Below are 52,435 nucleotides of genomic sequence, written 5' to 3'. Positions count from 1 at the left end.
AGGGTGTGGCGGGGCCGAAAAAGAAAAGCCCCGCACTTGGCGAGGCTTGGAGAAATACGTAGCGGCTATGTCGATCGGGCGAACGAGTTCCACTCTTCAATGGCGCCGTCGGCCGCAGACTTATGCTTCCGAATAGCGTCTTGCTGCTCCTCTACGAAGTCAGTGATGCAGGATTTGTACTCCTCCACCTCGGCGTTAAATTGATCACGCTCGTTCTGGTCTTCAACTTCGTATGGAACACTTGGCTGGCTGCAGTCATGTGAAGGCTCGATTGTGTCGGCAAACGCCAAAGGCGAAAGCAACATTCCGAGAAGTAAGATAGCTCGCATCGTTCCTTGCCTCACATGAAAAAGCCCGACTTCATGCCGGGCTTTACTGTACAACCTCAACGCGCAAGATCGACAGGATAGGTAAATAATCTCTCACTTTCTCACTCATTGCAATAGCGATTTGCTACGCAGCGCAACTTTCGATTAATCCCTCTGCGTCGAGCAGTTCCTGAGCGGCAGTGAGCGCCTCGTTCACTTGGTCATCCAGCGTCTTACGGATCCCTGAGCGCCACCGGTACCGAGTTGATTCTGGCTTGCCGTCGTTATCCCAGTTGGTGATGTCGTACCAAGCTGCCGGCAGCACTGCGGCAGAACGCTTGCCCTCGGCTCCGGCAACTTGAGGGATGGCCCAGGTCAGCACCGCGCATTCCCGGAAGCGTTTCGGCGCAGGGGTGCGCACCGAGTTGAGCAGTTCCAATATCGCGCCGTGCTTACGCTCTTCGTGGGTCGAGTATTTCGCTACCAGGGCACGCCAGTGCGCTGCGCTCAACGCCTTATGCAGCCGACCGAACACCCAGCAGTCCTGGAGAAACGCCGCCTCCTTGCCGACGATCTCCCCCTTCTGTTTGGCACACTGAACCTTGGGCTCAAAGTCGCAGCCGCCAGCGGAAGTGATGGTCTCGGCCGCAAGGGCTCGAACTACTGCTGAAACAACGTTGCGATAGGTCATGCTGTAGCCCTCGGCCAGATGTTCAAGCCTTCTTTTTCGCCACCGTCGTAGCAACTACGCGCCCGATTGTGTCGGTCATTCCAGCGCTCAATAGCAATTCGCATCACATCAGCCACCTCGAGGTCATAGATATGCTCGAATGTGCCGAGCGAGCATGTGTTGATGTCCGGGCCTTGTGCGCCGCATTCATGACACCAAACATGCGCCTCGTACGCCTCGTCGAAATCTTCATTCTGCTTGCGCTCCTCGAACACCTCTTCCTGGGTAATCCAGTTGCGCGCAATGACGCACGGCGGCCCTTCGCAGAATGGGCAGGGATTCATCTTGATTGGTTCGATCATGCTGCCAGCCCCTTTTTCAATTCTCTGGTCTTTGCCCGGTAATCGGCAGTCATCGCCTTCAATTCTGCGACGGTATATTTCTTCGCCTCGTGCGGCCCCTCAAGCCACTCAACTGCCTCGGCGCCGATGCGCTTCAACAGCTCGATGCGGTAATTCACGATGTTCCCGGAGAGCCGGGTGTTGCACGGCGAGCACTGGCGGTGGCAGTTCATCGGCTCGAAGCGCAAGGCCGGATTGCTCCCCACGGTCCGGTAATGGCCGGCGTCGTACTTGCCCTCGTGGTGCCGGCCGCAGCTCACGCATGGCAGTGCCGCATCACGGGCGCGCACCCAAGCATTGAAGGCCTGTTGCGTGTCCTTGAGGTGATCCGCCCTGCTCTTAAGCTTCTCCTTGCGGACCTTGATTTCCTTACGCTCGACGTCGGCCAGCGCCTTGCGCGCCTTCGGCTCATGCCTTGGCGCGTCGATCATTGCGCACGCCGGGCTGCATACCGCCTGCCCCATGCGAGAAGGCACGAATGAGGCCCTGCACGCTTCGACGCGGCACTTCTTCGGCTTGGGCTGTTTGCGCTCGATGGTCATGCAGCCTCCTTGAATGCTTCGAACTCAGCCATTTCGGTTAAACGCTCTTCGGTAAGGGTGGGCCAGTCATGCAGCACCAGGTATGCGCAGCACTGGCGCCAAAAATCTTGGAATGTCTCCTCCCCCATCGAATCGTAGGAAAGGCTGCGTGGAGTCTTGCGGGTGAGCTGGCCCAGGCCAGGGATGTCAAACGCCTCCTCGTCGCAGTACACGCCCGATTCCAACTGCAGGGCCTTGATAGCGTCGTGGGACTGCTTGCCAGAGAACCGGTCGATGTTCTGGCTCAGCACCCGGCCCAAGCCGTGGACCAAGCCGTTGAAACGTGGGTTGCGGGGCTGCTTGAGGTCGGCGCGGATCTTCGTATTGATCCGGAAATCCCGTTCCCGAAGGATCGACCGGTCAGCATCGGAGGACGGCACGAACGCTGCGACCTCTTTTCCGGTCATTGGATCAACCAGGCGGCGCAGCACCAGGTAAACAGGCATTAAGCGGGGCTTTGCTGGCTTACCCATGAGCGGTCTCCACACCTTGCGCGGCCCTAATCGCTTCCCGAGCTTTTCGCTTACGCAGGTACGTATCAATGCGATCAGCCTGCGCACTCTTGAGGCGTTGTCGCACTTGTCGAACTTTCGCGGCATCGACAATCTGGCGAACTTCGGCAAGTTTTTCTCGAATGCCGGGAGAAGGCTCTACGACCGATCCAGTGAGAAGACCAGCGATTGCCTGTCCGTCGTTAGTGATCGGAGCTATTCGAAGATCCGCCAAATATTTTTCTCCGGCCTGCTCATTAATCAGTTGCATGCGAACTGCTGATTCAATAGCCACTACTCTCCGCAGCGGATCATGACCAAGTGATACGTTCCAAGTCGTAGGTACAGCCTCAGCCCGGGCGTTAGTGATCAGCCGTTCATAAGCGCTAATGAACGCCATGCGGGCACCCACTTTGTCGCCGGCATCGAGGACAGGTTTCGCAGCCGCCAGGGCCAACCGGATTTCGTCGGTAAGCACCACGGTTTCAAACTCATCATTGGTGGTCATAGCGATGGCCCAGGCCTCGTCCTTGCCCGGGCGGCCATCGGAGGACTGGACGCGTTGCAGGATGTCCGCCATTGCCAGCTTGCCCTTCACCTCGAAGCGGCAGGCCTTCAACGCGGCTTTGACGACCGGCACCGGGTAGGCGCAAAGATCTTCAGCCATCATCGCAGCGGTACCGGGGTTCATTTCCTGGCCCATGGCCTCGGCGGTGGCGCAGATGGCGGCGGCCAGCCCGGCAACCTGCTGGTCATTCATTTCAAAGGTATTCATTGCGGTCACCTGCTTGGCGTTTGGCCAGAACCATCTGAGCGGCCTGCTCTGCTGCTGAGTGGTTCGCCTCTGTCCGCTCCATCTGGCGGGCGGTTGTCCCGTTGATGCGCTGCCCGGTCACCCACTGGGTGTGATAACTCTCGGCGTTGGCCAGCAGCTCGTTGAGGCTGTGGCACTTGCGCAGAACTGCGGCATCGTTGGTTTTCAGGTAATGCGCGGCGACGTGGTGAGCGACATCAGCGCCGAGGCGGTCGACCAATTGGCCGAGCTGACCACCAACCTTGGCGTTCCAAACAGGCCATGCGCCGAGGTAGCGCTTGCGGTAAGCCATGGCGTAGTTCGCCCAGACCTTGAAGGTTTTGCAGGTCTGGTCTTTGGGGCCAGGCATGTCGGCGGGGATCTCGACCCGTGGAGCGTCGGTACGATCAACCACCAGCACCAAGCCGTGGGACTGAGCCGGCACAACCGCGGCGGGAGCCGGGGGTGTAATTGGTTCAATGACCGGTTCCATGACTGGTTCAAGAGAGTTACTGATTCTGGGTGCAGCTGCTGCACTACCCCCTGGTGCAGGAGATTCACTAGGGGGTGAACCTGCTGCACTACCCGGGTGAATCTTCTGCGCTACCCCTGGTGCAGGAGGTGCACCACCCCCGTCGAGGGTGAGGAAGTAAACGTTCGACGAATTCCCCTTCGGACCACCCTTCCGGATTTCCTTGCGCAACAGTCCCGCCTCACACAGAGCGGTGATGTGGTTCATGACAGAACGCTTGCTGATCTCGCACTGGTCAGCAATGTGCTGATAGGAGGGCCAGCACTCGCCTACGTCGCTGGCGTTGTCGGCCAACTTGATCAGCACCAGCTTGCGCAGCGGATTACCAACGCGAAGCTTCATTGCGGCAACCATAAGGCCCATGCTCATGCTGCACCTCCGGCGAACGCGCGGAAATCAATCGTCCGCACGCCCTTCCAGCTATTGCAGGACATGCAAAGGGTCTGGAGATTGCCCAAAGAAGCCTCTCCACCTTGGCTTTCAGGTACGACGTGATCAGCCCTCAAGCGCATCAGCACCGAGCAGCCACAGCGCAAGCACGCGTGGCCGTCGCGGGCGAACACCAGAGCACGCAAGCCAGAAGGGATTGGTTTCTTTTTTGTCCTGCGCCGGGGCGGGAGGACCGGCGGTTGGTGCGCGGTGACGTGGCCCATACGGTCCGGGTTCCACTCACAGCCTTTTTCGGTGAGTCGGAATGCTTCAGGGCGAAGCTCAATCAAACCGGCCTCTTCCAGGGCCTTCAGCATGCGGTAAGCGGTGTCTGGCTTGTCAGTGAGCAGCGGTAGCTCCTCAGTGATCTTGGCCTTGCTCAGCGCGAAGAAGATCCCGTCATCAGTCTTGATTGGCTTGGCCCAGCTCGGGCAGCCGTAGACGAACGCGAACAGCAAGGCCTGCTGAGAATTCAGCCCCCACTCCAGCGCCTTCACTTGATTAATCGTGACGGTGTATTGCATGTCAGGCCGCCGAATAGACTGTATGCGAGCTATTGCGCGCCACGTTTTCAGATTGCGAAAAGCGTGGCGCGAGATTGGTGGGGCTATTGATCGTTTGAATGGCTTGGTGCATGATTCGCTCCACAAGTTTGTTGCTGTTGAAAGAGCTGGGATTGCGCCCCGGCTTTTTTATGTCTGAAATTCAGGCTGCTTTCACCGACTGCTTGAACACTTCCAAGCTGACGATCACTTCCTCAGCCTCCTTGAGTAGTTCGGACTTCTCGCGATTGCATACGCGGCCATCGGCCTGGGCGTCGAACGCGAGGCGCGTAACGTCAGCCAGGTCGGCGTGCAAGCGCAGCAACGCGGAGTTGAGGTTGATGCCCTCGGGCTTGTCCTTCGGTACTAGGTCGAAGCCGAAAGCCTCGGCCCAGGCCTTAAGCGGGCGAAAGTCCTGGGTGAACTTCATGATTCGGTGCAGTTCCTGGACGTTCAGCTTGTGGCTGTCGTAATCAGGGTTCGCCTTTTGGGAAAGCAGCGTCTTTGAAGAGAAGCTGGCCCCCTCCGCAATCCGCCCTGCCCCGTGGTCGTCAACCACGTCATAGATCGCCTTCATCAACTCCTGCATGTAACACCTCGAAATTTTTTACGTGGCGCCCTGCAGGTGCAGAGGCGATCATTTGGTCAATGGAACGGCGGATAGGGATGTTAGGCGGCGCCGCGCAGGACTTTGTGCGCAAGGTCGAGAAGATCGGGGCGGAGACCTGCGATGGTGATCTCGCCGCCAGATGCGTCTTGAAGGCGCTCCGCCAGATCGGCCGAGGCCTTTCGGTGACCACCTGCCAACTGCCAGAGGTGGCCTACCGTCGTCGTAGCAGCGGCTGCTACGGACTGACGCCGTTCGTTTGAAGCGCTGGCGAGCCAGTCACGCAGATGGTCATTCATTGGATCTCTCCTTATACATGGAAGAAATTTAGCTCATGGCTAATTTTGTAGCAAGGAATATTTAGCTTTGAGCACATTTAGCATTGAGCTAAACGCTGGCATTCTTGCCCGCATGGATATTTATGCGATTCGCAAGCAGAAACTCATCAGCCTCATAGGAACCCAGCGGAAAGGCGCATGCGCCGAGCGCTGGGGAATGGCCCCTGCGCACCTGAGTCAGATTCTGTCGGACAAGACTGCGAAGAACCTTGGGGACGATGTTGCGCGGCGAATTGAGACTATCGAGAAACTGCCGAGGGGTTGGTTTGACTCCATCTCTGCCGAGGGGGCGACATCTCTAAATAGCGGAGACGCGGAAGGCGAGGCATCGACGCAGAGCGCGGCCGACCAAGTAAGACAAATGCTTGCGAAGGTCAGCGGTTTGACGAGTGCCGCTCGCGACAGGATTATCGCGGCGGCTGACGAGACGAGTAACGTCATAACCGTCGACCTCTCCCGCCCTGGCCAGGTCGGCGATGAGGTGTGGATTGCGCACTACGACGTGCGCGCGGCTATGGGTGGCGGACAGATCCCGCACGAATATCCGGAAATGCTCCAGGACATAAGGGTCAGCCCCAAGCACCTACGTGACCTGGGCGTAACCTTCAAAGAGCACTTCCACCTCAAGATGATCACCGGCTGGGGTCAGTCGATGGCTCCAACGATCAAGGATCGCGACCCGCTACTGGTCGACATTACGATCCGAGAGTTCACGGGGGACGGGATCTACCTGTTCTCCCACGACGACATGCTTTACGTGAAGCGCTTGCAAAAGAAAGGCAAGGATCGCTTCAAGATGATCTCGGATAACAAGCATCATGATCCCGAGGATATCCGAGTGGATGACACCTATATTTTGGCTCGGGTGCTACTGGTGTGGAACGCTAGCTTGGTTTAGCTATATTCCGACCGTAAATAGGCTTTAATCCTAAACGGGAAAAACCGAACAATTTCTCAATGAAAGCGAGCGATGATCATGGACGAAGAAGTCCCACCTGATAAGCCAATGACTCCAGAGGTTTCGAAATTTCTAGATGGAAATGTTAGCTATTTGGCTTTGAGTCAAATGACCTCGCCGTTGCGAGACGCTGAGATCGTTCTTACATCAGTTCTAATAGATACACTCGTAGCGCTCCGCTCGCTTCCTCTTGAAGGTGAGGGCAAAGAGCGGGTAGACCGCGCGTGGGAAAAATTAAATGAAGTCTTCCTCCCCATGGATCTTTTGGAGGAGCGTACGGCGCGAATATTCAGTGGCCGTCACCCCTGGGATAAATCTGGAGACGAAAAAGAATGAGTGACACGATTCGCTACCTGCGCGAGGATTACAGACAACACAACCTTTCATCCAGCGAGGACTCAAAGAAAGGTGGGGGTGGATCAGAGCCACCAGGAGGGGACAAATTGGAAAAACGAGTCGAGACGCTAGAGCAAGGCCTAAAAAGTATAGAAATCAGTCTTGGACGGATTGAGACAGCGTTGGATGGCCTACGGACAAATGTGTTTCCAAATCTAGCCACAAAAGCGGATTTGGCGAATGACATGGGGACCGTCAACCAAAGCGTGGCTAATTTCAGAACTGACCTTACGCGCGTCGAGGGATCAATGATCAAATGGTTCATCGCTACTGCATTTCTCCTGTCTGGCGGAGTCGGAGCAGCCGCTTTTGGATTAGCTAGATCATTGCCTCACTAAAAAAGCCCGCTTCGGCGGGCTTTTTCATGGCCTTTAGAACGGCGCCGGCTCTTCTTCCCGCTCAAATGCAGCCTCTCCCCTCCCCGCCACTTCGACCTCCTGCTGTTCCCACCTCACACTCACGCTGCCGTCGTCATTGAGCGTCAGCTCAAGCTCGTCGGTCGCGGCGATCACGCCCAACACCTCTTCCCATTCCCTATCACCGTCCGTGTCCAGGCGATGGATCGTCACCCAGCGCTGCGCCTGCGCCACCGGGTGATTGATCATCGATGAGACGCGCAACGCAAGGCGCTCCATACCGCTCATTTCCTGCGGTGTTGCCAGTGCCGCCTGATTCTTTGCCATGAAATCCCCCTAAATAATTACTGTATATTCATACAGCTAATAGAAAAATCATAGCTCACTGCTAACTGGCGCGTAAAGGGTTTATGGACCTCAGATATCGGCCCGGTGAGAGTTGGCAGATCGTGACAATTTCGCCTACCGCTAAATATTTAGCTTGGAGCTATTGACGTAATTTTAGCTTAAGGCTAAATTTACGCCATCGCAGCGACACACAGCCACTGCGAAGGGCCTCACAGCCCACCGCTCTTTGGTTACACCCCTTGCCGGATCACCACCGGCCCAGATTCAAAGGCAGCGATGAACCGGCCTTAACGGTTCAGAGGGTTGGCAACTGACCCGGGCGTGCAGCGTAAATCGCCAAGAACAGTTATCCAGCGGGAGAACAAGCCGAAAGGCCCGCGGCTGGAGTGACATTTGATTCAAGCCGGTGATCGACGCCAGTAGCGGGTCACGGCGGAAAGCATCACTGAGCAGCCTTCTCGCGAGGGCTGCTTGGGATGACAACCGAGGGCAAGACGATGAACAAAGTAATTCACATCACAGGGCGTGGTGAGCTGCAGGTATTTGCGGACGAGAGCCTGGCCGCCTGCATTCGAGAGGCGAACAGGCTCAACGCTGAACGTGGACTCACCAGCGGCGTGCGCGTCGTTGAGAGCGAAGACGGCCATCGAATGACGGCGGCTGACTGCAAGGCTGCGGCGTGACGGACCTTTTCACTGATGCACCTGGAGACGGGTGCATTGGGAAAACAACCGGAGCAAAACGAGATGGTAATCATCGAAGACGACTTCACAAGCGGCGCACAGGTGAGCATGCAGATGGACAAAGAGGCGGGTGAGCTATTTGTGTTCCATTGCCCCGCTGGTCAAGGCTGCAAAGTCAGCAAGTGGCCTCTCGATAGCTATCACATGCCAATCGCTGTGGCTCATTACGAACAATGCTGCGAGCTGGAACGTGCCGTCTGAACAACCAGCGACAACGACAGCCTGTCGCAAACTGCCCGATGCCCTGGTACTCCCCAGCGCCAGGCTGCATCGGAGTGTGAACTGAGTACCGCCGGCCAGCGCGAGAGCAAAGGCAGACAAACGTCATGCAGTTCACACCCCGATGCGGATGAATGCCCGGGCTGACGGGCATGTGTAAGACCTGAGGGATCGCGGGAATCGTGGCCGGTAGAGTAAGTAAGCGCCCTGATGGCCACGGCGAGTCCAAGAATAAGCGGCTGAAACCTTCGCCCCGGTGAAACTCCGGTGTCACTAAGGCCGCTAATAGCCATGCCGGGATCAGCTCCGGCCATCTGCCCCCTCCCCACCTCTATTACGTCAGCACTCCTCCCCCGCGCCCATCGGCTACCAGCGGGAGGAATGAGTGTTGACGAATACAGGTGAACCAAATCCACGGTGCAAATCATGAGCGAGCACACAAGAGGCCCTCTGGAGTTTTCCAGCGCAGGGTTCGGCAGCAAATCCGGCATCACGGTTGACGAGTATTTCATCCGACGTCCCGAAGATGATGTCGCTGTTGCGGCTGATGTCATCGACCCTGAAACAGGTGCGCCATCCGAGAGCAACGCCCGCCGCCTTGTAGCGTGCTGGAACGCCTGCCAGAACATTGCGACCGACGCCATCGAGTCAGGCTCGCTTGATTTGTTCCAGCTTCAACTCGACCGAATGGTGCTAACGCAGCAGCGCGACGAGCTGCTGAGCATTGCGCGTCGCTGGGCAGCGATAGATGCGCAATGGCATCCAGATCGCTACGAAAGCGAAAAGGCTGAGTTGCTGATTAATACCAAAGCTGCCATCGCCAAAGCCACCGCCTAACCCCAAACACTGGAGGTTGCCATGCATAACTGTACTGAAACTCAAGCGGTGTGCCGAGGATGCAGCCTCAAGTTGCGCGGCTCGCCATCTTGGAAAGGCGGCCTCGCCTATCACCCTGAGCCGAAAGGTCAAGTCTACCAATGCCACTACGGCGGCTGGGTTTGCTCGCGCCGCTGCGACATCCGCGCGTGCGTTGAACTGGAAGGAACGATGCCAGGCTGCGGTGGCGTGAACGGCTACGAGCGGCTTTCCATCTACGCAAAAGAGAGCATCGAACGCCATTGGCCGGAGGCAGCATGAACCAAAGTCAGCACGCTTACTGCGACGTAGCGCTCGCAATCAACCAGCGCCGCAATATGGCCTTGGCGCTTTGCCTTGGCCTGGTCCGCTCCAGTGCACCGAAGACCTCGCCGCTGTTTCGGGTGATCCCGGCCGGCAATGAATTCTTCCACGTCGTCGACTCGTCCACCGGCAAGGTGAAGGGGTTCCGTCGCAATCACAACGAAGCCTGCGCCCTCGCCCAGCGCTTGGAGACTCGCCATGCCAACCAGCTACGCGGATAGCGCCCAGGCCAGGGAATCCGATAGGCGCTGGGATTTACCGAACTTTGGGAAGGCAAACCACGTCGAGCTGTTTCACGAATACACAGCAGACGACTTGGCAGAGCGCGAGGCTCGGCGCATCAAAGAGCGCGCCAGCCTCAAGCTGCGCATCGGTGCCGTCATGGCTCAGATGGAGCTTATCTGCCCGCCAGTAGGAGGTTCCGAATGAACGTCGCACAGCGAGATCATCAGAACGCTGTGAGCTGGATTGAGGGCGAGATCGACAACATGATTCACGACCTGGGCAAGGCCAATGCCAGCGCGGCGGCAACATCCTGCGTCACCTTGGCCTTCATGCTGCGGGTTATCGACGACACTGAACATCGCTACTTCCGGGCGCGCATCGACAAAATTTACGCCGACTACAACGCCTCTATCGTTTCCGCCGCTTAACGGCACAACCCCACCACAACACTTCAATGCTGCGCCAGGCGCGGCGAGGGATCGTCATGTCCACCAATCCTAAAAAAGCACCCGCACAAGAATCGCTCGAAATGAGCGAAACGGAAGAATCCAAGAAGTCCATTACCCCTGCTGTCGCCGTCACCGACATCGCGGAGTATCGGCCGCACGAGGAGCAAATCGTTCGCCTGGAAACAACTTACGCGAAGCTGGTCGTTGACTGCTCGACGAGCGAAGGCTTGGCGAGCGCGAAGGAAGTTCGCGTCGATATCCGCGATGTGCGCTACGCCCTGGATAAGACCACCAAAACCGCATTGGTGCCTTATCAGCAAAAGGTCAAAGAAGCTCAGGCTCGCGTCAACCAAGTTAAAGAGTTCGGTGAAACGCTCAAGACTCGTGTGCTGGCGATTGAAGAGCCTGTCGATGAAGCGATCAAGGCGGAAGAAAAGCGTATCGCCGACGCGAAGGCCGAGCGCGAGCGTGTCGAGGCTGAGCGTGTCGAAGCCATCCGGGCCAAGATTACCCGATTCAGCTCTGTCGCTGCCGCATACGCAAGCCGCAGCGCTACCGACGTCTCAAGCGTTCTCCAGAATGTCAAAGACTCGGTAATTCTGCCCGAGGAATACGGCGAGTTTGAAGCCGAAGGCACCATCGCTCGCGACAACGCCATTGAACAATTGGAAGCGCTACACAAGGCTGCAATTGACCGTGAGGAAGCTGCTGCCAAGCTGCTGGCCCAGCAGAAAGAGCTGGACGAGCTGCGCGAAAAGCAGCGCAAAGCCGACGCCGAAGCTGAAGAATTGCGCAGGCAGCGAGCCGAGGAAGATCGTCTGCGCTTGAAAAAGCAGCAGGACGAACTGGACCAGCAGCGCCGCGACATGGAAGCCCAGCAACGCCAACAGCGCGAGCAACAGGAAGAACAGCAGCGCCAGCAGCGCGAACGCGACGCGCAGTATCAGCGTGACCAGGAAGAGCTGGCCCGTCTGCGCGCCCAAGCTGCCGCACCGGCCCCGGTCATCGCTACGACTCCTGACTTGATCGCGACGAAGGCCGATGTCGCACCAGTCAGCGCACAGGCGACCAGCGCTGAACAGGACGATTTGACTACGACCGCGCCCGCAGTTGACGACATTGTCGAAGTTGTAGCGCTGGGCTTTGACGTCGACCTCGAAACTGCTCGCGCCTGGCTTCGCGCCATCAGCTTTTAACCACCCTTTCCATCTCACGGCCAGCACACATCGTGCTGGTCACGGAGAGCGCTATGACCGATACAGACACCCAAGCACAAACAGGCCTCGCGACCTATCACGATCCTTCGCACAACGCCGCAGCGCTCATTCTTGACCCAGGCACCATGCGTTCAATGAGCGACCTCGCGCTTATGATGTCGAAGGGCGTAACCACCGTTCCGAAACATCTGAAGGGCAATCAAGCAGATTGCATGGCGGTGGTACTTCAAGCCATGCAATGGCAAATGAATCCCTTTGCCGTGGCGCAGAAGACGTTCATCGTCAACGGCGGCGCGTTGAGCTACGAGGCGCAGCTCGTCAACGCAGTGATTACCGCCAAGGCGCCAGTCAAAGGCAGGCTGAACTTTGAATGGTTCGGAGCCTGGGAAAACGTTATCGGGAAAATGCGTGAGGTCACCAGCAAATCCAAGAAAGACGAGGACACTGGTGAATTCAAAAAATACCGCGTTCCGGCCTGGAGCTTTGACGACGAAAAAGGGCTCGGCATCAAGGTTTGGGCTACGTTCCGGGGAGAAGACGAGCCGCGCACCTTGGAACTTCTACTGACTCAAGTCCGCACCCGCAACTCTACGCTTTGGGCGGAAGATCCCAAGCAGCAAATCGCCTACCTGGTTACCAAGAAATGGGCGCGCCTCTTCTGCCCTGACGTAATCCTTGGCGTTTACACCCCCGACGAATTTGAAGATTCGTATGGTGGGGAGATCGACATCACCCCCGCCAAACAGACCGCGAACAACGCTGCAGCTGCCGGTGTGTCGTTTGGCCCGAAATCCCCCTCGCCAGAAATCGACGGAGTATTCGCGGAACTGCTGTCCGTTGCTAAGCGCCAGGACATCGACGCCTACGCAGCAGCTTGGGCAGGCCTCAAGCCGAAGCAGCGCGCAGCAATCGGCCTGGAGTGCCATGAAGCACTCAAGAGCATGGCGGCGACCGTCGATGCTGATTTCACAGACATGACCAGCACCAACGGCGACCCGCTCCACACAGAGGAGGCGGCGTAGTGAGAACTGAGCTACAAGGCACAGAGAAGTGGCATTCGGATCGATCTGGCCGCGTGACAGCCAGCCGCTTCAAAGATGTGATGGCCTGGGGGAAGCCTGACAAAAGCGGCAAGCGCGAGCCCATGGGTGCCCGCACCTCGTACATGCGTGAGCTGTGCTTTGAGCGGCTGGCAAAGAAGTCCAAGCACAACGTCAGTAGCGCGTCTATGAAGTGGGGTCATACCGAGGAGCAAAAAGCCCAGGACGCCTACGAGATGCTAACCGGCAACATCGTCCTGCCCTCGGAGTTCATCGTTCACCCGAAGTACGACTGGTTGGGCTGCTCACCCGACGGCCTCGTCAACGATGACGGAGGCACAGAATCGAAGTGCCCATTCAACGAAGCGATACACGTCAGGACCTGGCTTGAAGGCATGCCCGAGGAACATATGCCGCAAGTGCAGGGCTGCATGTTCGTGACGGGCCGTAAGTGGTGGGACTTTCTGTCATTCGATTCTCGCCAGGACGAAGAGTGCCAGCTCTATATCGAGACGATTTACCGCGACGAAGACTACATCGCCAACCTTCACAAAGAGCTGGTCCAGTTCAACTTGGAACTGAATCGGATGGTTGATGAGGTAGCAGACAAAGCCCGGGCGCAAGCCCATCGTTTAGGAGCCTGATCATGATCAGCAACCACCTCAACCTGGTTGAGCAGCAGCGTCAGCACGCCGACTCAATATCGGAGCGCACGGCGCAGTTCCTGGCCTCCGGCGGAACGATCTACCAGGGCGAAAGCCCGGCGATCAACCCGCCACCGCCGAAGCGCTCTGCCAAGATCGACCCCGAAACAATCCTCAAACGACGCAAAGCGCCGATTTCAAGGGCTCAGCGTAACGCGCTGCGCAAACTCGCGGAGGCCTTATGAGCAAGCGCAAGCCGCATAACCTGCAGGCACGTATAGCCCGGTCGTGCCGCTCCCTACTGGCATCCAACCATGTCGCCGTGGTCAACATCGACCCCAGCGGCCGCCAGGGCATGATCAACTACAGGTCACTGAAGAACATCGTACCGGGGAAGATTGGCCAGGCCGTCTGCGGTATCCCCCACCGGTGGACGATCTACCTCAGCGCGCTTTGCATCGACGCCCGCGGCGACCGCTACAGCAAGTCGGTGGAGGTGGCGCCCGATGGCGTTTACCTCTCCGACCACCTGGAAGACGTGATCGAGCATTGCTACAAGAAATTGCGCGATGAGGCCAATCAAAGCCAGATGGTGGCGTCGGGCTGGATCGCCATTCCCGAGGTGATGTCGCTGGACGAGGCGCACGCCGCTCGGATCTTCGAAGCCGTCGGCGCATGGCGACAGGTAAAGGTCGATTCATGCGCCGCATAGCCCGCACCCAGCAACGCAAACGTCAAACCTGGCTCGCACTGCCGGTCAGCAGAATCAATTCCAACCCGGAGATACACCCATGTCCACCGCAACCGATACAGCCGAGTTTCTTGAAGAACTCAACGGCGGCGCCTTCGCCAGCCAAATCGGCCACGCCATCTCCGAAGTAGCGGCTGGTGTGGTCGACTACGGCAAGGCCGGAAAACTGGTAATCACTTTGGACTTCAGCCAGATCGGTGAATCGCACCAGGTGAAGATCAAGCACAAGCTCGATTACAAGGTGCCGACCAAGCGCGGTACTCGCAGCGAAAACACCAGCCTCGACACGCCAATGCATGTTGGCACCGGCGGCCGCGTAACTCTCTTCGCTGAAAAGCATGAACAGCTTTTCAGCCGAGACGACGCGCCGATCCCTAAGCGCACCTGATTCATTCCGCTCACCCTCCCTCCGCAATCCAAGGAAATAAGCGATGTCACTTACCAAAGATGCAATTCAGCTGATCACCGATACGGCGCTTGAAGCAAACGGCAAGAAGCTGGAAACACTGGTCCCAACCGTGGTGCTGCCGGAAAGCTCGAAAGTCATCGACTTGGAAAGGTTCCAGGCCGGGCGCAGCCGCTTCCGTGGCACCTATAGCACTCACTCGCTGGCAGACTTCAGCGCCTACGTGGTGGAACGCGCGGCGCTTGGTGCCCGTGGCTTCATTGATCAGGACGCAATGAGCTGCGTGCTGCTGTTCAACCTTGGCACCGCAGAAGTACCTGGCCACGCTGATGATCGTGCCGTCCTCAAGTTGAAACCGACCGCAGGTTACACCGCCGCCCAGCAAATCGGCGGGCGCGGCATCAGCCAGAAAGACTTGAGCGATTGGATCGAAGACTGGCATCAGTACCTCACGCCAGTAGACGAGGCTGGTAACCCAATCGCGGTGGCCAAGGCAATCGCGGCCGTTCGCACGATCACTATCAAAGCGTCCAGCGAATCGGAGAGCACGGTCGGCGAAACCCGCGCCAGCCGCAGCGCAATGGACCAAATTGAAGCAAGCAGCAAAGAGACCCTGCCAGTCTCGCTGCAATTTCGCACGGTTCCGTTCGAAGGCCTGACCGAACAACAGATAACCCTTCGCCTATCGGTCATCACCAGCGGTGCGGTGCCGGTGCTGAAACTGCGCTGGGTTGGCGAAGAGGTCCAGCGCGAAGACATCGCGCAGGAGTTCAAGACGGTGCTTCAGGGCAAAATCGGCGAAAGCGCGTCGTTATCTATCGGTGCTTTTGATCCGAAATAATTAAGAGATGCTTCGAGCACCCTCAGGTGCTCGAAGTTATATACGCCCCTTTACTATGGGGAGCGATTGAATGGGAAAGATTTAACGCTTAGTTCTTTTGAACAGAGTGAACTAGCAACTTCCACACAATAGGACTGCGATTAGGGTGCTGATGATGGTTTTGAGGCGGCAGGATATGACCGCCCGCAATTGAAATTTCATCCTCACAATTCTTACACCTGTAGATACCAGCCCAAGGCGCAGCATTTCCCGGACCAAGTTCTTTGTCGAACGCCACATCATCGCTTTGAACTAAAAGATTACCGTGCTTGTAAAGAGCCATATATTTTTCCTTAAGTAGAGGTTTGTATCCTTCCCGGGTGCTCAAATCAAACCACTGATATCACAATGACTGCAATACTGGTCATACATTCACGTAACGATATTTCATAACTACTTTTTAGCTCGCGAATCACGCCAGCCGGCGAGGATCCCCTATGTCCGCACAACAGAAGAAACACCCCTTCGATTTCAAAACCCAATACGGACTCGGCTTCAACCCTCAGGACGATGAGATCGTTGTCGACTTCTTCTGCGGTGGCGGCGGTGCCGGTACCGGGCTGGAGATTGGCCTGGGCCGCGCGGTGGACGTAGCGAAGAACCACAGCCCGCAAGCAATCAGCATGCACACCATGAACCACCCTGGCGCCCAGCACTTCACCACCGACGTGTTCGAGGGTGATCCTGACACCGAGTGCGGCGGCAAGCCCGTGGGCTGGTTCCACATGTCGCCGGATTGCACGCACCACAGCCAAGCCGCCGGCGGCCAACCCCGCAAACGCGAGATCCGCAATCTGTCGTGGATCGGCCTCAAGTGGGCGGGCATGAAGCGCCCCCGGGTGATCAGCCTCGAAAACGTAAAACAGATCCTGCAATGGGGCCGCTTGATCGCCAAACGCGATAAGGCCACCGGCCGCGTGGTGAAGCTCGGCGGCGACGTTGCTGCACCTGGTGAGGTCGTGCCGGTGGGCCAGCAGTTCCTGATTCCCGACCCGAAACAGCGCGGGAAGACCTGGCGCCGTTTCGTGGCCCTGCTGGAAGGCATGGGCTACGTCGTTGAATGGAAAGTGATCCGGGCGTGCGACTTTGGCGCGCCGACCAGCCGGGAGCGCCTGTTCATGATCGCCCGGTGCGACGGTCAGCCAATCGTATGGCCGGTGCCAACCCACGCCAAAAACCCCGCCAAGGGCCAGAAAAAGTGGAAAACAGCCGCTGACTGCATCGACTTCACCGACCTGGGCAAAAGCATCTTCGGCCGCAAGAAGGACCTGGCCCCGGCCACCCTTCGGCGCGTTGCCAAGGGCATGAAGAAGTTTGTGATCGACAGCGCGGCGCCGTTCATTGTGCCAATAGCCAACTGGTCGGGGGAAACGGTGCAGTCTACTGACGAGCCGCTGCGAACCGTCACCTCGTACCCGAAGGGCGGCGCCTTCTCGGTGGTTAGTCCAATCATCGCACCGGCAACGCACCAGGGCAGCGACCGAATAAATGACCCGCTTGAGCCATTGCCGACGGTGACTTGCGCGAACCGAGGCGAGCTGACGTTGATCAGTCCTGTGATGGTCACAGCAGCCCATGGCGAAGGTCAGCCAGGCAGCACTCAGCGCTGGGGAATTGGCAGCAAATCAGTAGCCGACCCACTCGGTACCGTAACAGCCAGCGGCGGGCACTCGGTCGCTGCGGCCACACTGGTGCCGCTTGGCAACGGCGATAAGCCGGGCGCAGCACCCCGCAGCGCAGATATGGGTCAGCCACTTGGGACCATCATGGCCTCCGGCGGCAAATACGCCGTAGCCGCCGCGCATCTGGTTAAGTTCCGCTTCAATGACGCGGGCAAGGCGCTGGACGAACCATTGCCGACCATCACCAGCGGCGGCAACTACCAGCGACCGGCCGGTGCCGCACACGCCATGGGCATATCCACGGTGTTCATGGCCCAGATGAATGGAGGCTTCAACGCTACCCCCGCAAAAAGCATCGAAGACCCGATGACCACGGTGACCAACACCGGCAGCCAGCAGCAGCTGGTGGCGGCGAACCTAGTGCACTTGCGCGGCAACTGCGATGCGCGGGACGTGAATGACCCACTGCACACCGTCAGCGCCGGCGGCCAACACCACGGTCTGGCGAGCGCGTTCATGGAGCGGGCGTTCGGCGGCAGCGTGGGCCAAGGCCTCGAAGAACCGGCGCCGACTATCACAGCCGGTGGTGGTGGCAAAAGCTCGCTGGTGTCACTCACGCTCTCGCCTGAACACGAAGCCGGCGCCCTGCGAGTCGCGGCGTTCCTGATCAGCTACTACGGCACCGAGAACATCAGCGCTTGCGACGCGCCAGCGCCGACGATCACAACCAAGGACCGCCTGGCTATGGTCACCGTAATGGTAAAAGGCACGCCCTACGTGATCGTCGACATCTGCCTGCGGATGCTGAAACCCACCGAGCTGTACAAGGCCCAGGGCTTCCCCGCCGACTACATCATCAGTCACGGCGCCGACGGCAAGCCGTTCACCAAAACCCAGCAGGTGCACATGTGCGGCAACAGCGTCAGCCCGCCGCCGATGGCTGCGCTGGCCAGGGCCAACGACCCGTGGCGCGCCGAAGAACGCCAAGCGCGCGCCGCATAACTCTCCATTAACCGACCGGGCATGGCCCGGCAAGGACTCCCCATGCCTACAGAAAACAAACTCACCCTTAAGCAAGAGCGAGCCGAGCAGGTCAATCAGGTGATCCGAATCATCGGCGCGCACGGCCGGCGGTTCTTCTTCAACCAAGTCGCCGATCGCTACGCCAGCATGGAAGTGGATAAGCGCGGCAAGGTCTGGTTCATCGACGACTACAGCGCGCGACGGATCTTCACGCACAAAACAAACTGGGGTGGCCGGTGGCGAGGCTTCAGCCATGGCGGCACGCTTCGGTCGCTCGTCGAAGGGTTCCGGGATTACATCCGCACTGGCGAGCCAATGCACCCAGGGTACCTCGGGCCTGAACGGTTCGACGACAGCAACATCTGGGGTTACGACGCAGAAGGCATGAAGGCCGTACGCGAGCAAGCCGGCGCCCTCCCTGTATTCAGCCAGGCTGCCGCGGAGGCCGCATGAAGCGCATCTACCTTAGCGGGCCAATGACCGGACTGCCCGATCTCAATTTTCCGGCCTTCGCCGCAATGACCGTCGACCTGCGCGCCGCTGGCCACACCGTCACCAATCCCGCCGAGATCAACCCCGACGGCGGAACCTGGAGCGACTGCATGCGCCGCGACATTGCCGCCCTGATGGACTGCGACACCGTGGCCACCCTGCCTGGCTGGCAAGAATCGAAGGGCGCCCTACTCGAAGTCCTGATTGCTCAGCACCTCGGCATGACGATTGTGAATGCCCATGATCTGGTAACGAGGGAAGAAAAACGGCTCAGACCTGATCCGTTAAAGAGGTGCTTGTAGAGTTAAGAAAGGAGTTCCAAGCATCGAACGCAGCTTTGTGGTCGCTCGTTGCTTCCTGCCATTCTGGGCCGCTCACATTTTTAGAAGCGACCAACATCATCATTTTGGTGGTTGCTGCATCAAGCTGGACAAGCAGCTTGTGAGACTCAAAGCGGAAATCGTCTATACCGTTCATTGAAAAGCCTTTCGATAGGTCTCTCCGGAAGCTCCGTGTTTTATTCCTATCGACAGGAAGACAAAATGTCCGGACAAACGTTCCGCAATGCCTGAGAACAGCTACCTCTCTGCTTGCTTTGAGCCTGCTCTGGGCAAGCTCTCAGTTTTTCGGCCCTTGACGGATTTGGTTCGAGCAGGAGATTGCAACCTCGCCCGCTCAAGTCCCCAAGCCAATGCTTTTGTCATCGTTTCGCCGGGTAGTGAATCAAAGGCTTCTTCAGAGATAACTGCGCCTTTGTCCCCGTAGACCCCTATGAACAACTGAGTTCTACCAAGTAGAGACATACGGACTTGCACGTTCAGCACCGTGCCGTCGACTTGTCGCTCATCCACCGAGCGAGTGTGAAGAGTTTGGTCGGCCCAGTCCCAGTAAACGTTGCCTCGTTTTCTCATCTGTGTAGCCCTGATATTAAGGCCGCGATTATGCGACCGAGGCGAATGTCAGCGATATACCCATTCAAAAAGATTTTTTAATCACCCCCAACCTATCCAAAGTCAGCCGCTATAGCGGCAAGGACGAAGTCATGCCTGAAGAAATCGTTTTGATCCAGCCGGTAGCCGTAGTGCGCGACAAGGATGGCTGGTGGTATCACCCGGGCATTCCGGAGTTCGGCGGCGGCGAAGACCCGGCGCCCTACATCGCCTGGGTCAAGGAACAGGGACTGGAACTGAAAGGCTGGCACTCTGGCGACGAGCTTGAGGATCTACCTGACGAGGATGCCGCGTGCACCGCCTGGAATCCCGAATCGCCAGGCCCTGACTGGTTCCTGATGGGGATCTTCGATACGGATGACGGCCCCTATGTTCAGTGGGCGCGCAGGGAGGTTACGCCGTGAACCAGACCAAAGAACGCCCCATCCTGTTCTCGGCGCCGATGGTGCGCGCCATCCTGGAAGGCAGGAAGACAGTCACGCGGCGAGAGGTGAAGAAACCAGCTGCGCTTGATTGCCTGGCCGCTGGGTTTGAGCCAGCATTTCTGGCGTTGCCGGGCAACGCCGACCTCTGTCCTTACGGCAAACCCGATGACCGGCTTTGGGTGCGCGAAACATGGGGCGTCATCAGTCACGACTTCGATGAACATGGAAACATGATCGATTGGAAGCCCGATCGGCCGGCGTCCAAGATTCGCGAAATGCGTTTCGGGCGCGGCTATTACTCAGGACATGTTATCTATCGCGCCGACGGCGAGGCGGCATGGGCTGGTGACGATGACGGTGGCGGCGATGATCGTTCCGCTTGGAAGCCAAGCATTCACATGCCGAGAATCGCGAGCCGCATCCTGCTGGAAATCACCGACGTGCGCGTCGAGCGGTTGCAGGACATCAGTGAAGCGCAGGCGCTCGCCGAGGGAATCGTCGGTGTTGCTTTCCGCCCTGATGACGGCTGGCCGACCTGTACGGGCTACATGGTCGGGCCTGACGATGGGAAGACAGGTCTACAGACGACGGCAGCAAAAGCCTTTTCTGGTCTGTGGGATTCCGTCGGCGGCAACTGGAATGCTAACCCGTGGGTCTGGGTGGTCGAGTTCAAGCGGGTGACGCCATGATCGCCACCCTCTGGTTCGCCTACGTCTTTATCTACAAGGGGCCGAGGCCATGAAACAGCATCGCGTTTTAATCGGCGACTGCATTGAGTCGATGCGGACGCTGCCAGACAACAGTATCGACAGCGTGGTAACAGATCCGCCCTACGGCATTCGTTTCATGGGTAAAAGCTGGGATGGCCAAGACATCGAGGCTCGAGCCGCTTACCGGGCCAGCATGCCTTCACACGCGTCGGCCTGCGGTCCGAATGGTGGTCACAGGTCCGTTGCTGCCGAGGCAGGAAAGTATGACCTGACACCCGAAGGCATGCGCGCATTCCAGGCCTTCACGCTGGAGTGGGCAACCGAATGCCTGCGAGTGCTCAAGCCCGGCGGTCACCTGCTCTCGTTCGCGGCTGCACGCACTTACCACCACATGGCGGTTGGCATTGAAATGGCTGGGTTCGAGATCCGCGACCAGATCATGTGGGTTTTCGGCTCGGGCTTCCCAAAGTCGCATAACCTAAAGGGCGATCGCGCCGGGTGGGGTACCGCGCTGAAGCCAGCGCACGAACCAATCTGTATGGCGCGCAAGCCTTTCCTTGGAACGGTCGCATCGAACGTTGCCGAGCACGGTACCGGTGCTCTAAACATCGATGCTTGTCGTGTTGAACCTACGGGAGAGCGGCTCGGCGGCGGCGAAGAAAACGGAAAAGTATCAAAGCCGGAAGGATGGGCGAGACCCTGGATGCATGACGCAGAACACGTAGCTGCCCACGGAAAAAAGGTAACCGCCAATGTCGACAAGGCCAGCCGCTTGGGTAGATGGCCAGCAAACCTGATACATGACGGAAGTGACGCCGTGTTGGCCATGTTTCCTGACACGCTTGGCCAGCTTGCCGCCGCCAGCAGGAGCGACACGCAGCGGGCGGGCCAAAACTGTTACGGCACGATGAAGCGAGGGCGCGCGACGGAGGCAAGTGAAGGCAGCGAGAATGGCGGTATCGTTGGTTTTCAGATGAAGCCCGGCGATCGTCGGCTGGATACCGGCAGTGCTGCCCGCTTCTTCTACTGCGCAAAGACCAGCCGCACCGATCGGCACGAAGGGATGGCCAATCCAGGCCCCCAGTTCAAGATGGGCAACACCCTGCGCAAGGTCGAGACGACTGAAACGAAGGGCAACAACCATCCAACCGTCAAACCTACCGACCTGATGGCGTACCTGCTTCGACTGGTGACACCGCCCGGCGGTGTAGCTCTGGACCCATTCATGGGGTCGGGCAGCACCGGCAAAGCTGCAATGCGCGAAGGCTTCGAGTTCATCGGCTGCGAGATTGACGAGCAGTACGCGGCGATCGCCCGGGCGCGCATCGAATTCGAAGTAATCCGACAGCAAGAGCAGAAGGTCGAATCCGACCAACTCGATTTATTCGCAACAGCCTAATCCCAATCCCCCTACATGCCTGCCGGTGAGCGGCGGGCGAGGTATTCCCTATGGACAGTATTCATTTCCTGTCGCACGAAGAGGTGTGCACCCTTACCGGTGCAAGAACGAAAGCAGGACAGGTGCAGGTTCTTAAAAGAAACGGTATTCGGCACACCATCAAGCGGAGCGGTTGGCCTTGCGTAATCGCCAGCGCCCTAACCGGCGAACCGGTCGCGGCATCAGCAGAAAAACCAAAATGGCAGCCACGCCTGGTGAGTTAAATGGGAAGGAAGCCAACAAACCCTGATAGCGTCACGCGCCTCAGGAAGCGCAAGCAGCGCAGCGGGATCATCTATTACTACTACGACCTCGGCGGCTCTCCAAGGAAGGAAATCGCTCTGGGCAGCGACTACGGGCTGGCGATTGTTGAATACGCGAAGCTGGAAAAGAGCCGCACTTCGTCTGCCATGGTGCAGGCAGTACTGACGTTCGCCTATGTCGCAAAAATCTACATGGATGAGGTGGTACCGACCAAGAGCCCGGCCACACAGAAGGACAACACTCGGGAGCTTAAGCAGCTTCTGAAATTCTTCGATGATCCACCGGCACCTCTGGAGGCGATCGAGCCTCAACACGTCGTGCAGTACCTGCGCCAGCGCGGCAAGACGGCGCCAGTGCGCGCCAATCGCGAGAAGGCGTTACTTAGCGCCATCTGGAACTTTGCCCGCAGCAGCGGCTATACGGCCTTGGCCAACCCGTGCGCCGGCGTGAAGGGGCACAAGGAATCTGGACGAGATCAATACATCGAGGACGAGATGTTCGCCCTGGTGTACCAGCACGCCGAGCAGCCGCTGCGGGATGCACTCGATCTGTTCTACCTGACCGGCCAGCGGATAGCGGACACGCTAAAGATGGATGAGCGAGACATCCGCGACAACAGGCTGGCCGTGAAGCAAGGCAAGACCGATGCGAAAAGGAGGATTGAGATAACCGGAGAGCTGAAGGTGGTGATTGATCGAATCATGGCCAGGAAGGACGGGCACAAGATCCGCACCAGCAGGCTCATCGTTATGGATAACGGGCAGCCAATGACCAGCAGCATGTTGCGAGGGAGGTTTGACGCGGCCCGTGAGGCGGCAGGTGTTGAGAAAGGAGACTTTCAGATGCGCGATCTACGCGCAAAAGCTGGCACCGACAAAGCAGAATCCAGCGGTGACATCCTGCAGGCTCGCGACCAACTTGGGCACACAACTGTCGTTATGACAGAGAACTACATCCGTAAGAGGATCGGCAAAAAGGTCACGCCGACCAAGTAAATTCTGCACCGCAATAGTTTTAACCCCCTTGAAAACAAAGGGCTGCAAGCGAGGTAAAAACTTCTCATAGCGGTGCAGAATAGACGCTAACCTGTTGTATTTAAAAGAATACATTGCGGACTTAAAATCCCCCGCTCGTAAGGGCGTCCCGGTTCGATTCCGGGTTCGGGCACCATCTTTTGTTCTACTGACGGCCATAAATGTCCGTAGAGCCCTTTAAAACTCGCCCTCTGGCGAGTTTTTTCGTTTATAGCGTCAGCAATCTCCTCAAGTTGGCGCTCACGTCGCAGGTTGGTTTCAAACTCTGCAAAAACGCCCAGCATGTCCAGGAAAGCTTTCCCTGCTGCGCTGAGCGTATCGATTGGTTGCTCAGTCGCCTTGAGACAAACGATGTCTTGAAGATCTTTGATGCTGCGTGCAAGGCGGTCAATGCGTGTAACCACTAGCGTATCGCCAGGGTATACCCATATAGGGCGGAACGAGCGCCCACAAAATGAGAGGCTTTGGGAAAAGTCCTGTTTACTTTCGATAGGCAACGCTCCAAGGTGCTGCCTGCAAATCACATCCTCTCGCCGAGATGACAAGAGGACAGTAGCTAAAAGCCCCCATCGATCTGGATCATACAAATTTGATGGACGACTACCCCAAATTGAAAACAGCCCTCGGAACGGGCAGGCGGACCTTAGGGGAGGTTCCGTTCCGTTGGGCTTCAAACCCCGAACCCCAGTGACGGAATTTTCTGGGTTTGCGGCTTACACCCCCAGATTGGGATTACTGCAATGCTTGAACCTGAACAACACACGCCAAAACCCGTACTGCGCAAGGTCGTAGGCTGGGTGCTGGTTTTGCCACTTCTCGCCTCGTTTGTGACGCTGCCATTTCCCCTCAGTTTGTTCTTGGTGCTGGGAGTGATTGCAGCGTCGGCTTATGGAGTAAGGTTGGCCGTGCGCCACGCCAGCCGACGCGTGACCGTGTTCGCTTTGATTGTCACGGTGCTCAATGTGATTTCGCTGGTATTGATGGGTACGGCGTCAGTGCTCATGGCGCTCTACTCTATCTCCCGACTTTACTGATATTCGCATTATGCCAATTGGCTTTACTGGAACTTCTAGGCCATAGGAAATTTGACCGCAAGAAACGAACGGTCCCAACAAACGAGTGGAACTACGCCAATGGGAGCGAATCTGTGATTTTCGATTGGATCCTTTTTCTCCATTAGATCCAGCTCTCCCCGAGCCGGAACTATTATTGATTTCTCCTCCCCCTGCCCCCGTTTCGTCTTGCAGCGCGTCTTGCACTACAACAGCGCGGCAGTGATTCTCGCGCACAACCACCCTTCAGGGGATGTGACACACAGTCAGACCGACAAGACGTTGACCCAACAACTCAAGTCCCTATTGGAACAGGCGGATGTTCGCGTCCTGGATCACTTGAGCGTCGGCAGCGGAGAGGCCTTTGCGTTCGCCGAGGCTGGCTTGCTGTGATAGTCGAGTGCTGACTGCGTCTTTCTAATTTTTGGGCCGGTCCTAATGACGCACGCACTGACGTGACTGAACAGTGCTCATTACGTCGAGGACATGCTTGAAGGATTCGCCGTCTCTACAGTAATACCCGCAAGATTTTGTTCGTGTGAAACAGTCAATTTCACAAATCGTTGTTGGCGCAGCGTCTCGATGACGTACAGCGTTCTTGCCAATAGCTCGTTACCTTTTTCGTAAACCTGACAACAAACAACTATCGCGAAAAGACGCTCGCCACGCTCAGCCACCGTAACGTTCTCTAACTGCTTTAAATACGAATCCTGCAAGCCACGACTGCTGATGACCGTTGGCAATTTGCCGGATCGCAAAGCAGGAGCCGCCAGATTGTCCGGATTTGTTACGAGTTCTTTATGAAGCGCACTGATTGTGCTGCGGTTGTAGAACACAAATGTCTTGAGGTCGCCGGTTACGTACGATTGCACAACTCGCGCAATGACATCGCTGTTGCTTCGGGTTGCCAAGCTGCTCGCGACTAGCCACGCTACCGCACTGGCTAACGCTTGAGGGTCAGGCGGGCTCGGCGGCACGAGCGTTGACAGCTTTAAGGCGTTCAGATGTTTAGTAACGCGCTCAACGTTAACGCCCTCAACTTCAATGTCCGCTTCAACCTTGAGCTGTAGCTGAGCCGCTGTTTGAGTAGCGTTATGGTGCCTCTCGAGCAAAAACTTTCTCAGCGCAGTTACCTGCGCAAACCCTATACGCTGACGCAGCTCATTTTCCTTGCTGGATCGTAACGTCACCAAGTGGCTGACTTGCTTGAGTGAGTCCGTTTGTGTTTGTGATGCACCCGTACCGGGGGCGGAATTCAAACTCGCCCACAGTCTGTTAAGTTGCTTATCAACACTGTCTGCGAACGAAGCGGGAAAATGCGCCACGGTGTAACTGGCGCTGTCTATGAAGCGGCTCCCTCCCGCGACTCCACCACGTACCCAGCCCCCCATGTTATCGCTGGCGGCAACCGAGGACGTGTAGCGTTTGTATAAAAGCACACGGGTTGCATTCTTCTCTAGCGTTGCAAAACGAGACGCCCAATCTACCAAGCTGCCCGCATAGGCTCGACGCACGTTAGATGAGCCGTATTGCGGCATCGTTAGATCAACGACAATCTGTGTTCCCGACTTCTCAGCGAGCAATGCAAAGTGGTGTGCGGGTAGCTCGCTGCTCGGAGGGTCAAACATCAGCACACCCAGCACCTCTACTGCCCATCCATCAGCCTCCATCACTAATTTGGCTAAGGATGATGCATCATAGGCATTGCCGTGAGGCCATTTGACCCAGCCTGCAATTGCCAACTGAGATTCGGAGCGTTCAAAACATCGAACGAGGTCCGCTACAAGTGGCGCCAACGCATTGGATGTCGGTTGGAAATAAAGCCCTACCGTCACCAGGTCTTCGGAAAGAGGGGGGACGGGCTTCTTTTTATCGGTGATTGCCGGTATTGCCGTACGGGCGAGACCGCTAATTTGCCTGACCAAACGGCCGACAGGCGCTTTGAGACTACTGGCATCGCCAATCAACTCAGCGGCCAGAAGCAATGCCCCAAGTTTCCCTTCTTTGATGTAGCGTTCGTAATCAGTGCTGCGATCAGCATTGTTCGCCAACTCCACGCTTGACCACAGCCCGATGCTGTTGATAGTGACCTGTGTCAGGGTGTTGACAACCAAGGCACTGACTCCAAGTGTGGGTGGCAGCAAAATTGCAACTATGGCCGATACGGCTCGCAAAGCGGTCTGACGCAAGCGCAGTCTGGACGCGACGTACTGCTCTCTACTGGTAAAAACCAGGAAGTTCATGTCTGATTTTGCTTGCACAATGGCCCGCAATCGCAGTGAAGCTTCCCAGTTTGGCGTGAATTGGAAGCTCAATCTGGGCCTGACGACGAAGCGCGAGGTTGTCATAATGCGTACGCGCCATGTTCGCAGATCGTCAATCGTCAACAGCAGTTGTTGTGATAAGGACAGGTGCGGCTCGATAAAGCTGAGGAGCCTTTTAAGGTAGGTATCGGAACCCTGACTTGAGTTCCAGTCAAAGACCGTAGTGGCGTTTGGCAGAGCCGGATTAAGGGAAACCAGTAGCGCTGTATCTGAGCCTCTGGTCAGTGCAATAAGTGACGGGACTACTTCGTGATTGAGCAACACCAATTGAGGGGCGAGGTCTGCGACCAGATAATCGGCCGCCAGCCCACTGAACTCTGCCGATGTTGGCTGTGAGTCAAAGTACAAAGCCACCCGAGCCATCGCAATGGATTGGCAGGTGGTCGCGAATACTTTTTTGAACTCAGCTTCGCTTGAGAGTTTTTCAAGATCTTTGTAAAACTCATCAGATAGCGTGTTTCGAATCGACTTGATGACCCCGATCATCTTCTTATTGATCAGGCCATTCTTCGAATAGACGTCGATTTCGCGCTCCCAGACGCTTCTTTGCCGTTCCGGCTCTCCCAGTGCGACTTGCAGGACAGTGAAGAGTTTATGACTTTTTAAGTGGGCAGAGGCCGCGCCTGCGGCATAAACAAATCCGGTGTTGCCCTCAACGTACTTGAACACCAAGGTATCGGTGAACTGGACCTTCTCGAGGGAACCGCTGTCCAGTCCCGCACTGGCCAGACAACGTCGAATCAATTGCTCAAGGTATGGGCGAGCGTCCAGCGTCTTGCCATCAGCTTGGTTCAATGCTTCCCATATACTCAGTGTCGGCACCTCGTCCAGCGTGGCTGTCGGTACACTGTCTGCTTTTATCTGGGCAGTAGGGAAGCGATGGTTTCCAGGATTCAACCACTGAGCCAGGGGTTTTTCCACGACCTTGAAATCAACGCCATTGATCTCGGAGTCATGCCAAGCAAAGATCCGATAGCCATTGGCTGGTCGTGTAGCAACGATCGTTCCATTGTCCTGCAATATGCCGTACGCAAGACCATCGACCCGATGATTGATGTAGGTCGCCACATAGAATGGCCAATCCTGTGCTCCGTGAAACTTCGGAGGAACTGTAATAGGGTAGCGAGTGGCTCTACCGGTCGAAGTGCGGACCGTGACGTCGAGTTGCTTGCTTTCCGACAAAGCCGCCGGAACACTGATATTGATTGACAGTAACTGCCATCGGTCTACCAGTGTGACGGTGATTGATGCCTCCTCTCCTGCCAAATGGCTGACCCAAATATCATGTTCACTGGTGGCCGTCGCTACGGGGCAGGTCGTGGCTGGACACGTTGGATCATCGTCCTGCGCTGAGTTAATACGCAGAAAAGTCATCGAGCGATTGACATGAGTAGCGACAGCGCAAAGCCACTCAGCGTGGTTGGCATGCTTTTTGTAGATGCTGATATATAAGTCATCAAGAACGCTCTCGCCACGTCCTGACAATTTTATATAGATATCCTGGTTGCGCAGTTTTATGCCAGCCATGGAAAGTGTCTGCGTGGACTTACTGAATATATGCCCCGATACTACAGACTCCTCAATGGCAGGAGGGGATCGACCTGATAATGGCGCACGCTCTAACTGCTCGCGGAGGTAATTGAATAGATTATCCTTGTTTAGCATGCTCGCGGCGCTGCTGATGAATTCGGGATAGCGAATGCTGGTCTTTAAACGACTATTGGTCATCAGTTCCTTGCTTGTCGGCCACCCGAATGCCCCATTGATGGCCGACCAGAGGGAGTATTCTTGAACCTCATAAGCAATGAGCGAGTCTTCTGATTCATTTTTTTCGCTTTCATAAATACGAAACGCCACAGGTATCCGATAATCGCGGGTAACCAAAACTGCTTCCGTGGCAGCTATTGAAGCTGTCTCAAGAGTCTGAGTCAGCCAACTGTCGAACATATCTCCAGAGGCAATCTGTTCAAGATACCTCAGGCTAATTGACCCATTATTACCCATAACTAATTCCACGTGTTATTTTGTTTTATTGCACATAGGATGATAAGCATCATGTGAAACATAAGCCCGTCAAGCGTAACCGATCACCTTTGGATAACGCGCAGTAATATGTACGCACCACAACCTCTACTGACAATCATTGATACAAAAGTCAGGCATCTGCAGCTCATTGCACAAATGTGCACCTCTCACCTCTCTGCCGTCCAAGTAGTGTCGTCTGAGGGAGACCTCACGTTTCTAACCGCCACTCTTCAAGGAAGATTTGATGTACGAAAACAATCCGCTTTTGCAACCTTATGATCTGCCGCCCTTCTCAGCCATACGTACTGAACACTTAGTGCCTGCCGTGCAAACGATCATCGCTGAAAACCGCGCTGCAATCACAGCGATTATTACCAGTCAAACGCACTTTCCAACATGGGATGATCTCGTGTTGGCCGTGGATGAGTTGGACACGCGCCTGGATATTACACTTAGCATCCTCCACTTAATCGACTCGACCACCAGAGACAAGGTCTGGCATGAGGCTGTCGCCCACTGCAACAGCCTGAGCAAACACTATAAAACTGAACAGGCGCAAAACAACACCCTCTATCAACTTTATAGACAGCTTGCAAATAGCCCGATTGCCGGCCTTTTCAGCAACGACCGTAAAAATACGTTACACAAAATACTGCGCCAGTATCAGTTGGCCGGTGCTGATCTGCCTACCGAAAAACAGTTGCAACTAAATAACCTGAACATGGAAATCAGCGAGTTACAACATGAATATCTGAATCGAATAGAGGACGCGAACAGGGCATGGAGCAAGCACATCGAAGACAGTACCTTGATAAACGGATTACCCCGTGCGGCCCAGGCTCGAATGTACCTGGCCGCTCAATCCGCCGGTAAACCTGGCTGGTTGCTCACCCTTTCCGAACAGTCCTATCGCGAGGTATTGACCTACGCCGACAGTCGGGCTTTGCGCCAGGAAATAATGCTGGCCTACTACACTCGTGCTTCTGACACAGGCCCTGATGCCTTGGCCATCGACAACGAGCTGGTCTTGACGCTACTGCTTGATGACCGTCACCAAAAAGCACAACTCTTGGGCTATCCCAACTTCGCCCAACTGGCGCTGGTGGATCAAATGGCGGACACGCCAGAACAAGTCATCGCATTTCTAGACCAACACATTGAGCTGGCGCGGAGCACATTTGCCCAGGATACGAAACAGCTGCAACATTATGCTGTGCTACATGGCATCACTCGTCTGGAACCGTGGGATTATGACTACCTCGCGAATAAGGTTCGTCAAGACGCCGTAGGTATTTCCAATGAGACAGTGCGCGAATATTTCCCATTGGAAACGGTACTGCAACGGCTCTGCTCGTTCACAAAGCAACTGTTTGGCATCGACTTGATCGAGCAAATCACCATCGATACCTGGCACCCGAACGTGCGTGCATTTGAAGTTAGAGAGTACGCGGAACCCATCGGGTACTTGTTCATTGACCCCTATCGACGTGAGAGCGGAGCCGGTTTGGGCTCGACTTTAGGCATAAGCAACCGGCAGATCACCGCCGAAGGTCGGCTGCGAAGGCCCGTGGCGGTACTCAGTAGTCGGTTGCCGCCACCCACCGAAGTCGAACCCTGCCAACTCGATCATTTGCAACTACGTGTCCTTCTGCATGAGTTCGGACACTGCCTGCAGCACCTGTTAACCGCTGCGCCGTATCGGATGATCTCGGGAATTGGTCAACTGAGCCATGACAGGGCGGAATTCGTCAGTCAGGTGCTGGAGCGATTCTGCTTTGCGCCGCAATTCTTGATAGGGCTGTCGAGTCATTTCCAGACCGGAGACTCTTTGCCTGAAGATATCGCCAACAAGATTGTCCAATATATCCACACTCAAACCAGCCGGGAAACGGCCTCCCTATTACTCACCAGCCTCGTCGACTTTGAGTTACACCGCACGTACGGCGACGGACGTACACCTCATGAGGTGTTTGTTAGCGTCAACAAAAAGATTGGGCTCTTGCAGTGGCCTGACGAGGCTCGTCCGGTCAATGGTTTCGAACAGTTGGTCAGTGATTATGGGGCCAGAATCTACTCTTATAAGTGGTCGGGCGTCCTAGCATCCCAGGCGTTTGATCGATGGAAACGAGAGGGTCTGAACAACCCCATCATCGGGACCGCGTTCCGAGAAGCCTTCATCACACCGGGTGATTCCCCCTCGCTGGAAAAATCGCTTGATCTATTCTTGAGCCATTCGCCGTTGCCGACGCGACGACAAAATGGCAGCGCAGGTTAAATCCCTGCGCGGCTAAATGGTCATGATCCGTATGCATATCTGAAGGATGCCCGCATTCGTCCTCGCTGACATGCACGCGGCCTGTGCACGTTATTTTGAGGGTGGCGGACTAGCATTGGGGGTTAATTGACTTAAGGCCAGTCACATACCCCGTAACCATCCGCGCGCCACGGGATACCCTGCTAAATGTGCTCAATCAATCGTGGGGCTTCTCAATGGAGAGTTACTACATTGCCATCTTCACAAAGCCTAATTCTATAGAGCGATTTTTTTAGACTTATGACTGCCGATTCGCAGATTTCGATTTCTTCGCCCCCTTTTTGAGCAGTCGCGTGGCTGTTAGAACTATCAATTGTTTCGGCTGACTTATTAATGCTCGCGTAAGCGAGGGTAAAACTTTTTTTTAATAATTTTGGCATTTTAATCGTCCTTAATAGTCTTACTCACAGCCATAGCGTTTGTAGCTACACTCGGCGGCCTTGGTTAGCAAGTCGTTGATGTATGGAACTTGCGCGCCAGTGCCTCGGCAGATCAGCGCAGCTGCCCTGTAAAATTCTGCGGCGCTTGCCCAGTTGTAGCACTGCTCAGCCTCATAGGCTGCCCTGTACAATGCCATGCCTGTGCGTTCGGCCTTGCTGATAGTTAGTAGTTTTTTCATTACGCGTATTCCTGCGCGAGCGGAGAGATGGCTGACCCCGTTTTGCCAATGCCTATCGCAGTTGGGCTAACTGAGCGCACAACGATGTGCGCTTAGAGTCCGAATGCAAGGCGTCCGTGGCGAGATGCGAGCTCATTATTGTGATGGGGATTTTTTTGTCTACTGAGAGAAATGACAGGTACTGCTGAGTACCCAGCTTTTGCGGACGCTTAGCCTTAAATCCATATTCGTGAATGGCTTCTACTTTTCTACGCCTCGTTTTTTCATCTGCAGATAGCTGGCCCGTCGTGATGAGCAGGCTGCAATTTTTGTACGAAGCGTACCCAGGCCCCAGACACTGCCTGACTGGAAGCGTCACGAAGCCTAACCCCGGAAACTGCCGTATTCGAAGAATAGCCTCAAAAACTCAATCGCTATGATCGGCTGCCGCGAAACCTGTTTTCCAAGGGCAGCGGCGGAAACTGAGCGCAGCACCTGACTTTTCTGGTACGGTGTTGAGCTTAGTCTGCGCTAATACCGAGTTAACGTTCTACCTATTTACTCTTACTTAGACACAGCTCAATCTTGTGGATGACCTATCATTTGCACTATTTGAGAATATTGACAATACGCCCAAATGCAGTTCATTGTGTCGAGCAGTTCAACCCCCCCCACAAACCACTCTGTGAGCTTTTTGCGATTATAGAGAAACTATGTTTCTCGATTTGCGAACGGCAACGCTCTTGTCAATTCTCCGGCGGAGACGCTTACTATTTGTAAAATAACTTAACCAAGACACTCCAGGCACTTTAGCAAAAAAAACAGCGTGAAAGTCCTACTGTGCAGATTGCTCTGCTCTATAGTGACTCACTCGACAATCAGGACAAGCGCCCCACTCTCTACGGAACAAAAAACGTAGCCGTTGAGAGACTCAAGCACATTTTGCAAGGAGGCTTCATGAACTTATTTTCACGACTTATCGCGATAACTTTCACTGCCGGACTGTTCACCATCAATTATGCATATTCTACCGATCAAGCGACGGCCAACCCACTGTTTGCCATTGTCGAAACGGGTAGGCTGGAGGGGTTACTTAACAACGGTGTCATTGTATTCAAAGGCATACACTACGCGGCTCCGCCCATCGGACCATTGCGTTGGCGGCCGCCGCGGCCGGTGCACGCATGGAACGGAATACACCCTGCTCAAAACTTCGGCCATGATTGCATGCAACTGCCAATTGGCAACCACGCTGCAGCGCCCGCGCGATTACGCGCCTTCACCGAGGCGCGCGTGGGACCGGTGAGCAGTCGTTATTCAACTCGCGGCCTGATCAGCAAGCACCCGGCGGAATCCCGTCTTTGTTGAAATCCTTCAACCTCTCCTGCTCTTCCTCCGTGGCATGTGCCGGGGTTTCCTGTTCGGGCTCTTGGTTCTTTTCTTCAGTCATCGCTACGTCCTCTGGGTGATACATGTTTTGGCACCCGACGGCATAACCAGTTCAAAAATAAGTGGTCGCAATGAAGCTATTGCGCCGCCCTTATCATTTTGGTTTCCCCACCCAACATCCCAATTGGCTTGGGCAACACCCATGCTAGCATCGAGGCATAACTAGAAACCCAGCTGCCATTGCCCGCCCCTTTCCAAACTGCCCCGTTTAACAACGCGCTGCGTCGTTTGCATCGCGCATCGATTGTTTCTACAACGAGAACGAGTGAGCACGATGGAATCTTCCGACGACTATTCATCCTCTCGCGTGCCGATGTCGGCACGCGGTTCGCTGTTTGCCATCAGTCTTATCCGCATTGGGGCAATGACCTCGCTGGGCCAGTTTATGGTCGGGGCTACGCTGGGGCATTCGATGACGTTTGGTCAGGCGTTATTGGCTACGTTCATCGGCAGCCTGTTACTCGAAATTGTCAGCGTGGGGCTGGGGATTGCCGGGGCGCGCGAGGGTTTATCGACAAGTTTGCTGGCGCGCTGGTGCGGCTTTGGGCGGGTGGGCTCGATTTTGGTGGGCGTGGTGATTGCCCTCAGCCTGCTGGGCTGGTTTGGGGTGCAGAACGCAATGTTCGCCAAGAGCCTGAACTACGCCTCCGGTGGCGTGCTGGGGTTTGGGCTCGCTTCGTGTATTGCCGGGGCGATGTTGTCGGGGTTGGTGGCGTTCGGCTTTCGTGCGCTGGGCTGGACAGCGAAGATCGCGGTGCCGCTGTTTTTTGTGGTGGTGCTGTGGTCGCTTTACAGCATTTTGGCCCACCCCACGGCCGCAGAGTTGTTCCCGGCCACGCCCTTGGGCACCGCGCTGACCTTGGGCGCTGGCGCCAGCGCGGTAGCCGGTGGCTACATCGCGGGGGCCTTGGTGACGCCGGACTTGACGCGTTATTGCCGCAGCGTGAGCGACGCGGTGTGGGTAACGCTGGCGTCGCTGGTGGTTGGCGAGTTTATCGTCAATACCATCGCCATCCTCATCGCGCATGCCCTGCAAACCGATGATGTGGTGACCATCCTGACCCAGACATCGGGCTGGGTTGGCTTGCTGACGGTGATTTTGGCGACCGTCAAAATCAACGACTTCAACCTGTATTCCTCATCGCTGGCGATGGTAACGACCCTCGAAGGCCTGTTCGACAAGCGCATTAGCCGAGTCATGTTGACACTCGTGCTCGGTGCAATCGGCACGCTGCTATCAGTGCTTGGAATCCTCGACCGTTTTATCGATTTTCTGATTGTGCTCGGCGTTATCTTCCCGCCAATTGCCGGGGTCATGTTGGTGGATTACTTCGTGTTAAAAACCCACCGCCAGGCCCTCGACGAGAGCCGCGCGTTGGGCCTGCTACCGGCGGCCACGGTGAATATTGGCTGGCCAGCGTTATGTTGCTGCGCCTTCGGTGCCGCTGTGGGGCTTTTGCTCAACCACGGTATTGCGTCATTGAATTCACTGGTGGCAGCGGCGTCGGCTTACTGGCTGATGGGTTTGGCCCGGCAACGATTTATGACCATGGAGCGTGCTTGATGCGATTACTCGATGAACAAGCGATTGAGCTGATCACTGTCGGCGCCTCGATCCTGGCCGCCGGTGGTGGCGGCGACCCGTATATCGGCAAGCTGATGGCGCAACGGGCGATCAAAGAATGCGGACCGATCCGCTTGATCAGTGTGGACGAGTTGCACGACGACGATTTAATCCTGTCGACCGGCATGATCGGTGCGCCGACGGTGATGATCGAGAAAATCCCCAACGGACAGGAAGCGCGTAAGGCCTGTGAGATCATTGAGCAGACTCATGGGCGTAAGGTAACCGCGATCTTCCCGATCGAAGCGGGTGGGCTCAATTCGTTGCTGCCACTGGCAACGGCGGCCCGTCTGGGCTTGCCGGTGGTTGACATGGATGGCATGGGCCGTGCCTTCCCCGAGTTCCAGATGACCACCTTTCACCTGGATGGCGTCAACGCCTCGCCTTTTGTCGTGGTCGACGAAAAGCTCAACAGCGTGCTGGTGGAGGCTGACGATGGCCTGCGCACCGAGCGTTTCGCCCGCGCGGTGTGCGCGCGCATGGGCGGCGCGGCTATTTTTGCCGGTTACCCGATCACCGCTGCCATTGCGCGCCGCTCCGGCATACACGGCATTCTGAGTTTCGAGCAGCGTATCGGCGAAACCCTTGAGCACGCCCGGTCAAGCGGCACACCGGCACTGGGCGCATTGCTCGACATGCTGCAAGGGCACGTGTTGTTTCGCGGCAAGGTGACCGAGGTGGACCGGCGTACCGAGGAAGGTTTCTCGCGCGGCGTCGCTTACTTCGACGGGATTGGGGCCGACAAGGGCGAGCGTTTCGACATCGCATTCCAAAATGAATACCTGCTGGCGCGCAACAACGACCGCGCCTTGTGCATCACCCCAGACCTGATTTGCGTACTCGATGAAGAAACCGGCCTGCCGTTATTGGCCGAGCGGCTGCGCTACGGCGCGCGCGTGGTGGCGATCGGTATTGCGGCCAATCCAAAATGGATGACCGCCAAGGGCATCGACGTCGCGGGCCCGCGTTACTTCAAATACGGCCTGGATTACGTACCGCTGGCCACCCTGGTGGCGGGCAAGGGAGCGCTGTCATGAGCTATCGGATGGGTATCGATGTAGGCGGAACCAACACCGATGCGGTGTTGCTCGACGAGACCGGCCAGGTGATCGCGCAGACCAAGGAGCCGACGACTGCGGACGTCATGTCGGGTATTGAAGCCGCCATCGCCACGTTACTCGGTGCATCCGGTGTGCCGCGAGAGGCGATTACCCAGGCGATGCTTGGCACAACCCAATGCACCAATGCGATTGTCGAACGCAAGGCGCTGAACACAGTGGCGCATTTGCGTCTGGGTGCGCCCGCAACGTTGGCGATTCCGCCCATGGAGGGCGTACCCGATGACTTGCGGGCGCTGCTCGGGCAGCATTTGTTTATGCTCGAAGGCGGGGTCGAGTACGACGGCAGTTGCCTGTGCGCGCTCAACGAGCAGCAGATCCGCCGGCACCTGCGTGACGTGCGCGGCCAGGTAGATGCGATTTCGGTGTGCGGCGTGTTCTCGCCGGTGTCGGCGCATCAAGAGTTGCAGGTCGCGCACTGGGTCAAAGAAGAACTGGGGGATATTCCGGTGTCGCTGTCGCATGCCATTGGCTCGATCGGCTTGCTTGAGCGCGAAAATGCTTCGATCCTCAATGCCGCCCTGTTTCGCACGGCGCGAACCACCGCAGCCGCTTTCGTCGAGGCCTTGAAGCGCCATCAGGTCAACGCCAAGGTGTACTTCGGTCAGAACGACGGCACGCTGATGACCTTGGAGCATGCGCTGGCCTACCCGATCTTGACCATCGCCTCCGGGCCGACCAACAGCATTCGCGGCGCTTCCTACTTGGCAGGGCTGGAGCACGCGTTGATTATCGATGTTGGCGGAACCACCACCGACGTCGGAATGCTCACCGACGGTTTCCCCCGGGAGTCTTTGATTGCAGCGCAAATTGGCGGCGTGCGAACCAACTTCAGGATGCCGGACATCGCGTCCATCGGCTTGGGTGGCGGCACCGTGGTGCATCGGGTGGGCGAAGGCGGCTTCCAGATAGGGCCAGACAGTGTTGGCTACCGCTTGACGCGTGAAGCCCTGGTGTTTGGTGGGCAAACGTTGACCATTACTGATATCGCCGTCGCCAAGGGGCTGGCCAATATTGGCGATCGCCGACGGGTCAGTGATTTATCGGCGGTATTGGTAGAGCAGGTGTATGAACATTACGTGGCCATGGTCGAAGCAGTCATCGATCGCATGAAAACCAGCAGCGCGCCGCTGCCAGTGGTACTGGTGGGAGGCGGCGCAATTATTTTGCCGACGCACTTGGAGGGCGCCTCGCAAATCATCCGGCCAGAAAATTTTGGCGTCGCCAATGCCATTGGGGTCGCCATTGCCCAGGCCAGCGGGGAAGTCGAGTTGATCGTGTCGCTGGAGCACAAGTCGTTGAACGCCGGGATCGATGAGGCGGTGAATCAAGCCATCGCACGCGCCATTTGCGCCGGTGCGATCGCGGACTCAGTCACCGTGGTGGACCTTGATACGATGCCGCTGGCCTACATGCCCGGCAACGCCGTACGCATCCGGGCCAAGGCGGCGGGGTCATTGGGGACGTGAATAGATGAGAACAGAACGTAAAACCGAGCGGGTGCTGGATCGCATCGACCTGAACATACTGCAGCATCTGCAAGAAAACGCCCGGCTGCAAATGAAAGACATCGCGGAGGCGGTTGGCCTGACCTCGGCCCCGTGCATCGACCGTGTGCGGCGCCTTGAAAAGAACAAGGTAATCACCGGCTACCACGCGGTGATTGACCCCGTGGTGCTGGACCTGAGCATGTTGGTGTTTATCGAAATCACCCTGGCCGACAACGCAGGCGACCGTAGCAAGCAGTTCAAGCGCGAACTGGCGAAGATTCCAGCGGTACTCGATTGTTACTGGGTGTCGGGGCGCTACGACTACTTGATCAAGGCTCGGCTGCGCGACATGGCGCAGTACCGCGCGCTGCTTGGCGAAGTATTGCTACGCTTGCCGGGCGTCAAACAGGTGGACAGTACGGTGGTGATCGAAGAAATACAGACCGCTCACGGACTGCCCATCATTTTTTAGGCCTGCAGGACGCTTCTTTGCCCTTCAAGCACTGCGCACTGCCCCACAGGGCCAGGCAAACAAGATCCATCGACACCGGTAAACGAATCGTTTATAAGCCATGCCAGCGGCGACTGAGCTGGAAAACGCCGTAGTGTAAAAAGATGAATGGACAGTACCGGAAGAAACACCCATCGATGGAACACAAGGAAGCAATGATGAGCACGACAGAACAGGTGCAAGCGGCAGGGACACACAAGCCGAAATGGCAAGAGCGTTTCAATTTTTTTGAGACCTACGGCCCGCCGAACGACCCGCGACACAAAGCGGCGCTTAAAGCGTTGCCGACCTTTGGTAAAAAGGTCTTGATCAACGCGAACGTGATCGCTTTTTTCTTTGGCCCTATCTACCTGTTCGTACTGGGCCTGTGGAAGAAGAACCTGGCGCTGCTCGGCATCATGTTCCTGGTGTATATCGCCGTGAGCGTCGTCTTCGCGATCTTCGACATGGAGCTTCCGAGAGCGCTGGATAACGGTATCGGTCTGGGCTTTTCGTTCATGTACGCAGTGCTGACGAACTATGCCTACTACCTTAAAGAGGTGAAGGGGCAACAGGGCTGGAACCCGTTTGAAGGCATGCGCCTCTGATCGACACTGCATCGCTCAACAGGGCTGTTGCGGCGAGCGGGCGTGTCGAGTTGTCGAGCCTATGCCTTTGAAAAGAACCACATGACGAATATGACGGCGCTGATCCAGACGAGCGTCAACAAAAATGAGAGACCTGCAAGCCGCTTGTCCATATTGCCCCGTCGACAAATTCGTTGATCGCAATACGATTGCAAAGGGCAAGCATAGTTCAGCAGGCGGTTTTTTCCTGGCGGCAGACACTCACACTCACCACCGCACGCCCAATATAAAAAGCGGCGACTCATTACTGAGTCGCCGCTTTTTTATTGGCGTAAGCGTTGCCTAGAGCATCGGTGAATGGCTGACCACTCGCAACGCCAGGCCTTCATACGCGTCCAGCGTGATGGTGAACTCGCCGTCGGCAGTCAGATCGCCCTCGACGCGCTCGTTGATGATGTCCACCACCGGCCCTGGCGCGATGTCGGGCAAGTGCAGGGTTTCGGTGATCGCTGTAGCGCCAAAGTTCAGCGCAGTGATTTGCGTGCCTTTACCGGCCGGCAGTTCGTGAACCATGATCAACAAGCCTGGGTTCTCGACCTCCGGCACCAGAATCTGGCGGCTGGCGGCGATGTCGTATGCGCGGCGCACTGCGAGAATTTTTTGCAGTTGCGAGGCAAATGACTGCGGGTCTTGCAACTGGCTGTTGAGGCTGCCGTACAAAGATTTGGCGCGCGGCATCTGCCCCGCCGAACACTCTGCGTGCGGGTTCAGGTCGACCAGGTCATAGGCGCCGCGATGAACCCAGCGGGTGTCGCCATCCGCCATCAAATGCGCGACGTCATCGGCGGCCAGCGGCAACGCGCCGACCAGGTCCCAACCCGACAAGGCAAACACGCCGGGTTGCATGGCGTTGTACATCGCCAACAACAAATGGATCTGGCGGATTTGCTCTATGTCCGCCGGTGTAATCGCGTCCAGGTCACGAATACCCAGCGCTGCGGTGATGATGCTGGCCGTGGTGCAGGACACGCCGTTAGTGACGAATTTCAGGTTATACGGCGCATGCTCGCCGGCCAGGCGTTCGTACATCTGTTCGCGGATATGCTCGCGCAGGATGCTGCCGGGGAAGGTCTGGCCCTGGAACAGGTAACTGTCATGCGCGTGCAATGTCCAGAAATGCACCAGCTCCAGCGTCATCTCATCATGGTTCTGCAACGCGTGAATCAACGAGCCGGGGTCGATGCCCTGGCTGTGCATTTCGCGCAGCATCAGGCGCAGAAACTCCGTGTCGCCCATCAGCAACGCATGTTGATACGCTGGCCGGGTGATGAAGTCATAGGACAGGTCGGCGCCGCCGTGGGACATCGCGGCAATGTCGTCAACCGTGAGGTTCAACTCCTGAAAGCTGAAACCGCCGGCCTTGCGAATCGCACCGCCGAGCAACTGGTTGCCGGTGATCGACAGCGGGTGGCTTTCTGACCAAGCGGTGCCGTCCAGCTTGCGCTCCACGCCAAGGAAGCCGTTGGCGTCAAGGCGCAGGATCTTCGCGCCCATCACGTCAATCGCATGCAAGGCGTCGCCAATGATCATCTGCTGCGCGGCGAACGAAGGGTCCAGCCAGTTGAGCGACGGCTGGCCTTCCTTGAAGTAATGCAGGTACACCCAGCGGCGTGGTTTGCCATCGACGCCCACCACCACCGCGGTGGCGCTCCAGTCGGTTTCCTTGACGCCGGGCTCGAAAAAGATCACCCGTTGCAACTGGCCGACAATGTAGTGCTTGTCGCGCAGCGCATCGACCTGCAAGGGGCTGAGGTTCTGCGCATCACGCCCCTCGGCCACATCGGGCAGCAACGGCCAGTCTTCCTCGCGTATTTCGACCATGTGGTAAAGGCCGGGATAGTCCTCATACGCCATCTCGGCCAAGCGAAAATCTGCGCCCTTGCCGGTGTGGGACGGGATTACGTCGTCGATGATCACCGCGTTGTGCGCGGCGGCCATGCGCGTCAACGCTTGCAACTGCGCCTCGGTGCCCAGTTGCGGGTCGATGTCGAAACTGATGCGGTCAAAATTGCCGTCGATGGTTGGCGTATGCCGAGTACCGGAGAGGCCCCCGGACTTTTTCAGCGGGCCGTTGTGAATGCCCTGGATGCCGATTTTCGACAGCGCATGCCACAGGCTCTCATCGCCCAACGCCTCCAGCACCGTGCCGTTCTCACGCGTGACAATCGAGGCCGGGTAAGCGGTAAACCACACCGAGGACAAGGCTGAAGCATCGCGCGGCCGAGTGTGCGCATAGGGCTGTTGCCACAACCGCCCCTGCCCCGAATAGAGCTTGGCGCGTTGGCGCGCCGCGTTGAGCATCGATTGTTGCACCAGCCAGTTCACATGATCGTTGTCCGCCGCCGTCATAAGCCTACTACCTGTGGTCGTGAAAAGGTTACTCGTAAGCATAGGAGCCGCAAGCGGGGCTATTCGTTGCATCGCAATGCGCTTAACCAGGGCAACTGCCGATACTGCATGGGCGTAAACCCGGTCAACGCCTTGAATTGGCGGGTAAACGCGCTGTGGTCGGTGTAGCCACATTGCAGCGCCACCTGGGTGATCGGCAACGCGCTGCGCAGCAACCGATGCGCGTGTTCCAGGCGCACTTTCTGGATCATTTGCCGGGGCGTCAGGTGAAAGATGCGCTTGCAGTAGCGCTCCAACTGCGCCACGGAAATGCCGGCGACCTGCGTCAGCTCAGCGAGGCTGATGCGCCGGTTGAAATGCGCGCGGATGTAATCATCGACAGCCGCCAGGCGCTGGTACGCCGGATGGGTTTGGCTGGCCGATTGCAGGTCGACCGAAATTCCTGCCAGGCCGATGATGTGGCCTGCATGGTTGTACAGCGGCGATTTATGCGTGAGGCACCAGCCGGGCTCGCGGCTGCCGTAGAGGTGCAGTTCAAGCTGATCGTCCAGCACCTCGCCGTGTTGCAGCACACGCCGGTCCTGCTCGGTGTAACCCGGGCCAAGTTGCGCGGGGAACACCTCGGCGCTGGTCTTGCCGAGCAACGGTTGCAGATGTTTAAGGCCGCAGCGTTGCACCAGCGTGCGGTTGGCCAGCACGTAACGGGCGTTGATGTCTTTGATGAAAATCGTCGCATTGGGGATCACATCGAGCATCGGCAACAACTGCGCGACCCCGGCCAGTAACTGCTCGATGCTGTGCGGGCGACTCGCCTCACTGCCTTGGCAGAGGGTCGTAAACACGCTGTGCAACATGCCTTGCACCCCACATTTTTCAGGTTGACTGCGAGCAGAGTGCCGCAAGCCCGCAGTGCTGTCGAGCGCGGCAAACTATGCCGATTTCGTCACTCAAGCGAACGCAAACCATCAATCGTTGGCGCACCGATCGGTTCACGCTGTGCGCACTGCCTGCCTCGTGAATAACTCACAAAAAGGCGACAAAAAAAGTGCCTGAGCCCTTCCCCGCCCGCTGCACGGAGCCTGTTATGAAACGCCTGCACGTCATTGATTCGCACACCGGCGGTGAACCCACGCGCTTGGTGCTGACGGGCTTCCCCGAGCTTACCGGCGCGAGCATTGCCGACAAACGCGACAACCTGCGCGACGCACATGACGCATGGCGCCGCGCCTGCCTGCTGGAACCTCGCGGCAATGACGTACTGGTCGGCGCGCTGTACTGCGAGCCGGTAACGCCAGGCGCGACGTGCGGGGTGATCTTCTTCAACAATGCCGGTTACCTCGGCATGTGTGGCCACGGCACCATCGGCCTGGTTGCCTCGCTGCACCACTTGGGTCGCATCGAACCCGGCGTTCATCGCATCGACACGCCGGTGGGCGCCGTGACCGCGACGCTGCACGAAGACGGCGCCGTGACCTTGCGCAATGTGCCCGCCTATCGCTATCGCCAGCAGGTACCGGTGGACGTGCCAGGTTATGGCGTGGTGCACGGCGACATCGCCTGGGGCGGCAACTGGTTTTTTCTGGTGTCGGAGCACGGCCAAACGCTGCACATGGACAATGTTGACGCCCTCACCGACTACACCTGGGCGATGCTCAAGGCCCTCGAAGCCCAAGGCATTTACGCGGCCGACGGCGAACTGATCGACCATATTGAGCTGTTCGCCGACGACGCCCAGGCCGACAGCCGCAACTTTGTGATGTGCCCCGGCAAGGCCTACGACCGCTCGCCCTGCGGCACCGGCACCAGCGCCAAACTCGCGTGTTTGGCCGCAGACGGAACACTCAACCCTGGCGCCTCGTGGGTGCAAGCGAGCATTACCGGCAGCCTGTTCCAGGCCCACTATGAATGGGATGGCGACCGTGTAAGCCCGTTCATTACCGGCCGCGCCTACATGACCGCCGACAGCACCTTGCTGATCGACGAGCAGGACCCTTTCGCCTGGGGCATCTGAGCCCGCACTTTACTTTCACCGAACGTTGCAAGGAGCTAGCGCCATGCAAAACGCCATCTTTACCGGTTGCATCCCCGCGTTGATGACCCCGTGCACGCCTGAGCGTCGACCGGACTTCGACGCTTTGGTTGCCAAGGGCCACGAGTTGACCGAAATCGGCATGCGCGCCGTGGTGTATTGCGGCTCCATGGGTGACTGGCCGCTGCTCACCGAGGCCGAGCGCCAGGAAGGCGTGGCGCGCCTGGTGGCCGCTGGCGTGCCGACCATCGTCGGCACCGGCGCAGTCAACAGCCGTGAGGCGGTGGCGCATGCTGCACATGCCGAAAAAGTCGGCGCGCACGGCTTGATGGTGATTCCGCGCGTGCTGTCCCGGGGCGCCTCGGCCACCGCGCAAAAGGCGCACTTCTCAGCCATCCTCAAGGCCGCGCCGAACTTGCCGGCGGTGATCTACAACAGCCCTTACTACGGCTTTGCGACCCGCGCCGAGCTGTTCTTTGAACTGCGCCGCGAACACCCGAACCTGGTCGGCTTCAAGGAGTTCGGCGGCGCTGCCGACCTGCGTTACGCGGCAGAGAACATCACCGCGCAGGACGAAAACGTGAGCCTGATGGTCGGCGTCGACACCCAAGTGGTGCACGGCTTCGTTAACTGCAACGCGACCGGCGCGATCACTGGCATCGGCAACGCGCTGCCACGCGAAGTGCTGCACCTGGTGGCCCTGAGCAAACAAGCTGCCAATGGTGACGCCAAGGCCCGCCGCCTGGCCCGCGAGCTGGAAGCTGCGCTGGGCGTGCTCTCGTCTTTTGACGAAGGCTGCGACCTGGTGCTGTTTTACAAGCACCTGATGGTACTCAACGGTGACCAGGGTTATGCCCTGCATTTCAACCCAACCGATGCGCTCAGCGATGCCCAGCGCGGTTACGCCGAGCAACAGTACACGCTGTTTCGCCAGTGGTACGCCCACTGGTCGGCCGAACTTGAGGCCTAGGCCATGCCCGACACTCGCAGCGCCGATATAGCCGTCGTCGGCGCCGGTATCATGGGTGTCGCCTGTGCCTTGCAATTCGCGCGTCAGGGCAAGCGCGTGGTGCTCATCGACCCGCAGGCACCCGGCATGGGCGCCTCGTACGGGAATGCCGGGCACCTGGCGACCGAGCAGGTTTTTCCGATTGCCGATGTCTCAATCCTCACGCGGCTGCCGGCCATGCTGATGGACCCCATGGGCCCGCTGCGCCTGGACTGGCAATACCTGCCCCGCGCCCTGCCCTGGTTTGCGCGCCTGCTGTTGAACCTGCGCCCGGCGAACTACCAGCGCACGGTGGCGGGCCTGCGCGCGCTCAATGAAAGCAGCCTGGGCGCCTGGCAACGCTTGCTGCGCTCAATTGATCGTGCGCACCTGCTGCGCGAAGACGGCTCGCTGCTGGTGTTCGAGCGTGCCGAGTCACGTGGAGCGATCGATGCGCTGCGCCAGCGTATGCAACAACAAAACGTCGCGGTGGCGTTGTGGTCAGCCGATGCGATTCGCACGCTGGCGCCGCAATTGAGCGATGCGCTTCAAGGCGGTCTGTTCTTCCCGAGCACCGGGCATTTTCTGGACCCCTACCAAGTGGTCTGCGAGTTGGTCAGCGCAGCCAAGGCCGAAGGCGTGCAGTTGCTCAAGCAACGCGTGCTGGATGGGCGGCTGCGGGCGCACGGTGTGTCGCTGATCACCGACCAAGGCTCGTTTACCGCACGCCAGGTGCTGATCGCATGCGGCGCCCACTCGGCCAAGCTCACCGCGGCACTGACCGGCAAAAAAGTCCCGCTGGATACCGAGCGCGGTTACCACCTGATGCTGCCGCACGAGCACAATCGCCTGCCGTTTGCGGTGACGTCGTTCGAACGCAAATTCATCATGACGCCCATGAGCGCAGGCCTGCGCCTGGCCGGCACGGTTGAGTTCGCAGGGCTCAAGCGGCCGGCGAATATGCAACGTGCCTGGCAGTTGCACCGGCTGAGCCAGGGCTTGTTTCGTGAGGACCTGAGCGCGGAAGGCGCAACAACGTGGATGGGGTTTCGGCCGTCGTTACCCGACTCGCTGCCGATTATTGATCAGGTGTGCGACGGCAAGGTGTTACTTGCGTTCGGGCACCAGCATTTAGGCTTGACGCAGGCGGCGGTGACGGCGGAAATGGTTGCGCGGTTGGCGACTTCAACGCCGTCGTCGTCGCCTTATCGACTGGACCGGTTCTGATTAAACCCATCGACCGAGCTGTTTAAGCGCGGGTTTGGGATGCGTTTAACAGCGCATCAGCCATCTGTTGAATCTCATCGCGCATCCACAGCTTCGCCAGCCAGCCCGCCGGAATGCCTTGCACCGCGTAGTACGCCCCGGCCAACTGGCCCACAATGGCTGCGGTGGTGTCCGCATCGTCACCCAAATTCGCAGCGGCGAGCACGGCATCGGCAAAGCTGTCGGTGTGCTGGAAGCACCAGAACGCGGCCTCCAAAGACGCCACCGAATACCCGGAACCGGTGATCTCATCGCGTGATTTATGGCGATACTCGCCGCCTGCGATGGCAATCACTTCAGGCGCGGTCAAGCCACCGGCAGACAGGCTCAAAACGTCATCTTTAGAGGCTCCGCTCAGGGCGTTGCTGATGGCGCACGCCAGCACCACACAGCACTCGATTGCCTCCTGAGCCGCATGCGTGGTGCATGAGCTTTTGATGGTAAATGTGCGCACGTTTTGCGCGTTGGGGAAGAAGTACAACACCACAGGCGCAAGGCGCATCATCGAACCGTTGCCGGCGGAATACGGATGTGTAGAACCGGCGAAGGGGTCGCCGCTTTGCTCGAATGTGGCCAATGCCTCACGCACGGTCATGCCGATATCAAAACATTCGCCGGTAGCGCTCAGGTAACCCCGCTTCCACCAATTCAAGTAGCGACCCATCTGGTCTTTGGCGTCAAAGCCGCCCTTGCGCAACAGGCTTTCGGCGAGGCACAACGCCATCGACGTATCGTCCGTCCATTGGCCGGGTTTGAGCTTGAATGGGCCGCCGCCGAGCATGTCGGTGACCGGCGTAAACGAGCCGCGCGGCATGAACTCGACGGTGGTGCCCACGGCGTCACCGCAGGCCAAGCCGAGCAAACTACCGCGATAGCGGTCTGAAAGCGTAATAGACACCGGCGCTCCTTGATCAAAACGCGTGCAAAAAAATGAGTCAACGGCGCCCATGCTACTTCACCCATCGCTTCTCCTTCGAGGGGCGATAGCCGAAATATGCGCTGTAACATCGACTGAAATGACTCGGCGAAACGAACCCGCACGCCACCAGCACCTCCACCTGCGACAGCTCCGTATGCTGCAACAAGCGCCGTGCCTCGGTGACGCGTAATTCCAGGTAATAGCGCTGCGGTGTAGTGCCCAGTTGCTCCTTGAACAGCCGTTCGAGCTGGCGACGCGAGCGGCCCGCGTACACCGCCAGTTGGTCCAGCGCCAAGGGTTCTTCGAGGTTGGCGTCCATCAGTTTCACCACCTCGCGCAGCGGCGCGCTGACGCACAGGTTTTCCGTGGGTTTAATGCGCCGGTAGCGCGACTCCTCGAAGGCCAGAATATCTTCAACGCCTTCGACCAAGGCTTTGCCATGCAGGCCTTTGATCCAATCCAACGCCATATGAAACGCACCCGACGGGCTTGCGGCCGTCAGGCGGTCACGGTCGATCACGTAAGGTTCGCTGGTCACCAGAGCGGCTTTGGACACCTCAGCCAGCGCCGGTCGATGTTCCGGGTGGATGGCGCAGCGGTAACCCTGCAACAGGCCGGCGTGGCCAAGAAACCACGCACCATTCCACAGCCCTGCGAGGCTTACACCCTGTTCGGCAGCGCTGCGCAATAGCTGAATAAACGCGTCATCGGCTTTGAGCTCGGTACGCAAGCCACCGCAGATCACCAGCAACTCCAGGGCCGGCAATGCCGACAGCTGCAGGCGTGCATCGGGGCGGATCACCAGGCCCAAGTCGCTGATCACTTCGCCCTCGCCGCAGCCGAACGTGCGCGTGGCAAACAGTTCAGGTCGCAACAGGTTGGCAGTGATCAGCGTATCGAGAGCCTGGGTGAAGGCTGGCAGGGAGAAGTGCTCAAGCAGCAAAAAACCGACGCGGGTGACCGGCGACGGCTGCTGAGGATGTTCATTCAGATAGCGCAGGTTCTTGCCTTGCATGCCACCGCTGAACTGGCGTCTTTCCATTGAGGGTCAGCCCACGCTTATTGTTGATGCCGTGGGCGCCATCTTAGAGGATCGGGCTGCCGAAACGGCGAAAACGTGGCATCCAGTTATCCAGGATCTGTGCGGACGCCAACACATGATGCGCACAGCCGATCAACAACCGGCGATGCCCGGCGCGCTTTACCCTGGCAAAAGCGGCTCATTGCATTCGCAGGGTCGCATGAAGCGTACATCAAGGCTAAAAATACACCGCGCATCTGATACGGTTTTTTATTTGCCATCTGCATCTGTATTGAAAACTACCACGGGCGGACAATACCCCCATTCCCGACACCCTTGTCGAGCGCGGCAGGAACATTTCTGCCGTACCCTTCCCTTCGGAGGCGTTATGACCAAGATGGCACTTTTTCTGTTCGGCTTTTTAGTGCTGACCATCGGCATTGGCTTGCTCGCGACCATCTCACCGGTTTAGGCACACGTGATTCGACGCTGCCGGGGCATTGGCACAGCGTGCGCATCAAAGGCAGAATGGGGTTCTGCGACGCCATTTGGATCAGGATGACTTTTTGATAAACGATCTCGACGGTCCCAGAACCGCTCAGCAAGAACTGTTTTATGACCTGGAAGATGCCGCGGCTGTTATTGGATGGTCGGTGGTTGAGCTGACGGCCATGGCGGCCCTTGGCAAAACACCTGATGAAGCAGCGACGCTGATGAAAGTCTGTGCGTTGCTGGCTGCTCAGCAGGAGAAACTTGGTGTGTATGCGGGTGAAGCCAAGGCGCAACGCATTAGAAGGTCTGAAGTGGGCGATTGACGGTTGCGCGCGGCAACCGAGGAAAACACCGACGCTTTGAGTAGCTGCGTTCAAATTGAATTGATTCGGTCAACTACCCTGCTGGGGATCAGCTTTTCTTTTCCAGCCTGGCGCATAGACTCACCATATTTCTTATAGTAAATCCTTGATGCACTTTTATTGGATGACCACAACACGTCCGCTATATTTAGTTTCAGGACTATTCGATCTGGAGAAACTGACTCAACAGCTTTAAGGAGCTTATAAGCTAACGTGTTATCGCCTGCTTGGGCAAGTGCATAACCGAAATCGTTATAGATGATGCAATTTGACGTATTGACAGGAAAGTCTTTGTTTAATTGATCGAGCCTATCAGGGGCCAAATACGCCTTGACCCCTGCATAGTCCTTGTCTTTCAAACGTGCCAATACCACCTGGTGAGCCAGCCCTAACGAATCCGTAGGGTTACCCAACTCAAGTTCCGTAACTTTTTGGCTGGCGATTTGACGAGGTAAATACCACGCATAACTAATTCCACCCTCCTCCAGACTTCCCTCGTAACCAGAAAGCGCTTGAGAGAATGCAACATTTTTCTTAAGCAGACTTAGCGTGTCGCCCTCATATACAAACGTCTCATACTGAGTGCCATTCAAACCGAGTCCCGGATGCCGAACGGGCCATGCGCATGTAAACAAGAAGTACGCTTTTTTTGCGTTGACGATGAATGCATCTTTTAGCACCGCATCCCCACCTTCAGGCTCGCAGGTGTCGGGAAGGTTAAATCGATTACCGTTTTTATCGACCAAAACAGCTGAAACAGTTTCGCCATCGCTACCCATTACCTGTGTAAATTCTGCCTTTAGTGCGTCATTGAAAGCAGGATGGAGGTCATAAATTCTATTTTCCGCGAGCGCGGCAACAGACCAGACCAATGATGCGGCCATTACAAGTTTATTCATTAATTAAGGCTCCCCCTGTCACAGTGAAAAATTTTTCAAAAAGGTCACTGTCTGCACGTGCTTTGCGCTTGTTCAGCACCCACCCACATCGTCACATAATAACCAGCCACGTATTTCTTTGCCCTTCACCGTTTTATATAAAATGGAAACCCACCCAGCCGAAATAGACTCTTGCATTACCTTATCCCCTTTTACCAAATACATTTTGGTCGGGTCTACAACGGTCATTGAAGAATATATCACTGCCTTACGAGCGACCGTCAATTCTGTCGGCAAGCCGCTCAGCCAGCGCTTGTAGCTTTTAGACTTTAACTTATCGATAATTGCACCACGCGCTTTGTACGGGTAGGTGTAAATAGACGTATCGTTGTCAGCCGCATGAATGACTACATCAGCACCGCTCCCGAAATAATCAGTGAGTTTTTGATCGAGCAGAAAATCTTTACCTTTTTGATGAAAGACCATAACACTGAAATATTCGCTGCCATAGCTGACGCCAGTAAATGCGCGAATTGGCGCACTGTGAATAATGAAAATCGTAGGGTTACCAGGCGCGACATCCGCTACAAAAGCATCTTCTACCACTCCTGGATCCGCAACGTACGGCAATCTGGCGATAAATTTTATCGCGCCTGTAGAGCAATCAATAAAACTAACGCCAATACCCATCTCCGGAGTTGATTTGCCTTCGTCTTCAAGCACTGCAACTGGACCGAAGACTAAAAAACCACCACCTACTGAAAGCGGAGGATACGATGCATCGCTTTTATCGGGTTCGCACGCGTAGGCAGGCGGCGCGCAGAGACAGGTGAAAAGAAATAGCGCCCCTGTAAACTTCAAATAACTATTCACCCAGCACACATCCAAAATGAGTATTCATAGATTTTATCATTGGTCGAGCAGACGAACCATTATCATTAATCATGCTGTGCATCCCTGTAGGTCTTTAATAGATCGGCATTTGAAATTGCATTCTTGCCTTACAGCGCTCCGCAACCTCGCCGAGAGGACTATCAAGCTCAAGCATCAAAGCCTTGTATTGCTCATTCAGTAATTTATCGATCTTCTTATAGGCGACGCTGAAGCAATTAATAATATCCGGATTGATTAAAGCAGCAGCCCACACCGAGAGTCTGCGGACACGGAACCGATTAATGAGTAAATAACACAAGAAATTGCGCATACCCTGCCAACTACCATTAACACTCGCATAACATTTACACCTTGACGAAATTGTCTGGAGTACCACCCATACGCTTAAAAAACGGTCGAAGGATACATGAAAAACGCGAATCTTTTGTTATCGCCTGACTTGGACACCCACTCTCCGCGGTATCCCTCACCGTCAGATGAGCCAGAAAACTCTGCACGCTCGGAAGCTTTACCCGAACTGAATTCTATGAGGTTAACCTTACCAGCCCCGATGCATCCGCTAAGCACAATTTTTTGCTGTGAGGTTACGTTCATACTATCTCCGAACACATTCCAAATTCAGTGGTCGATGGTGATCGAGATTGGCGCGATACCTAACGCCCGAAATGCTTTAGCTCACACATAATTACTGAGCTTTTAAATAGGCCTTTATCGCTGCTGCATTTTTATACTTAAAACTCTGCGGCACCCCACTTTGAAAACCTTCAATACCACCAAGCCGCCCATCAAACTCAATTAACTTATTCGCAGACAGTGTGTTGTTAGCTTTTTTATAATAGCCGAAGACTTGATAAAGTGTGCCGTACGTCCCATCGCCTCTGCTTGTTAACTCCCAAGATACCAACGTTAAAACATTGATTTTACCCTTCACGGGATAGAAAAATATTGACTCGACCTTAGGGCTAGACCCGGCCACATCGTATTTATCTACCAACTGCCTCGTCTTGACGCCATCTGCACCTATCACATCCAAGACTAACGAGACGGGGAATTCTTCATCGCCGGTTTCTAGAACAGATAATTCCCCCCCATCAACTACCGCTGTCTTATAGGGGCCTTGAATGAGTCGACCTTGCAAATATCGCTCATCAGCTTTTACTGACTCGCCAACAAAAAATAAAACCAAAGCGATTAAAACGATATAATGCCGCATTATAAAGACCCTTTTATAAAAATCGTTATACTCAAAAGGTAGACAAACACTCCCCCCACCCTACATTTTTAATAACAATTAAATGATGTAAATCCATCTACATGTTGCGATCCTTTTAAGAAGCCTCATCAGCTATTTCCAGGCTTTTTCTTGCAGTTCATTCAGCTCTCGACTCAACGCGCTTGGGTATTTTCGCCCTGTTACCGTTTTGCATCATTGCATCGCGATACTCAGCATAATATAACTTGGCTTCATTTCGTTTACCCAGCGCCCACAGCGAGTCGGCGGTATTCAGTTTTAGCGGGATCCTACTCGGGGCAATATCTAACAGTCTCTTGTAAATTTGCATCGCAATAACATGCTCTCCCTCGTTTGCCAAGTAAAATCATATGTCGTTTAACGCCGAAATATTTTGCTTTTGCGGGAAGCAGGCCATATAGGATTGAGCGCCCATAAACATCTCTGACTTAATCGCTTCTTTCCGAGATGTTTTAGCAGCAATATTAATAACTGCTTTGACTAAATTTTGCGGCGATATTATTTCGAGTTCGGGTTTAACTATTTCTCCGGCATCAGTGACCCACTCTCCAACCTTCCAACTTCCTGAACAAAACTGCGCAGGTCGAGTAAGCAATACACATCCGGACTGGAGAGAAATCATATCGCAATAATTTTTTTCCGTTGTGCTAATTTGCTCGCCATCATTTAGCACCCCGAAAACCGATCGTTGCAAAACGACTAAGCTTCTATCAGGTGCAAGTGCGTCCGAACTTATGCCTGCGCCAACGCCTATATCGTTACTCAGAAAAGGATCGTAAATAGAAAAGCGAGTATTGGAATTTTCGTAGCTGACTTGCTGCCAAACTGAACTTTCAGCACGCCACCCACTAAACTTTAACGTAGCACCATTCGCTCTAACGAGGTCGAGGCCGTCAGCGAAAACCATGCTGCTAAAGCATGACAATACAACAGCATATTTAAAGCCGAAAATCTTAGAACTTTTCAATTTAAAGTTCCGTCTTAACGTTATCACCACGGGTATCTGGCGTACCGCGTCCGCCTAAGCCGTACTCACTCTGGCTGCGCGGGTATTTTGCTCGTTGCTCGAGTAGTCCTGTGCTCATCGGAAGCTTCCTGCTTTAAAGACACTGAATTGCGCTGTTAGCAGCAACGCCTTGCATCGCCAAGCGTGCCACGGCGCGTGCGCCGATCTCACGTTGGCTCTTCTCAACATCCAGATAACACGCCATCGCTCGAGGCAGATCTCTCGAAACCAGCTTACCTGTCTCATAAGACTCACCCAACTGAATCAGCGCGCTTGCTGAGCCCTGTCTCGCAGCACCTTCAAGGGAAGCGAGTGACTTTTGCGGATTGATACAAGCGCGCGACTTGTCGTACTCCCCCTCATCACAATAGAACTCAGCTAATGCGA

At 56.5% G+C, this 52,435-nt stretch carries 63 protein-coding genes and 3 pseudogenes (1 of these 66 running past the window's edge); 38 read left to right on the top strand and 28 right to left on the bottom strand.

The window, feature by feature from the left end:
- Nucleotides 1–453: 453 nt before the first annotated feature.
- From ACOZK9_RS09675 to ACOZK9_RS09630, 10 genes and pseudogenes are all read right to left on the bottom strand, one after another.
- Nucleotides 454–999 carry a hypothetical protein gene (locus ACOZK9_RS09675; RefSeq protein WP_122251263.1) on the bottom strand — a complete coding sequence of 182 codons (546 nt, stop codon included), beginning with the start codon at nucleotides 997–999 and terminating at the stop codon, nucleotides 454–456.
- Entirely contained in the window at nucleotides 996–1,340 is a 345-nt protein-coding gene (locus tag ACOZK9_RS09670) for a Lar family restriction alleviation protein (RefSeq protein ID WP_421555719.1), read from the bottom strand. Before ACOZK9_RS09670 ends, ACOZK9_RS09675 begins: the two co-directional genes overlap by 4 nt.
- Nucleotides 1,337–1,921: a recombination protein NinG gene (locus ACOZK9_RS09665; RefSeq protein WP_421555718.1), complete on the bottom strand. Its 585-nt coding sequence runs from the start codon at nucleotides 1,919–1,921 to the stop codon at nucleotides 1,337–1,339. The genes ACOZK9_RS09670 and ACOZK9_RS09665 overlap by 4 nt, the downstream gene beginning before the upstream one ends.
- Nucleotides 1,918–2,433, bottom strand: coding sequence for a hypothetical protein (locus ACOZK9_RS09660; protein WP_421555717.1), 516 nt, complete (start codon nucleotides 2,431–2,433; stop codon nucleotides 1,918–1,920). Before ACOZK9_RS09660 ends, ACOZK9_RS09665 begins: the two co-directional genes overlap by 4 nt.
- Nucleotides 2,426–3,226 carry a hypothetical protein gene (locus ACOZK9_RS09655; RefSeq protein ID WP_421555716.1) on the bottom strand — a complete coding sequence of 267 codons (801 nt, stop codon included), beginning with the start codon at nucleotides 3,224–3,226 and terminating at the stop codon, nucleotides 2,426–2,428. Before ACOZK9_RS09655 ends, ACOZK9_RS09660 begins: the two co-directional genes overlap by 8 nt.
- Complete coding sequence (locus tag ACOZK9_RS09650) at nucleotides 3,213–4,145, bottom strand: helix-turn-helix domain-containing protein (protein ID WP_421555715.1); 933 nt, start codon at nucleotides 4,143–4,145, stop codon at nucleotides 3,213–3,215. The genes ACOZK9_RS09655 and ACOZK9_RS09650 overlap by 14 nt, the downstream gene beginning before the upstream one ends.
- Nucleotides 4,142–4,429 carry an HNH endonuclease gene (locus ACOZK9_RS09645; RefSeq protein ID WP_256349208.1) on the bottom strand — a complete coding sequence of 96 codons (288 nt, stop codon included), beginning with the start codon at nucleotides 4,427–4,429 and terminating at the stop codon, nucleotides 4,142–4,144. The genes ACOZK9_RS09650 and ACOZK9_RS09645 overlap by 4 nt, the downstream gene beginning before the upstream one ends.
- Before the next feature lie 6 nt (nucleotides 4,430–4,435).
- Nucleotides 4,436–4,729, bottom strand: a pseudogene (locus tag ACOZK9_RS09640) (phage replication protein); the annotation flags it as partial.
- Between the two features lie 181 nt (nucleotides 4,730–4,910).
- Nucleotides 4,911–5,336: a phage regulatory CII family protein gene (locus ACOZK9_RS09635; RefSeq protein ID WP_421555714.1), complete on the bottom strand. Its 426-nt coding sequence runs from the start codon at nucleotides 5,334–5,336 to the stop codon at nucleotides 4,911–4,913.
- A gap of 80 nt (nucleotides 5,337–5,416) precedes the next feature.
- Nucleotides 5,417–5,653: a helix-turn-helix domain-containing protein gene (locus ACOZK9_RS09630; RefSeq protein ID WP_141063638.1), complete on the bottom strand. Its 237-nt coding sequence runs from the start codon at nucleotides 5,651–5,653 to the stop codon at nucleotides 5,417–5,419.
- A gap of 112 nt (nucleotides 5,654–5,765) precedes the next feature.
- Here ACOZK9_RS09630 and ACOZK9_RS09625 point away from each other — a divergent pair, with 112 nt between their 5' ends.
- The 3 genes from ACOZK9_RS09625 (at nucleotide 5,766) to ACOZK9_RS09615 (ending at nucleotide 7,384) form a co-directional block, all read left to right on the top strand.
- Complete coding sequence (locus tag ACOZK9_RS09625) at nucleotides 5,766–6,590, top strand: S24 family peptidase (RefSeq protein WP_421555774.1); 825 nt, start codon at nucleotides 5,766–5,768, stop codon at nucleotides 6,588–6,590.
- Between the two features lie 78 nt (nucleotides 6,591–6,668).
- Nucleotides 6,669–6,986, top strand: a complete 318-nt coding sequence (locus tag ACOZK9_RS09620; RefSeq protein WP_421555713.1) for a hypothetical protein — start codon at nucleotides 6,669–6,671, stop codon at nucleotides 6,984–6,986.
- Nucleotides 6,983–7,384, top strand: coding sequence for a hypothetical protein (locus tag ACOZK9_RS09615; protein WP_421555712.1), 402 nt, complete (start codon nucleotides 6,983–6,985; stop codon nucleotides 7,382–7,384). Before ACOZK9_RS09620 ends, ACOZK9_RS09615 begins: the two co-directional genes overlap by 4 nt.
- Before the next feature lie 33 nt (nucleotides 7,385–7,417).
- Here ACOZK9_RS09615 and ACOZK9_RS09610 read toward each other — a convergent pair whose 3' ends face one another.
- Nucleotides 7,418–7,729, bottom strand: coding sequence for a DUF1654 domain-containing protein (locus ACOZK9_RS09610; RefSeq protein WP_421555711.1), 312 nt, complete (start codon nucleotides 7,727–7,729; stop codon nucleotides 7,418–7,420).
- Between the two features lie 518 nt (nucleotides 7,730–8,247).
- Between ACOZK9_RS09610 and ACOZK9_RS09605 the strand changes: the two genes are divergently transcribed.
- From ACOZK9_RS09605 to ACOZK9_RS09540, 14 genes are all read left to right on the top strand, one after another.
- Nucleotides 8,248–8,433 carry a hypothetical protein gene (locus tag ACOZK9_RS09605; protein ID WP_421555710.1) on the top strand — a complete coding sequence of 62 codons (186 nt, stop codon included), beginning with the start codon at nucleotides 8,248–8,250 and terminating at the stop codon, nucleotides 8,431–8,433.
- Between the two features lie 63 nt (nucleotides 8,434–8,496).
- Nucleotides 8,497–8,694: a hypothetical protein gene (locus ACOZK9_RS09600; protein ID WP_339518907.1), complete on the top strand. Its 198-nt coding sequence runs from the start codon at nucleotides 8,497–8,499 to the stop codon at nucleotides 8,692–8,694.
- 444 nt (nucleotides 8,695–9,138) lie between these two features.
- Nucleotides 9,139–9,549, top strand: a complete 411-nt coding sequence (locus ACOZK9_RS09595) for a hypothetical protein (protein ID WP_152750186.1) — start codon at nucleotides 9,139–9,141, stop codon at nucleotides 9,547–9,549.
- A 21-nt stretch (nucleotides 9,550–9,570) separates the two neighbouring features.
- Nucleotides 9,571–9,849: a hypothetical protein gene (locus ACOZK9_RS09590; RefSeq protein WP_421555709.1), complete on the top strand. Its 279-nt coding sequence runs from the start codon at nucleotides 9,571–9,573 to the stop codon at nucleotides 9,847–9,849.
- Nucleotides 9,846–10,112 carry a hypothetical protein gene (locus ACOZK9_RS09585; RefSeq protein WP_122251246.1) on the top strand — a complete coding sequence of 89 codons (267 nt, stop codon included), beginning with the start codon at nucleotides 9,846–9,848 and terminating at the stop codon, nucleotides 10,110–10,112. The genes ACOZK9_RS09590 and ACOZK9_RS09585 overlap by 4 nt, the downstream gene beginning before the upstream one ends.
- The gene (locus ACOZK9_RS09580) at nucleotides 10,090–10,320 is read left to right on the top strand and encodes a hypothetical protein (protein WP_421555708.1); all 231 of its coding nucleotides are present in this window, start codon (nucleotides 10,090–10,092) and stop codon (nucleotides 10,318–10,320) included. The genes ACOZK9_RS09585 and ACOZK9_RS09580 overlap by 23 nt, the downstream gene beginning before the upstream one ends.
- Nucleotides 10,317–10,544 (top strand): hypothetical protein, encoded by a 228-nt coding sequence (locus tag ACOZK9_RS09575; protein WP_421555707.1) that lies wholly within the window; start codon nucleotides 10,317–10,319, stop codon nucleotides 10,542–10,544. The genes ACOZK9_RS09580 and ACOZK9_RS09575 overlap by 4 nt, the downstream gene beginning before the upstream one ends.
- A 56-nt stretch (nucleotides 10,545–10,600) precedes the next feature.
- Nucleotides 10,601–11,761, top strand: coding sequence for a coiled-coil domain-containing protein (locus ACOZK9_RS09570; protein ID WP_421555706.1), 1,161 nt, complete (start codon nucleotides 10,601–10,603; stop codon nucleotides 11,759–11,761).
- Nucleotides 11,762–11,814: 53 nt separating this feature from the next.
- Nucleotides 11,815–12,804 (top strand): RecT family recombinase, encoded by a 990-nt coding sequence (locus tag ACOZK9_RS09565; RefSeq protein ID WP_421555705.1) that lies wholly within the window; start codon nucleotides 11,815–11,817, stop codon nucleotides 12,802–12,804.
- A complete protein-coding gene (locus tag ACOZK9_RS09560) occupies nucleotides 12,804–13,466 on the top strand; it encodes a lambda exonuclease family protein (RefSeq protein WP_058415357.1) in 663 nt (220 codons plus the stop codon). Before ACOZK9_RS09565 ends, ACOZK9_RS09560 begins: the two co-directional genes overlap by 1 nt.
- 2 nt (nucleotides 13,467–13,468) lie before the next feature.
- Nucleotides 13,469–13,711 (top strand): hypothetical protein, encoded by a 243-nt coding sequence (locus ACOZK9_RS09555; RefSeq protein ID WP_421555704.1) that lies wholly within the window; start codon nucleotides 13,469–13,471, stop codon nucleotides 13,709–13,711.
- Nucleotides 13,708–14,178, top strand: coding sequence for a hypothetical protein (locus ACOZK9_RS09550; protein WP_421555703.1), 471 nt, complete (start codon nucleotides 13,708–13,710; stop codon nucleotides 14,176–14,178). The genes ACOZK9_RS09555 and ACOZK9_RS09550 overlap by 4 nt, the downstream gene beginning before the upstream one ends.
- 79 nt (nucleotides 14,179–14,257) lie before the next feature.
- Complete coding sequence (locus tag ACOZK9_RS09545) at nucleotides 14,258–14,605, top strand: hypothetical protein (protein WP_152745147.1); 348 nt, start codon at nucleotides 14,258–14,260, stop codon at nucleotides 14,603–14,605.
- A gap of 43 nt (nucleotides 14,606–14,648) precedes the next feature.
- On the top strand, nucleotides 14,649–15,464 hold the full coding sequence (locus ACOZK9_RS09540; protein WP_152745148.1) for a DUF2303 family protein: 816 nt from the start codon (nucleotides 14,649–14,651) through the stop codon (nucleotides 15,462–15,464).
- An 88-nt stretch (nucleotides 15,465–15,552) separates the two neighbouring features.
- Here the strand turns inward: ACOZK9_RS09540 and ACOZK9_RS09535 are convergent, their stop codons facing one another.
- On the bottom strand, nucleotides 15,553–15,786 hold the full coding sequence (locus tag ACOZK9_RS09535) for a hypothetical protein (protein ID WP_152745149.1): 234 nt from the start codon (nucleotides 15,784–15,786) through the stop codon (nucleotides 15,553–15,555).
- Nucleotides 15,787–15,940: 154 nt separating this feature from the next.
- Here ACOZK9_RS09535 and ACOZK9_RS09530 point away from each other — a divergent pair, with 154 nt between their 5' ends.
- From ACOZK9_RS09530 to ACOZK9_RS09520, 3 genes are read left to right on the top strand one after another with little or no spacing between them, the layout of a single operon-like run.
- The gene (locus ACOZK9_RS09530; RefSeq protein ID WP_421555702.1) at nucleotides 15,941–18,127 is read left to right on the top strand and encodes a DNA cytosine methyltransferase; all 2,187 of its coding nucleotides are present in this window, start codon (nucleotides 15,941–15,943) and stop codon (nucleotides 18,125–18,127) included.
- Between the two features lie 42 nt (nucleotides 18,128–18,169).
- Nucleotides 18,170–18,601 (top strand): hypothetical protein, encoded by a 432-nt coding sequence (locus tag ACOZK9_RS09525; RefSeq protein WP_421555701.1) that lies wholly within the window; start codon nucleotides 18,170–18,172, stop codon nucleotides 18,599–18,601.
- Nucleotides 18,598–18,942, top strand: a complete 345-nt coding sequence (locus tag ACOZK9_RS09520; RefSeq protein WP_421555700.1) for a DUF4406 domain-containing protein — start codon at nucleotides 18,598–18,600, stop codon at nucleotides 18,940–18,942. Before ACOZK9_RS09525 ends, ACOZK9_RS09520 begins: the two co-directional genes overlap by 4 nt.
- Here ACOZK9_RS09520 and ACOZK9_RS09515 read toward each other — a convergent pair.
- Both ACOZK9_RS09515 and ACOZK9_RS09510 read right to left on the bottom strand, forming a co-directional pair.
- Nucleotides 18,911–19,117, bottom strand: coding sequence for a hypothetical protein (locus ACOZK9_RS09515; protein ID WP_122251236.1), 207 nt, complete (start codon nucleotides 19,115–19,117; stop codon nucleotides 18,911–18,913). The two genes, ACOZK9_RS09520 and ACOZK9_RS09515, sit on opposite strands and share 32 nt — an antisense overlap.
- Before the next feature lie 101 nt (nucleotides 19,118–19,218).
- Nucleotides 19,219–19,551, bottom strand: coding sequence for a hypothetical protein (locus tag ACOZK9_RS09510; RefSeq protein WP_099235254.1), 333 nt, complete (start codon nucleotides 19,549–19,551; stop codon nucleotides 19,219–19,221).
- A 131-nt stretch (nucleotides 19,552–19,682) separates the two neighbouring features.
- Here ACOZK9_RS09510 and ACOZK9_RS09505 point away from each other — a divergent pair, with 131 nt between their 5' ends.
- The 5 genes from ACOZK9_RS09505 to ACOZK9_RS09485 are packed head-to-tail and all read left to right on the top strand — an operon-like array spanning nucleotide 19,683 to nucleotide 23,422.
- Nucleotides 19,683–19,994: a hypothetical protein gene (locus tag ACOZK9_RS09505; RefSeq protein ID WP_421555699.1), complete on the top strand. Its 312-nt coding sequence runs from the start codon at nucleotides 19,683–19,685 to the stop codon at nucleotides 19,992–19,994.
- Nucleotides 19,991–20,704: a hypothetical protein gene (locus ACOZK9_RS09500; RefSeq protein WP_421555698.1), complete on the top strand. Its 714-nt coding sequence runs from the start codon at nucleotides 19,991–19,993 to the stop codon at nucleotides 20,702–20,704. The genes ACOZK9_RS09505 and ACOZK9_RS09500 overlap by 4 nt, the downstream gene beginning before the upstream one ends.
- A gap of 49 nt (nucleotides 20,705–20,753) precedes the next feature.
- Complete coding sequence (locus tag ACOZK9_RS09495; protein ID WP_421555697.1) at nucleotides 20,754–22,124, top strand: DNA-methyltransferase; 1,371 nt, start codon at nucleotides 20,754–20,756, stop codon at nucleotides 22,122–22,124.
- A gap of 50 nt (nucleotides 22,125–22,174) precedes the next feature.
- Complete coding sequence (locus ACOZK9_RS09490; RefSeq protein ID WP_082649078.1) at nucleotides 22,175–22,387, top strand: DUF4224 domain-containing protein; 213 nt, start codon at nucleotides 22,175–22,177, stop codon at nucleotides 22,385–22,387.
- Nucleotides 22,388–23,422, top strand: a complete 1,035-nt coding sequence (locus ACOZK9_RS09485) for a site-specific integrase (protein ID WP_421555696.1) — start codon at nucleotides 22,388–22,390, stop codon at nucleotides 23,420–23,422. It begins immediately after the preceding gene.
- 152 nt (nucleotides 23,423–23,574) lie between these two features.
- On the opposite strand, the pseudogene ACOZK9_RS09480 reads toward ACOZK9_RS09485, so the two are convergent.
- Nucleotides 23,575–23,880: pseudogene (locus tag ACOZK9_RS09480) on the bottom strand (recombinase family protein); the annotation flags it as partial.
- A gap of 321 nt (nucleotides 23,881–24,201) precedes the next feature.
- Here ACOZK9_RS09480 and ACOZK9_RS09475 point away from each other — a divergent pair.
- Together ACOZK9_RS09475 and ACOZK9_RS09470 are read left to right on the top strand one after the other, a co-directional pair.
- A complete protein-coding gene (locus ACOZK9_RS09475; protein ID WP_058414478.1) occupies nucleotides 24,202–24,495 on the top strand; it encodes a hypothetical protein in 294 nt (97 codons plus the stop codon).
- Between the two features lie 123 nt (nucleotides 24,496–24,618).
- Nucleotides 24,619–24,906 (top strand): JAB domain-containing protein, encoded by a 288-nt coding sequence (locus tag ACOZK9_RS09470; RefSeq protein WP_421555773.1) that lies wholly within the window; start codon nucleotides 24,619–24,621, stop codon nucleotides 24,904–24,906.
- An 80-nt stretch (nucleotides 24,907–24,986) separates the two neighbouring features.
- On the opposite strand, the gene ACOZK9_RS09465 is transcribed toward ACOZK9_RS09470, so the two are convergent.
- Entirely contained in the window at nucleotides 24,987–28,841 is a 3,855-nt protein-coding gene (locus ACOZK9_RS09465) for a hypothetical protein (protein ID WP_421555695.1), read from the bottom strand.
- A 265-nt stretch (nucleotides 28,842–29,106) separates the two neighbouring features.
- Between ACOZK9_RS09465 and ACOZK9_RS09460 the strand changes: the two genes are divergently transcribed.
- Nucleotides 29,107–31,137 (top strand): M3 family metallopeptidase, encoded by a 2,031-nt coding sequence (locus ACOZK9_RS09460; RefSeq protein WP_421555694.1) that lies wholly within the window; start codon nucleotides 29,107–29,109, stop codon nucleotides 31,135–31,137.
- Between the two features lie 212 nt (nucleotides 31,138–31,349).
- On the opposite strand, the gene ACOZK9_RS09455 is transcribed toward ACOZK9_RS09460, so the two are convergent.
- Both ACOZK9_RS09455 and ACOZK9_RS09450 read right to left on the bottom strand, forming a co-directional pair.
- Nucleotides 31,350–31,556, bottom strand: coding sequence for a hypothetical protein (locus ACOZK9_RS09455; protein ID WP_421555693.1), 207 nt, complete (start codon nucleotides 31,554–31,556; stop codon nucleotides 31,350–31,352).
- Nucleotides 31,557–31,576: 20 nt separating this feature from the next.
- Nucleotides 31,577–31,795 (bottom strand): hypothetical protein, encoded by a 219-nt coding sequence (locus ACOZK9_RS09450; protein WP_058414474.1) that lies wholly within the window; start codon nucleotides 31,793–31,795, stop codon nucleotides 31,577–31,579.
- Nucleotides 31,796–32,731: 936 nt separating this feature from the next.
- Between ACOZK9_RS09450 and ACOZK9_RS09445 the strand changes: the two genes are divergently transcribed.
- The 6 genes from ACOZK9_RS09445 (at nucleotide 32,732) to ACOZK9_RS09420 (ending at nucleotide 38,553) form a co-directional block, all read left to right on the top strand.
- Nucleotides 32,732–33,142 (top strand): carboxylesterase family protein, encoded by a 411-nt coding sequence (locus ACOZK9_RS09445; protein ID WP_421555692.1) that lies wholly within the window; start codon nucleotides 32,732–32,734, stop codon nucleotides 33,140–33,142.
- 355 nt (nucleotides 33,143–33,497) lie between these two features.
- On the top strand, nucleotides 33,498–34,787 hold the full coding sequence (locus tag ACOZK9_RS09440; protein ID WP_421555691.1) for a cytosine permease: 1,290 nt from the start codon (nucleotides 33,498–33,500) through the stop codon (nucleotides 34,785–34,787).
- On the top strand, nucleotides 34,787–35,884 hold the full coding sequence (locus ACOZK9_RS09435; protein WP_421555690.1) for a DUF917 domain-containing protein: 1,098 nt from the start codon (nucleotides 34,787–34,789) through the stop codon (nucleotides 35,882–35,884). The genes ACOZK9_RS09440 and ACOZK9_RS09435 overlap by 1 nt, the downstream gene beginning before the upstream one ends.
- On the top strand, nucleotides 35,881–37,434 hold the full coding sequence (locus ACOZK9_RS09430; RefSeq protein WP_421555689.1) for a hydantoinase/oxoprolinase N-terminal domain-containing protein: 1,554 nt from the start codon (nucleotides 35,881–35,883) through the stop codon (nucleotides 37,432–37,434). Before ACOZK9_RS09435 ends, ACOZK9_RS09430 begins: the two co-directional genes overlap by 4 nt.
- Before the next feature lie 4 nt (nucleotides 37,435–37,438).
- Complete coding sequence (locus tag ACOZK9_RS09425) at nucleotides 37,439–37,927, top strand: Lrp/AsnC ligand binding domain-containing protein (RefSeq protein WP_058414470.1); 489 nt, start codon at nucleotides 37,439–37,441, stop codon at nucleotides 37,925–37,927.
- 197 nt (nucleotides 37,928–38,124) lie between these two features.
- Nucleotides 38,125–38,553 (top strand): DUF2628 domain-containing protein, encoded by a 429-nt coding sequence (locus ACOZK9_RS09420; protein ID WP_058414469.1) that lies wholly within the window; start codon nucleotides 38,125–38,127, stop codon nucleotides 38,551–38,553.
- 321 nt (nucleotides 38,554–38,874) lie between these two features.
- Here ACOZK9_RS09420 and treS read toward each other — a convergent pair whose 3' ends face one another.
- Together treS and ACOZK9_RS09410 are read right to left on the bottom strand one after the other, a co-directional pair.
- Nucleotides 38,875–40,941 carry a maltose alpha-D-glucosyltransferase gene (gene treS, locus ACOZK9_RS09415; protein ID WP_058414468.1) on the bottom strand — a complete coding sequence of 689 codons (2,067 nt, stop codon included), beginning with the start codon at nucleotides 40,939–40,941 and terminating at the stop codon, nucleotides 38,875–38,877.
- A 59-nt stretch (nucleotides 40,942–41,000) separates the two neighbouring features.
- Nucleotides 41,001–41,795, bottom strand: coding sequence for an AraC family transcriptional regulator (locus ACOZK9_RS09410; protein ID WP_058414467.1), 795 nt, complete (start codon nucleotides 41,793–41,795; stop codon nucleotides 41,001–41,003).
- 230 nt (nucleotides 41,796–42,025) lie between these two features.
- On the opposite strand from ACOZK9_RS09410, the gene ACOZK9_RS09405 reads away from it, so the two are divergent.
- From ACOZK9_RS09405 to ACOZK9_RS09395, 3 genes are read left to right on the top strand one after another with little or no spacing between them, the layout of a single operon-like run.
- Entirely contained in the window at nucleotides 42,026–42,952 is a 927-nt protein-coding gene (locus ACOZK9_RS09405) for a 4-hydroxyproline epimerase (RefSeq protein WP_421555688.1), read from the top strand.
- Nucleotides 42,953–42,995: 43 nt separating this feature from the next.
- Nucleotides 42,996–43,940: a dihydrodipicolinate synthase family protein gene (locus ACOZK9_RS09400; protein WP_122251220.1), complete on the top strand. Its 945-nt coding sequence runs from the start codon at nucleotides 42,996–42,998 to the stop codon at nucleotides 43,938–43,940.
- 3 nt (nucleotides 43,941–43,943) lie between these two features.
- Nucleotides 43,944–45,185, top strand: a complete 1,242-nt coding sequence (locus tag ACOZK9_RS09395) for an NAD(P)/FAD-dependent oxidoreductase (RefSeq protein WP_421555687.1) — start codon at nucleotides 43,944–43,946, stop codon at nucleotides 45,183–45,185.
- 22 nt (nucleotides 45,186–45,207) lie between these two features.
- Here the strand turns inward: ACOZK9_RS09395 and ACOZK9_RS09390 are convergent, their stop codons facing one another.
- The 3 genes and pseudogenes from ACOZK9_RS09390 to ACOZK9_RS09380 form a co-directional block, all read right to left on the bottom strand.
- Complete coding sequence (locus ACOZK9_RS09390; protein WP_421555686.1) at nucleotides 45,208–46,122, bottom strand: ADP-ribosylglycohydrolase family protein; 915 nt, start codon at nucleotides 46,120–46,122, stop codon at nucleotides 45,208–45,210.
- A 52-nt stretch (nucleotides 46,123–46,174) separates the two neighbouring features.
- On the bottom strand, nucleotides 46,175–47,158 hold the full coding sequence (locus tag ACOZK9_RS09385; protein ID WP_421555772.1) for a GlxA family transcriptional regulator: 984 nt from the start codon (nucleotides 47,156–47,158) through the stop codon (nucleotides 46,175–46,177).
- Nucleotides 47,159–47,228: 70 nt separating this feature from the next.
- Nucleotides 47,229–47,330, bottom strand: a pseudogene (locus ACOZK9_RS09380) (signal peptidase I); the annotation flags it as partial.
- A gap of 400 nt (nucleotides 47,331–47,730) precedes the next feature.
- Between ACOZK9_RS09380 and ACOZK9_RS09375 the strand changes: the two are divergent.
- Nucleotides 47,731–47,979: a hypothetical protein gene (locus ACOZK9_RS09375; RefSeq protein WP_058414460.1), complete on the top strand. Its 249-nt coding sequence runs from the start codon at nucleotides 47,731–47,733 to the stop codon at nucleotides 47,977–47,979.
- Between the two features lie 50 nt (nucleotides 47,980–48,029).
- On the opposite strand, the gene ACOZK9_RS09370 is transcribed toward ACOZK9_RS09375, so the two are convergent.
- The 5 genes from ACOZK9_RS09370 to ACOZK9_RS09350 form a co-directional block, all read right to left on the bottom strand.
- Nucleotides 48,030–48,917 (bottom strand): tetratricopeptide repeat protein, encoded by an 888-nt coding sequence (locus tag ACOZK9_RS09370; protein WP_421555685.1) that lies wholly within the window; start codon nucleotides 48,915–48,917, stop codon nucleotides 48,030–48,032.
- Nucleotides 48,918–48,989: 72 nt separating this feature from the next.
- Complete coding sequence (locus ACOZK9_RS09365; RefSeq protein ID WP_421555684.1) at nucleotides 48,990–49,769, bottom strand: YciI family protein; 780 nt, start codon at nucleotides 49,767–49,769, stop codon at nucleotides 48,990–48,992.
- A gap of 706 nt (nucleotides 49,770–50,475) precedes the next feature.
- Nucleotides 50,476–51,003: a hypothetical protein gene (locus ACOZK9_RS09360; protein ID WP_152749245.1), complete on the bottom strand. Its 528-nt coding sequence runs from the start codon at nucleotides 51,001–51,003 to the stop codon at nucleotides 50,476–50,478.
- Nucleotides 51,004–51,388: 385 nt separating this feature from the next.
- Complete coding sequence (locus ACOZK9_RS09355; protein WP_421555683.1) at nucleotides 51,389–52,009, bottom strand: hypothetical protein; 621 nt, start codon at nucleotides 52,007–52,009, stop codon at nucleotides 51,389–51,391.
- Nucleotides 52,010–52,142: 133 nt separating this feature from the next.
- Nucleotides 52,143–52,435 carry the end of an SEL1-like repeat protein gene (locus tag ACOZK9_RS09350; RefSeq protein ID WP_421555682.1) on the bottom strand. Its footprint extends 442 nt past the window's final position, so the window shows 293 of its 735 coding nt (coding positions 443–735); its start codon lies off the right edge, out of view; its stop codon occupies nucleotides 52,143–52,145.

Source organism: Pseudomonas kitaguniensis (genome assembly GCF_049199985.1).
In the GTDB taxonomy this organism is placed as follows: Bacteria; Pseudomonadota; Gammaproteobacteria; order Pseudomonadales; family Pseudomonadaceae; genus Aquipseudomonas; species Aquipseudomonas kitaguniensis.
This window is presented reverse-complemented; position numbering and strand designations above follow the sequence as displayed.

Excerpts from the sequence above, each read along its gene's own strand:
- ACOZK9_RS09665 (WP_421555718.1), bottom strand. The coding sequence starts at position 1,921 with ATGACCATCGAGCGCAAACAGCCCAAGCCGAAGAAGTGCCGCGTCGAA.
- ACOZK9_RS09395 (WP_421555687.1), top strand. The coding sequence starts at position 43,944 with ATGCCCGACACTCGCAGCGCCGATATAGCCGTCGTCGGCGCCGGTATC.
- ACOZK9_RS09605 (WP_421555710.1), top strand. The coding sequence starts at position 8,248 with ATGAACAAAGTAATTCACATCACAGGGCGTGGTGAGCTGCAGGTATTT.
- ACOZK9_RS09455 (WP_421555693.1), bottom strand. The coding sequence starts at position 31,556 with ATGCCAAAATTATTAAAAAAAAGTTTTACCCTCGCTTACGCGAGCATT.
- ACOZK9_RS09610 (WP_421555711.1), bottom strand. The coding sequence starts at position 7,729 with ATGGCAAAGAATCAGGCGGCACTGGCAACACCGCAGGAAATGAGCGGT.
- ACOZK9_RS09430 (WP_421555689.1), top strand. The coding sequence starts at position 35,881 with ATGAGCTATCGGATGGGTATCGATGTAGGCGGAACCAACACCGATGCG.
- ACOZK9_RS09530 (WP_421555702.1), top strand. The coding sequence starts at position 15,941 with ATGTCCGCACAACAGAAGAAACACCCCTTCGATTTCAAAACCCAATAC.
- ACOZK9_RS09525 (WP_421555701.1), top strand. The coding sequence starts at position 18,170 with ATGCCTACAGAAAACAAACTCACCCTTAAGCAAGAGCGAGCCGAGCAG.
- ACOZK9_RS09475 (WP_058414478.1), top strand. The coding sequence starts at position 24,202 with ATGCTTGAACCTGAACAACACACGCCAAAACCCGTACTGCGCAAGGTC.
- treS (WP_058414468.1), bottom strand. The coding sequence starts at position 40,941 with ATGACGGCGGCGGACAACGATCATGTGAACTGGCTGGTGCAACAATCG.
- ACOZK9_RS09495 (WP_421555697.1), top strand. The coding sequence starts at position 20,754 with ATGAAACAGCATCGCGTTTTAATCGGCGACTGCATTGAGTCGATGCGG.
- ACOZK9_RS09670 (WP_421555719.1), bottom strand. The coding sequence starts at position 1,340 with ATGATCGAACCAATCAAGATGAATCCCTGCCCATTCTGCGAAGGGCCG.
- ACOZK9_RS09630 (WP_141063638.1), bottom strand. The coding sequence starts at position 5,653 with ATGAATGACCATCTGCGTGACTGGCTCGCCAGCGCTTCAAACGAACGG.
- ACOZK9_RS09520 (WP_421555700.1), top strand. The coding sequence starts at position 18,598 with ATGAAGCGCATCTACCTTAGCGGGCCAATGACCGGACTGCCCGATCTC.
- ACOZK9_RS09505 (WP_421555699.1), top strand. The coding sequence starts at position 19,683 with ATGCCTGAAGAAATCGTTTTGATCCAGCCGGTAGCCGTAGTGCGCGAC.
- ACOZK9_RS09570 (WP_421555706.1), top strand. The coding sequence starts at position 10,601 with ATGTCCACCAATCCTAAAAAAGCACCCGCACAAGAATCGCTCGAAATG.
- ACOZK9_RS09400 (WP_122251220.1), top strand. The coding sequence starts at position 42,996 with ATGCAAAACGCCATCTTTACCGGTTGCATCCCCGCGTTGATGACCCCG.
- ACOZK9_RS09405 (WP_421555688.1), top strand. The coding sequence starts at position 42,026 with ATGAAACGCCTGCACGTCATTGATTCGCACACCGGCGGTGAACCCACG.
- ACOZK9_RS09625 (WP_421555774.1), top strand. The coding sequence starts at position 5,766 with ATGGATATTTATGCGATTCGCAAGCAGAAACTCATCAGCCTCATAGGA.
- ACOZK9_RS09385 (WP_421555772.1), bottom strand. The coding sequence starts at position 47,158 with ATGCAAGGCAAGAACCTGCGCTATCTGAATGAACATCCTCAGCAGCCG.
- ACOZK9_RS09465 (WP_421555695.1), bottom strand. The coding sequence starts at position 28,841 with ATGGGTAATAATGGGTCAATTAGCCTGAGGTATCTTGAACAGATTGCC.
- ACOZK9_RS09590 (WP_421555709.1), top strand. The coding sequence starts at position 9,571 with ATGCATAACTGTACTGAAACTCAAGCGGTGTGCCGAGGATGCAGCCTC.
- ACOZK9_RS09675 (WP_122251263.1), bottom strand. The coding sequence starts at position 999 with ATGACCTATCGCAACGTTGTTTCAGCAGTAGTTCGAGCCCTTGCGGCC.
- ACOZK9_RS09360 (WP_152749245.1), bottom strand. The coding sequence starts at position 51,003 with ATGCGGCATTATATCGTTTTAATCGCTTTGGTTTTATTTTTTGTTGGC.
- ACOZK9_RS09575 (WP_421555707.1), top strand. The coding sequence starts at position 10,317 with ATGAACGTCGCACAGCGAGATCATCAGAACGCTGTGAGCTGGATTGAG.
- ACOZK9_RS09490 (WP_082649078.1), top strand. The coding sequence starts at position 22,175 with ATGGACAGTATTCATTTCCTGTCGCACGAAGAGGTGTGCACCCTTACC.
- ACOZK9_RS09600 (WP_339518907.1), top strand. The coding sequence starts at position 8,497 with ATGGTAATCATCGAAGACGACTTCACAAGCGGCGCACAGGTGAGCATG.
- ACOZK9_RS09545 (WP_152745147.1), top strand. The coding sequence starts at position 14,258 with ATGTCCACCGCAACCGATACAGCCGAGTTTCTTGAAGAACTCAACGGC.
- ACOZK9_RS09645 (WP_256349208.1), bottom strand. The coding sequence starts at position 4,429 with ATGGGCCACGTCACCGCGCACCAACCGCCGGTCCTCCCGCCCCGGCGC.
- ACOZK9_RS09425 (WP_058414470.1), top strand. The coding sequence starts at position 37,439 with ATGAGAACAGAACGTAAAACCGAGCGGGTGCTGGATCGCATCGACCTG.
- ACOZK9_RS09450 (WP_058414474.1), bottom strand. The coding sequence starts at position 31,795 with ATGAAAAAACTACTAACTATCAGCAAGGCCGAACGCACAGGCATGGCA.
- ACOZK9_RS09655 (WP_421555716.1), bottom strand. The coding sequence starts at position 3,226 with ATGAATACCTTTGAAATGAATGACCAGCAGGTTGCCGGGCTGGCCGCC.
- ACOZK9_RS09580 (WP_421555708.1), top strand. The coding sequence starts at position 10,090 with ATGCCAACCAGCTACGCGGATAGCGCCCAGGCCAGGGAATCCGATAGG.
- ACOZK9_RS09410 (WP_058414467.1), bottom strand. The coding sequence starts at position 41,795 with ATGTTGCACAGCGTGTTTACGACCCTCTGCCAAGGCAGTGAGGCGAGT.
- ACOZK9_RS09420 (WP_058414469.1), top strand. The coding sequence starts at position 38,125 with ATGAGCACGACAGAACAGGTGCAAGCGGCAGGGACACACAAGCCGAAA.
- ACOZK9_RS09435 (WP_421555690.1), top strand. The coding sequence starts at position 34,787 with ATGCGATTACTCGATGAACAAGCGATTGAGCTGATCACTGTCGGCGCC.
- ACOZK9_RS09615 (WP_421555712.1), top strand. The coding sequence starts at position 6,983 with ATGAGTGACACGATTCGCTACCTGCGCGAGGATTACAGACAACACAAC.
- ACOZK9_RS09620 (WP_421555713.1), top strand. The coding sequence starts at position 6,669 with ATGGACGAAGAAGTCCCACCTGATAAGCCAATGACTCCAGAGGTTTCG.
- ACOZK9_RS09485 (WP_421555696.1), top strand. The coding sequence starts at position 22,388 with ATGGGAAGGAAGCCAACAAACCCTGATAGCGTCACGCGCCTCAGGAAG.
- ACOZK9_RS09440 (WP_421555691.1), top strand. The coding sequence starts at position 33,498 with ATGGAATCTTCCGACGACTATTCATCCTCTCGCGTGCCGATGTCGGCA.
- ACOZK9_RS09635 (WP_421555714.1), bottom strand. The coding sequence starts at position 5,336 with ATGCAGGAGTTGATGAAGGCGATCTATGACGTGGTTGACGACCACGGG.
- ACOZK9_RS09370 (WP_421555685.1), bottom strand. The coding sequence starts at position 48,917 with ATGAATAAACTTGTAATGGCCGCATCATTGGTCTGGTCTGTTGCCGCG.
- ACOZK9_RS09660 (WP_421555717.1), bottom strand. The coding sequence starts at position 2,433 with ATGGGTAAGCCAGCAAAGCCCCGCTTAATGCCTGTTTACCTGGTGCTG.
- ACOZK9_RS09445 (WP_421555692.1), top strand. The coding sequence starts at position 32,732 with ATGAACTTATTTTCACGACTTATCGCGATAACTTTCACTGCCGGACTG.
- ACOZK9_RS09550 (WP_421555703.1), top strand. The coding sequence starts at position 13,708 with ATGAGCAAGCGCAAGCCGCATAACCTGCAGGCACGTATAGCCCGGTCG.
- ACOZK9_RS09595 (WP_152750186.1), top strand. The coding sequence starts at position 9,139 with ATGAGCGAGCACACAAGAGGCCCTCTGGAGTTTTCCAGCGCAGGGTTC.
- ACOZK9_RS09535 (WP_152745149.1), bottom strand. The coding sequence starts at position 15,786 with ATGGCTCTTTACAAGCACGGTAATCTTTTAGTTCAAAGCGATGATGTG.
- ACOZK9_RS09650 (WP_421555715.1), bottom strand. The coding sequence starts at position 4,145 with ATGAGCATGGGCCTTATGGTTGCCGCAATGAAGCTTCGCGTTGGTAAT.
- ACOZK9_RS09515 (WP_122251236.1), bottom strand. The coding sequence starts at position 19,117 with ATGAACGGTATAGACGATTTCCGCTTTGAGTCTCACAAGCTGCTTGTC.
- ACOZK9_RS09510 (WP_099235254.1), bottom strand. The coding sequence starts at position 19,551 with ATGAGAAAACGAGGCAACGTTTACTGGGACTGGGCCGACCAAACTCTT.
- ACOZK9_RS09555 (WP_421555704.1), top strand. The coding sequence starts at position 13,469 with ATGATCAGCAACCACCTCAACCTGGTTGAGCAGCAGCGTCAGCACGCC.
- ACOZK9_RS09565 (WP_421555705.1), top strand. The coding sequence starts at position 11,815 with ATGACCGATACAGACACCCAAGCACAAACAGGCCTCGCGACCTATCAC.
- ACOZK9_RS09540 (WP_152745148.1), top strand. The coding sequence starts at position 14,649 with ATGTCACTTACCAAAGATGCAATTCAGCTGATCACCGATACGGCGCTT.
- ACOZK9_RS09460 (WP_421555694.1), top strand. The coding sequence starts at position 29,107 with ATGTACGAAAACAATCCGCTTTTGCAACCTTATGATCTGCCGCCCTTC.
- ACOZK9_RS09585 (WP_122251246.1), top strand. The coding sequence starts at position 9,846 with ATGAACCAAAGTCAGCACGCTTACTGCGACGTAGCGCTCGCAATCAAC.